The organism is Gimesia alba, from assembly GCF_007744675.1.
Lineage (GTDB): Bacteria > Planctomycetota > Planctomycetia > Planctomycetales > Planctomycetaceae > Gimesia > Gimesia alba.
Genome location: NZ_CP036269.1, coordinates 6,827,917 through 6,885,587, shown reverse-complemented (window position 1 = coordinate 6,885,587; position 57,671 = coordinate 6,827,917). Strand labels below are relative to the sequence as shown.

Annotated in this window: 40 protein-coding genes (1 of these 40 running past the window's edge); 10 read left to right on the top strand and 30 right to left on the bottom strand. The window is 49.4% G+C overall.

The features are described 5' to 3' along the window. The 4 genes from Pan241w_RS25645 to Pan241w_RS25630 form a co-directional block, all read right to left on the bottom strand. Positions 1-247, bottom strand: partial view of a DUF1553 domain-containing protein gene (locus Pan241w_RS25645; protein ID WP_232107274.1) — the 5' end (the start) only. Its footprint begins 2,657 nt before the window's first position; 247 of the gene's 2,904 nt are visible here — the first part of the coding sequence; it begins with the start codon at positions 245-247; the stop codon falls past the left edge of the window. Between the two features lie 61 nt (positions 248-308). Next, positions 309-1,004, bottom strand: coding sequence for a GntR family transcriptional regulator (locus tag Pan241w_RS25640; RefSeq protein WP_145221522.1), 696 nt, complete (start codon positions 1,002-1,004; stop codon positions 309-311). A 248-nt stretch (positions 1,005-1,252) separates the two neighbouring features. Beyond that, positions 1,253-2,770 (bottom strand): DUF1501 domain-containing protein, encoded by a 1,518-nt coding sequence (locus Pan241w_RS25635; protein ID WP_198000153.1) that lies wholly within the window; start codon positions 2,768-2,770, stop codon positions 1,253-1,255. A 37-nt stretch (positions 2,771-2,807) separates the two neighbouring features. Then, positions 2,808-6,182 (bottom strand): DUF1553 domain-containing protein, encoded by a 3,375-nt coding sequence (locus tag Pan241w_RS25630; protein ID WP_145221519.1) that lies wholly within the window; start codon positions 6,180-6,182, stop codon positions 2,808-2,810. Between the two features lie 304 nt (positions 6,183-6,486). On the opposite strand from Pan241w_RS25630, the gene Pan241w_RS25625 reads away from it, so the two are divergent. Further along, on the top strand, positions 6,487-7,485 hold the full coding sequence (locus tag Pan241w_RS25625) for an alpha/beta hydrolase (RefSeq protein WP_145221517.1): 999 nt from the start codon (positions 6,487-6,489) through the stop codon (positions 7,483-7,485). A 225-nt stretch (positions 7,486-7,710) separates the two neighbouring features. On the opposite strand, the gene Pan241w_RS25620 is transcribed toward Pan241w_RS25625, so the two are convergent. From Pan241w_RS25620 to Pan241w_RS25605, 4 genes are all read right to left on the bottom strand, one after another. Continuing rightward, positions 7,711-9,297, bottom strand: coding sequence for a sulfatase family protein (locus tag Pan241w_RS25620; protein ID WP_145221514.1), 1,587 nt, complete (start codon positions 9,295-9,297; stop codon positions 7,711-7,713). Positions 9,298-9,494: 197 nt separating this feature from the next. Beyond that, the gene (locus Pan241w_RS25615; protein ID WP_145221511.1) at positions 9,495-11,753 is read right to left on the bottom strand and encodes a M56 family metallopeptidase; all 2,259 of its coding nucleotides are present in this window, start codon (positions 11,751-11,753) and stop codon (positions 9,495-9,497) included. 2 nt (positions 11,754-11,755) lie between these two features. Next, positions 11,756-12,127: a BlaI/MecI/CopY family transcriptional regulator gene (locus Pan241w_RS25610; protein ID WP_145221508.1), complete on the bottom strand. Its 372-nt coding sequence runs from the start codon at positions 12,125-12,127 to the stop codon at positions 11,756-11,758. A 151-nt stretch (positions 12,128-12,278) separates the two neighbouring features. Beyond that, positions 12,279-12,617, bottom strand: coding sequence for a hypothetical protein (locus tag Pan241w_RS25605; protein ID WP_145221505.1), 339 nt, complete (start codon positions 12,615-12,617; stop codon positions 12,279-12,281). Positions 12,618-13,176: 559 nt separating this feature from the next. Here Pan241w_RS25605 and Pan241w_RS25600 point away from each other — a divergent pair. The 3 genes from Pan241w_RS25600 (at position 13,177) to Pan241w_RS25590 (ending at position 16,678) form a co-directional block, all read left to right on the top strand. Then, positions 13,177-14,904: a SulP family inorganic anion transporter gene (locus Pan241w_RS25600; protein ID WP_145221502.1), complete on the top strand. Its 1,728-nt coding sequence runs from the start codon at positions 13,177-13,179 to the stop codon at positions 14,902-14,904. Positions 14,905-15,224: 320 nt separating this feature from the next. Next, on the top strand, positions 15,225-16,220 hold the full coding sequence (locus tag Pan241w_RS25595; RefSeq protein ID WP_145221499.1) for a DUF1559 domain-containing protein: 996 nt from the start codon (positions 15,225-15,227) through the stop codon (positions 16,218-16,220). Between the two features lie 68 nt (positions 16,221-16,288). Continuing rightward, positions 16,289-16,678: a hypothetical protein gene (locus Pan241w_RS25590; protein ID WP_145221496.1), complete on the top strand. Its 390-nt coding sequence runs from the start codon at positions 16,289-16,291 to the stop codon at positions 16,676-16,678. Between the two features lie 24 nt (positions 16,679-16,702). Here Pan241w_RS25590 and Pan241w_RS25585 read toward each other — a convergent pair whose 3' ends face one another. Then, positions 16,703-17,152: a YaiI/YqxD family protein gene (locus tag Pan241w_RS25585; protein WP_145221493.1), complete on the bottom strand. Its 450-nt coding sequence runs from the start codon at positions 17,150-17,152 to the stop codon at positions 16,703-16,705. A 202-nt stretch (positions 17,153-17,354) separates the two neighbouring features. Here Pan241w_RS25585 and Pan241w_RS25580 point away from each other — a divergent pair, with 202 nt between their 5' ends. Together Pan241w_RS25580 and Pan241w_RS25575 are read left to right on the top strand one after the other, a co-directional pair. Further along, the gene (locus tag Pan241w_RS25580; protein ID WP_232107273.1) at positions 17,355-17,774 is read left to right on the top strand and encodes a carboxypeptidase-like regulatory domain-containing protein; all 420 of its coding nucleotides are present in this window, start codon (positions 17,355-17,357) and stop codon (positions 17,772-17,774) included. A gap of 302 nt (positions 17,775-18,076) precedes the next feature. Further along, on the top strand, positions 18,077-19,051 hold the full coding sequence (locus Pan241w_RS25575) for a DUF1559 domain-containing protein (protein ID WP_145221490.1): 975 nt from the start codon (positions 18,077-18,079) through the stop codon (positions 19,049-19,051). 101 nt (positions 19,052-19,152) lie between these two features. Here the strand turns inward: Pan241w_RS25575 and Pan241w_RS25570 are convergent, their stop codons facing one another. Continuing rightward, positions 19,153-20,538 (bottom strand): tetratricopeptide repeat protein, encoded by a 1,386-nt coding sequence (locus tag Pan241w_RS25570; protein ID WP_145221487.1) that lies wholly within the window; start codon positions 20,536-20,538, stop codon positions 19,153-19,155. Beyond that, positions 20,535-21,836 (bottom strand): FG-GAP repeat domain-containing protein, encoded by a 1,302-nt coding sequence (locus tag Pan241w_RS25565; protein WP_145221484.1) that lies wholly within the window; start codon positions 21,834-21,836, stop codon positions 20,535-20,537. The genes Pan241w_RS25570 and Pan241w_RS25565 overlap by 4 nt, the downstream gene beginning before the upstream one ends. A gap of 434 nt (positions 21,837-22,270) precedes the next feature. Between Pan241w_RS25565 and Pan241w_RS25560 the strand changes: the two genes are divergently transcribed. Then, on the top strand, positions 22,271-22,666 hold the full coding sequence (locus tag Pan241w_RS25560) for a BlaI/MecI/CopY family transcriptional regulator (protein WP_145221481.1): 396 nt from the start codon (positions 22,271-22,273) through the stop codon (positions 22,664-22,666). Next, positions 22,666-26,910 carry a M56 family metallopeptidase gene (locus Pan241w_RS25555; protein WP_145221478.1) on the top strand — a complete coding sequence of 1,415 codons (4,245 nt, stop codon included), beginning with the start codon at positions 22,666-22,668 and terminating at the stop codon, positions 26,908-26,910. The genes Pan241w_RS25560 and Pan241w_RS25555 overlap by 1 nt, the downstream gene beginning before the upstream one ends. 47 nt (positions 26,911-26,957) lie before the next feature. Here Pan241w_RS25555 and Pan241w_RS25550 read toward each other — a convergent pair whose 3' ends face one another. From Pan241w_RS25550 to Pan241w_RS25500, 11 genes are all read right to left on the bottom strand, one after another. Then, the gene (locus Pan241w_RS25550; protein WP_198000152.1) at positions 26,958-28,640 is read right to left on the bottom strand and encodes an arylsulfatase; all 1,683 of its coding nucleotides are present in this window, start codon (positions 28,638-28,640) and stop codon (positions 26,958-26,960) included. Positions 28,641-28,676: 36 nt separating this feature from the next. Next, positions 28,677-30,116: a sulfatase-like hydrolase/transferase gene (locus Pan241w_RS25545; protein WP_145221475.1), complete on the bottom strand. Its 1,440-nt coding sequence runs from the start codon at positions 30,114-30,116 to the stop codon at positions 28,677-28,679. 125 nt (positions 30,117-30,241) lie between these two features. Continuing rightward, entirely contained in the window at positions 30,242-31,321 is a 1,080-nt protein-coding gene (locus tag Pan241w_RS25540) for a formylglycine-generating enzyme family protein (RefSeq protein WP_145221472.1), read from the bottom strand. Further along, the gene (locus Pan241w_RS25535; RefSeq protein ID WP_145221469.1) at positions 31,318-32,640 is read right to left on the bottom strand and encodes a DUF1552 domain-containing protein; all 1,323 of its coding nucleotides are present in this window, start codon (positions 32,638-32,640) and stop codon (positions 31,318-31,320) included. Before Pan241w_RS25535 ends, Pan241w_RS25540 begins: the two co-directional genes overlap by 4 nt. A gap of 26 nt (positions 32,641-32,666) precedes the next feature. Then, positions 32,667-34,988 (bottom strand): DUF1592 domain-containing protein, encoded by a 2,322-nt coding sequence (locus Pan241w_RS25530; protein ID WP_145221466.1) that lies wholly within the window; start codon positions 34,986-34,988, stop codon positions 32,667-32,669. Next, on the bottom strand, positions 34,988-36,343 hold the full coding sequence (locus tag Pan241w_RS25525; RefSeq protein ID WP_145221463.1) for a FecR family protein: 1,356 nt from the start codon (positions 36,341-36,343) through the stop codon (positions 34,988-34,990). Before Pan241w_RS25525 ends, Pan241w_RS25530 begins: the two co-directional genes overlap by 1 nt. Continuing rightward, on the bottom strand, positions 36,343-36,879 hold the full coding sequence (locus Pan241w_RS25520) for a sigma-70 family RNA polymerase sigma factor (protein WP_145221460.1): 537 nt from the start codon (positions 36,877-36,879) through the stop codon (positions 36,343-36,345). Before Pan241w_RS25520 ends, Pan241w_RS25525 begins: the two co-directional genes overlap by 1 nt. Positions 36,880-37,610: 731 nt before the next feature. Next, a protein-coding gene (locus tag Pan241w_RS25515) for an IS3 family transposase (RefSeq protein WP_145221457.1) occupies positions 37,611-38,785 on the bottom strand; the annotation gives its coding sequence in 2 pieces (ribosomal slippage) (positions 37,611-38,521 and positions 38,521-38,785; 1,176 coding nt in all). Positions 38,786-39,566: 781 nt separating this feature from the next. Next, positions 39,567-39,962: a hypothetical protein gene (locus Pan241w_RS25510; RefSeq protein ID WP_145221454.1), complete on the bottom strand. Its 396-nt coding sequence runs from the start codon at positions 39,960-39,962 to the stop codon at positions 39,567-39,569. Next, complete coding sequence (locus Pan241w_RS25505) at positions 39,959-40,402, bottom strand: hypothetical protein (protein WP_145221451.1); 444 nt, start codon at positions 40,400-40,402, stop codon at positions 39,959-39,961. The genes Pan241w_RS25510 and Pan241w_RS25505 overlap by 4 nt, the downstream gene beginning before the upstream one ends. A gap of 128 nt (positions 40,403-40,530) precedes the next feature. Next, on the bottom strand, positions 40,531-41,583 hold the full coding sequence (locus Pan241w_RS25500) for a hypothetical protein (RefSeq protein ID WP_145221448.1): 1,053 nt from the start codon (positions 41,581-41,583) through the stop codon (positions 40,531-40,533). A 1,187-nt stretch (positions 41,584-42,770) separates the two neighbouring features. Between Pan241w_RS25500 and istA the strand changes: the two genes are divergently transcribed. Continuing rightward, positions 42,771-44,399 (top strand): IS21 family transposase, encoded by a 1,629-nt coding sequence (istA, locus tag Pan241w_RS25495; RefSeq protein WP_197999982.1) that lies wholly within the window; start codon positions 42,771-42,773, stop codon positions 44,397-44,399. Next, entirely contained in the window at positions 44,383-45,093 is a 711-nt protein-coding gene (gene istB, locus Pan241w_RS25490; RefSeq protein ID WP_145222569.1) for an IS21-like element helper ATPase IstB, read from the top strand. The genes istA and istB overlap by 17 nt, the downstream gene beginning before the upstream one ends. 34 nt (positions 45,094-45,127) lie before the next feature. On the opposite strand, the gene Pan241w_RS25485 is transcribed toward istB, so the two are convergent. The 8 genes from Pan241w_RS25485 to Pan241w_RS25450 form a co-directional block, all read right to left on the bottom strand. Continuing rightward, positions 45,128-45,589 carry an alpha/beta fold hydrolase gene (locus Pan241w_RS25485; protein ID WP_145221445.1) on the bottom strand — a complete coding sequence of 154 codons (462 nt, stop codon included), beginning with the start codon at positions 45,587-45,589 and terminating at the stop codon, positions 45,128-45,130. A 1,133-nt stretch (positions 45,590-46,722) separates the two neighbouring features. Further along, entirely contained in the window at positions 46,723-47,469 is a 747-nt protein-coding gene (locus Pan241w_RS25480; protein WP_145221442.1) for a PilZ domain-containing protein, read from the bottom strand. 223 nt (positions 47,470-47,692) lie between these two features. Further along, positions 47,693-50,746, bottom strand: a complete 3,054-nt coding sequence (locus Pan241w_RS25475) for a bifunctional diguanylate cyclase/phosphodiesterase (RefSeq protein WP_232107502.1) — start codon at positions 50,744-50,746, stop codon at positions 47,693-47,695. A 1,229-nt stretch (positions 50,747-51,975) separates the two neighbouring features. Then, the gene (locus tag Pan241w_RS25470; protein ID WP_145221436.1) at positions 51,976-52,497 is read right to left on the bottom strand and encodes a hypothetical protein; all 522 of its coding nucleotides are present in this window, start codon (positions 52,495-52,497) and stop codon (positions 51,976-51,978) included. 276 nt (positions 52,498-52,773) lie between these two features. Further along, entirely contained in the window at positions 52,774-53,163 is a 390-nt protein-coding gene (locus tag Pan241w_RS25465; RefSeq protein ID WP_198000151.1) for a DDE-type integrase/transposase/recombinase, read from the bottom strand. 335 nt (positions 53,164-53,498) lie between these two features. Further along, a complete protein-coding gene (locus Pan241w_RS25460; RefSeq protein WP_390620964.1) occupies positions 53,499-53,726 on the bottom strand; it encodes a transposase in 228 nt (75 codons plus the stop codon). A gap of 311 nt (positions 53,727-54,037) precedes the next feature. Next, positions 54,038-55,402 (bottom strand): sigma-54-dependent transcriptional regulator, encoded by a 1,365-nt coding sequence (locus Pan241w_RS25455; protein ID WP_145221427.1) that lies wholly within the window; start codon positions 55,400-55,402, stop codon positions 54,038-54,040. Between the two features lie 405 nt (positions 55,403-55,807). After that, on the bottom strand, positions 55,808-57,046 hold the full coding sequence (locus Pan241w_RS25450) for a sensor domain-containing diguanylate cyclase (RefSeq protein ID WP_145221424.1): 1,239 nt from the start codon (positions 57,044-57,046) through the stop codon (positions 55,808-55,810). Positions 57,047-57,671 lie beyond the last annotated feature (625 nt).

Genomic DNA, 57,671 nt, shown 5'->3' with positions numbered 1-57,671 from the left:
CGGGCTTCCCCGGCGTGAGAAAGCCGTTCTCTTTGAGTGATTGCAGTGAATTCAGAGAGAGCTCCCCTTTTTCGTTGCCTGGTTTATGACAGCGAATGCAGTGCTCGACGATCAGAGGTGCGATCTGTGTTTCGAAATCGACGCTGGTTTTCGATTCGGGTATTTTTCCGGCAGCCGGCAAGAGTAGACTGAGACTGGCAAAAATGAGACAGACCAGGCCGGATCGGGTTATTAAACTTCGTATCACTGGGTTTTCCTCAACTGTTTCTGCTGCGATGCGTAGAAGTCCATCGCGTTTCAAGTTCTGCTTACGCCTCTTCATTCCGGAACAGATCACGTTCCAGTTCCTTAGCGGACTGCTGCAAATGTTCGTTCATCGCCTGGGCGGCTTTCTCAGGTTCACCGGCTGCCAGTGCCTGGACAATGCGCAGGTGCTCTGCGTTTTCTTCCATGTGCTGGTAGTCTTTGACATTCTGGCGCTTACTGTGCCGGACTTGTCTTAATGTCCGATATAAGACCCGGTAACGGTTGATCTCATGCGAAAGACGCTCGCTGCCACACGTGCGATAAATGAGCTCATGCAGGTAATCGTCCCATTCCTGTGTCGTTTCCGACCATTCCACGGTTCGCTTTGCGCTGGAAAGCTCGCTGAAAATCTTCTCCAGCCGGGCTAACTCGTGCGGTGTAATATGACCGCAGGCACAACGGGTCGCTTCACTTTCCAGAATCCGCCGCACCTGACAGATTTCTCGCAATTCTTTGGCGCCGAAGTTCCGCAGGACGGCACCGCGATTGGGAAAGATTTCGACAATACCGATCCCTTCCAGCTCGACGAGCGCCTCGCGAACGGGGGTCGCACTGACGTTCCATTCTTTCGCCAGAGACTGTACCGTCATCCGTTGGTTGGGTTGATACTCTCCCTGAAAGAACTTCGCCAGCACCTGTTGTACGAGGGTCTGCCTGCGTGAACCGTGCATTAATTCTTTCGAGACAACTGCGGCCATTTCTCATCACTTATCTACGAGTTCTTGATGAAACAGCGTCCATCAAGTTAAATTATATACAATATAGACAGATATAATATAATAACCCCGTCTTTTACCCAAGTCCACCCTGAATCTGTATTACGTTTCGTGCGGGGAATCATGCTGATCGGTTCCTGAGTTTTTAGAGGGTTTTTATGCGAGAACCACGCAAATTCATTTTAATCAGGTGTATGCAATCCCATGTGAAACGAGATAAGGGCGAAAACTCAGGCTAAGATGTCTTTGATCACGGTGCCATGCACGTCGGTCAGGCGGCGTTCGAGACCGTTATGATAGAAGGTCAGCCGCTCATGATTGAGACCCAGTAAATGTAAGATCGTCGCGTGGAAATCATGTACGGTGGCGACGTTCTCGACCGCTTTATAGCCAAATTCATCGGTGGCACCGTAAGTAAACGGTGCTTTGACGCCGGCGCCCGCCATCCAGCAGGTGAAGCCTTCCGGGTTGTGGTCACGGCCGCTGGCCCCTTTCTGGAATGTCGGCATGCGACCGAATTCGGTACACCAGACGACGAGCGTGTCTTCGAGCAAACCGCGTTGCTTCATGTCTTTGATCAACGCGGCCGTCGGCTGATCGAGAACCGGGCCATGCACGCTATATTGATCGGCAATTTTTTTATGTCCGTCCCAGTTACTGACACCTTCGCCGCCCGTCTGGTACGCACCGTTGAAGAGTTGTACGAAGCGCACACCCTTCTCGATGAGCCGCCGGGCCAAGAGACAGTTTTTCGCATACGAGGCTTTGAGTTGATTTTTCGTGTCGTCGATGCCGTACATACTGAGTGTAGTTGCTGACTCTTGAGAGAGATCGCTGATTTCGGGAACGCTGAGCTGCATGCGGGCTGCCAGTTCGTAACTTGAAATGCGAGCAGCCAACTCGCTATCGCCGGGGAAGCGTGCAAGGTGTTGTTCATTCAGGCGTTGCAGATAATCGCGAGTCGCTTTGTCGGTTTTCGAAGCGATCGTCGACGGACGATCTAAATTACGGATCGGTTGAGCGGCGTTGAAATCGGTTCCCTGGAAGGCGGCCGGCAGGAAACCGGGGCCCCAGTTGTTGACGGATGCCTGAGGTGTGCCGCGAGGATCGGGAATCGCTACGTAAGCGGGCAGATCACGATTTTCGCTACCCAGGGCATAGCTGGTCCAGGCGCCCATACTGGGGAAACCGTCGAGGGTGAAGCCGGTTGACATGTAATTTTCACCCGGTCCGTGCGTGTTGGTTTTGCCTTTGATCGAATGCAGAAAGCAGATGTCGTCTGCCAGTTCGCCGAGATGGGGAACGAGATCGGAAATCATTTTTCCTGATTCGCCACGGGGCTTGAACTTCCAGGGGCTCTGCGTGAGATTACCCTGCTGCCCCTGAAAGGTGACGAGCTTATCACCGCCGGGCATCGGCTTGCCATTCATTTTGATCAACGCCGGTTTATAGTCGAACGTGTCGATGTGGCTGCAGGCACCCGAACAGAAAATGACGAGCACATTTTTCGCGGCTGCCGGGAAGTGGGTATCGCGCGGGGCGAACGGGTTTCCGGCGTCGATCTGCGGTCGAATCGGCGCCAGCCCGCCGACCGTGCGGCTGGTTTCCTTGTTGGCCGCCAGAAGTTGATGTTCGGCCAGCATAGCCGATAGGGCGATGTTGCTGAGTCCGGTGGCAGTCTGATTCAGAAAACTTCTGCGGTTCAGCAGATGCCGACTGGCGGGGAGTTCGGGGTTTGGTGCGCTCATGATCGTGACTCGTTGTTCATTGCTAATTCAGTTCGGGTTATTGAATAAACAGTAGTTCGTTGCTATTCAACAGAGCCCGACAAAACGCGGGAAGTTGATGCTGGGAAATAAACGCGATGGCTTCGGTCTGTTCGGTTTTCGTGGGCGGACGAGAGAAACAGAGTTCAAAGGCGAGCCTGACCTGTGCGGCGATATCATTGGGCTGATCGGTTTCAAGCCGTTTCGCAAACAGGTCGGCCTGTTGCAGCAGGAACGCGCTGTTAAACAGATTGAGGGCCTGGAGTGGTGTGGTCGATCGGCTGCGTTTGGCGACGGTCGTCGCGGCGTCGGGACAGTCGAACAGACCAAAGACAGAGTCTTGCTCCATGCGGACCTTGGTCATGTAGATCATGCGGCGCCAGTCCTCGGGGCCGTAGGTTTTTTTGGGGTGATAATGTCGCACGTTTTCCGCGTCGACTTCAAAGGCACTGAAGCCAGGACCCCCTTGTTTCAGATCAATCACACCCGTGATGGCGAGAATCGAATCGCGAATCGGTTCAGCTTCGAGACGACGCGGTGGAAAACGCCACCAGTATTGCGAAGCCGCATCGATTTGAATCGCCTGCGGGTTCGGTTTGCCCGACTGCTGATACGTGGCGGAATTCAAAATCAGGCGGTGAATGTGCTTGAGCGACCAGTTATTGGTGATCAATTCCTGCGCGAGCCAGTCGAGCAGTTCGGGATGTGTGGGTGCCACGCCGCCGGCGCCAAAATCGCTGGGCGTTGTTACGAATCCCTGACCGAAATGGAATTGCCAGATGCGATTCACCATCACGCGGGCGGTGAGCGGATTCTTTGGCGAGGCGATCCATTCGGCCAGCCGCTTACGGCGTTCGCGTTCTGGAGCGTCTGCTTTGAGATTCAGATTGGTGAAAATTTCCGGGGCATCAGGTGTGACCTGTTCCCGTTTGGCCAGCGGTTCGCCGCGATACAGACGATGCGTGGGGCCGGGCTGCGAAAACCGCCCTGCATATACGGTGGGCGTCTTTTGCAGCACCGACAGTTTGTCCTGGACTTGTTTCAGTTCCTCGAGCAGCTGTTGGCCGGCTTTGGCTTGCTCAGGTGGAAGATGGTCAAAGCGATAGGCAACGGACGCCGCATTTAAGGTCGACTGCGGCAGCGAGTGCGGTAGACGATCGCTGGAACCGGCGATCGTTTCCCAGTCGGTTCCGTTGAGTGAGGCTTCGATAACATAATCGACGGGCAGACGATCACCGTATTTTCCTTCCCGATCGCGGGCCCACTCGATCCGATCAATGACCGTCGGCTGTGCCAGTTCGATCTGAACCCAGCCTTTACCGCTTTCATTGGAAATCCAGCTATGAGAGTTGCCGAATTTTCCATCGTTGATGTGCTTGAGTTGATGAATTGGATATCCGGGTAACGCACTGGAACACGCAGCGACTCCCCCCAATTCAGCCAGAGCGACGTTGGTGCCTCGCGAAAAGAGTTCCAGTTCATCCAGACAAGGCTGGCCGCCGTTTGTGGCGTGAATGGTAAACCGAATGAATTTCGTTTCGACGGGATGTATCCGTTCGAGATTGTGTGTTGCTTGAACGGGTTTGCGAAAGTTCGGTTTGGCAGGCTGGTGTGCCAGTCCTGATGGAGTGGCTGCTTCGAACAGCACTGCGTCTGCCGTCAAGGCGCTCCCACTTTTACCGCCGACCAGCAGGAGTGCTTCGTTTTCTGTCAGCGTAAATACGCCCGCATGATAAAAACCGCTCCAAAGTGGTTTGCGAGCTGATGGTTTGGAACCGTCTGCGAACTTTTTCTGATCGACCAGAGCAACCTGGTCCCAGTCGTCGGTCGTTTCCGGGTTTCCATCGTGGTCCAGAACGTAGCGTGCATCTGAAGAGTGCGTTTCAAAACCGGCGCCCCAGGAAAGCCAGATATGATAGTCTCCCCGGACCTGTGGCTTCCAGGCGATAACCGGCTTGTCAGGCTGATTCTTCCACCAGCTGTAGCTGCCGCCACTCAGGTTTGCTGAATGGCGGGGGCTGCCGGGGGCGCGTTGTTCGCCGCGCGCGGTGCCTGCTGGATTGGTCCCCCGTCCTGCCAATGGTTGCAGTAATTTGACTTGAGCGGGTTTGTTGTTGGCACCGTTGGTTGTGGGGATATCGTCGATGAATGTGAATTGCCGCGCGACGGTTTTTGAGAGATATTGTTCGAGTTCTGTTTGCAGCTTTGCCAGTTCCTGCTGGTGGAGTTGGAGTTTTTTCTGACGTGAATCAGGAACGGGCAGTTTTTTGTCGCCGTGTTTGACGCCGGCAAAGATGGCCTGCATCGAATAATAGTCGGTTTGTGTGATCGGATCGAACTTATGATTGTGACAGCGGGCGCAGCCGAGCGTCAAACCGAGAAATGCGGTCCCGGTCGTGTTGATCATGTCGTCCAGTTCGTTCTGTCGCTGCATGAGCGTCAGATTGATGTCCGGACTTTTGACCAGGTCGTAGGGGCCTGCCACGAGGTATCCGGTGCCGAGGGGGTTCCCGAAACTGTCGCCGGCAATCTGTTCTTTGATAAACAGATCGTAGGGCTTATCTGAATTGAACGATTGAATGACATAATCGCGGTATGGCCAGGCGTTGGGGCGTTCCCGGTTCGTTTCGAAACCATGTGTCTCGGCAAAGCGAACCAGATCGAGCCAGTGGCGTGCCCAGCGTTCGCCGTAATGCGGGCTGGCCAGAGTTTGTTCAACAAGTTTCTGATACGCGTCGGGAGACGCATCGTTCACAAACTGTTGCACTTGTGCGGGCGTGGGAGGCAGACCGAGCACATCGAGAGAGAGTCGGCGGATCAATGTACGGCGGTCGGCGGTTGGATTGTGCGTCAGCTGTTTGTCATGAAGTTTCTGTAACACAAACGCATCGATGCCGCCCGTGATCCAGTCGTCTTTGATTGTGGGAGGTGTGACGTTTGCGAGAGGCTGGAACGACCAGTGATCAGTCGTTTGGGTCTCCTGTTTGACGACGCCGTTCGGGCCAGGCCACGGGGCGCCCTGATCAATCCATGTTTCCAGCATACGAATCTGCTCGGTCGAAAGCCGGTCCTGTTCATCGGGGGGCATCAGGTGCCCCGCTTCTTCGCCTCGCACGAGTTTGATCAAGTGACTCTTTGCGCTTTGCCCCACAATAATCGCCGGCTCACCCGAATCGCCGCCACGCAGTAACGCCGCCTTCCGATCGAGACGCAATTTGCTTTCCTGTGTGTTTTCATCATGACAATCAAAACAGTTTGCCTTGAAGAGGGGCAGAATTTGCTTTTCAAAGTCGATTTTGTTTTTCGGTAGCGTTGGGGCTTCTACAGCAAAAGCAGGGGCAACGAAGAACACTGCTGTCATTAATAATATGAAATTGAGTGAGCGCGGATTCATAATCGATTCTTCGTGTGGTGTTGAATGGGACTCCTGGTCCGGAATTCAGGCTCAAGAGCAGTCAATATATAGTGCAATTTAAAAGAGACTTGCTCTATAAGTCAAATAATAATCTATAATATGTTTAAATTATATATAATCTGCCTGTGCTGTATCACACGTTGCAAAAAGATTCCTGGTGAATTTTCGAACGAGATATTAATTGAATTTCGAGAAAGAGAGAGAGACCCGTTCGGCATTCCGGTGTTTATTGAGTTACTGAATCACTGTTTTGCTGACTTTTCTGTGACCTGAGGTCTTGCCAATGCCGCTATTTGTGACTCGCTTTTTAACCGTCGTTATGATCCTGTCTGTTGCCATCTACCTGGTTCCTGACGAACAGCTCAAATCTTATGAAGAGCCAATCAAGCGGGATACGGTTCCCTCCCGTGTCGGCGCGGTTCCCGTACCCAAAGATCTGATTATCGTTGAAGATCTTGAATACCGTGAGGGAAAGAGCAGGTACTGGACGCTGGATCTGATGATGCCCAAGAAGCGTGGTGAGAATCTAAGGCCGGCGTTGGTGTTTGTGCATGGCGGCGGTTGGTCGAGTGGGGATAAAAGCCGCGGTATTTTCAGGACGGCTCCGATCGAATACGCGAAAAAAGGATATGTCTGCATTAGTGTGAATTATCGTCTGACACAAGAAGCCGCTTTTCCTGCCTGTCTGGAAGATGTGAAATGTGCGGTTCGCTGGTTACGTGCCCATGCAGAAAAGTACCACGTAGATCCCAATCGGATTGGCGGTTATGGAAATTCAGCCGGTGCCCATCTGGTGAGTTTGCTGGCACTGGTCGGTAAAGATCAGCAACTGGAAGGGGATGGTCCCTGGCAGGATCAGTCCAGCGCCTTGAATGCTGTTTGTGCCTCTGCTGTTCCCACTGATTTCACAAGCTGGCCTGGTGGAATTGAAAACAAACGCCGGCTGCTCAAGTTTCTGGAACAGCCTGATACCAGTTTAGAGGAACAAGCCAGGAAAGCATCACCGATCAGCTACGTGCACGCCAAAGCCCCGCCATTTCTGGTGTTTCAAGGAACGAAGGATCGTCTGGTCGTCGTAGCGCAGGCAGATGAATTTGTTAAAGCATTGAAAGCGGCTGGTGCCAAAGATGTCACGTATCACCGCTACCCGGGCGCCGGTCATGGCGTGTTCACCCAGAATCAAGAAGAAACCTATCCCCTGATGGAACAATTTTTTGAGCGGACTTTGATGAATGGGAAAACGGAGTCCGTCGATAAAAAAGTGAACACGAACGGGGAATGAGGGACGCAGGCACCACGCGCTTGTCCGAGAGTGCTGCTGCAAACTCAGAGCAACTGGACCCACGTGTGTTGTGGTAGGGTTGGGCTCATGTGTCTGCCCGTAGGATCAAGACCAGCGGACGTATACTTGAACTGGTTCCTTCCACAGAGTCATCAACAATCGAATCTCGCCAGGCGGGCGGCCACATAGTGCCGCCTTTCTTTTGCAATTAACGCGAAATATTTTTTAGTCCAATTCCGGGCGATATTTTTTACGCCATTCGAGGGGCATGACGCTGATGTCGGAATCGTCCTTGTAGGTTTTTCGCAGCTCCATCAGCTGTGGTTTCAGCTGGGCGATAACGTCGGCGTATTTTGGATTGTTGTACTGATTGGTCAGTTCTTCCGGGTCTTGTTCCAGATCGTAGAATTCCCATTCGTCGAACTGATAGAAGCGGATCAGTTTAAAGCGCTGAGTGCGGATGCCGAAGTGTTTGGCGACCATGTGGACGCTGGGGAATTCGAAATAGTGGTAATACAACGCATTCCGCCAGTCTGTGTTTTGGCCTTTGAGCAGTGGGACCAGCGAGCGGCCCTGCATATCGTCGGGAATGGCGGCACCGGCGATGTCGAGGAAGGTTTCGGCGTAGTCGAGGTTTTGAACCATGTCGGTATTCACGGTGCCGGGCTTGGTGACGCCGGGCCATTTGACGATCAGCGGCATCTTGAATGATTCTTCGTACATCCAGCGTTTGTCGTACCAGCCATGATCGCCGAGGTAGAATCCCTGATCGGAGGAATAAATGACGATCGTGTTTTTATCGAGGCCGGTTTCTTTCAGGTAGGCCAGCATGCGGCCGATGTTTTCGTCGACCCCTTTGACACAGCGGAGATAGTTTTTCATGTAGCGCTGGTATTTCCAGCGGACGAGATCTTTGCCGGTGAGACCTGCTTTTTTGAGCGCTTCGTTTTTGGGATCGAAGGCGGCGTTCCAGGCTTTGAGTTGTTCCGGAGTCATTTTTTTGAGATTACGGAAACCGGATTTATCCATCGATTTGCCGACGTTCGGATCCCAGCCGTTGATGGGAGGACCGAAGACGTCGTAGACGAGATTCATATAACCGTCGATGGACATCTCCGCGTGTCGGGCGGGACTGGCGTTGTCTTCCCACTGGTCGAACAGGGTTTTCGGTTCGGGGATGGTGATGTCATCATAGAGATGTAAATGCCGGATGGGTGGCATCCAGGTACGGTGCGGGGCTTTGTGCTGGCACATCAGCATGAAGGGTTTGTCGGAGTTGGCGTTTTGTTTCAACCAGTCGAGGGCCATGTCGGTGACGATGTCGGTGCAGTAGCCTTCAACCTGTTCGCGGCCTTTGGGGGTTTTGAAGGCGGGGTTGTAGTAGTCGCCTTGACCGGGGAGGACCTTCCAGTGATCGAAGCCTTGCGGATCGGAAGAGAGATGCCATTTGCCGATCATTGCGGTTTTGTAACCTGCTTTTTGCAGGAGTTTGGGAAAGGTCTGCTGATCGCCATTAAAGAGATCGCGGTTGGTCATGAAGCCGTTGATGTGGCTGTGTTTGCCAGTGAGAATCACGGCGCGGCTGGGTCCACAGATGGAGTTCGTGCAGAAGCTGTTTTTGAACAGCATGCCTTCGGCGGCGAGTTTGTCGATGTTGGGCGTCGGGTTGACTTTCTCCAGAAACCCTTTGTAAGCACCGATGGCATGCGGGGCATGGTCGTCGGTGAAGAGGAATAAAATATTGGGTCGTTCAGCGGCGAAGGATTGTGTTGAGATGCAGAGACAGCAGAGAACGAGGAACGCACGAAACATGGAAATCACCTTTATGTATGATGGATATGATCACGGTTGGATGATTCCAGAATAACGAGTGCCGGGACCGGATGCCAGTAAACATGAGGCAGGTTTTCCCCGTAGCGAAAGTCTATTTATTTGTTATTGAGGTTTAGAAATCTGATCTATGTTGACCTGGCTGGCTTTATTCCTGTTTCTCATTGGTCCGACGGATCTTAAAGCGAAGACTCCTGTTGGAGTTCATCGAGAATCAAAACTTTCAGAATGACGTATTGAAAATGTTTCTGCTGAAATGTAGGGGGAATGCAAATGAGTAAGGACTGCTGATCTTTCAGATGGGATGCGACGGAGATACTTCGGCGGTGGACGCGGGGGATTTGGATGATGGCTTCTTTTCCCGCGATCGGGGTGGTAAATAAATTGACATCCACAATCTGGCTCAGTTCGATTAAGCCTTTCAGATTCACCTCGGAACCTGTAGCTGAGATGACGGGTCTGAGTGTGAGATTCCGGCCTTCGTCGATGGTTTTAATCCTGGGTTGCAGTTGATCATTTTCCTGTTTCTTCAAGCCAATGACGAAAGGTCGTTGGACGAGATCGGAGATCGTGGCGCGTTGCCCGTTAAACAGAGTGACCTTTGGTGCAAAAACAATGTTGCTGCGTGAGTCACTCTGTGCTGCTCGAAAAAATTGCTCTTCCTGTGACTTTGTCAACGCCGCAACCCGTACGGGGAAATATTCTTCGACGATCGCGCTGGATTGGACCACCGGTTCTTTAGAGTCTGACAGATTTTCAAATTGTGACTGTAAGGAGGGAGCGACATCCGCTTCCAGTTCATTCCACGTGATGTTCGACCTGGCAGCAATGTCAGCAGACAGTAACGCAAAACGGACTTCGATGGAAATCTGTCCCAGGCCACTCTGTTCCCAGGCACGGAGTTGCTGGCTCAGTTCTTCGTGAAGCGAATTGGGCGCGTGGACGATGAGACGGTTTTTCTCATCAAATTTTGCATAGGCCTGCTTGAGTGGTTTCCCAAGGGGCATGTATTTTCGGTTCTGAAATTCGAGGAGAAAATTGACGTGGATCAACAGATATTTCCGGGCCTCTTCTTCGGAAATACCGCGTTGCTCCGCAATTTTCCGGACCACATTTTCGACTTTGATCTGATTCGTGTAGAGCGGCTCGAAATCTGTTTTGGTTGCAGGCTCGGGTACTGCCAGGTCGGCATACAAGTTCAGGCGGTGTTCCTGTTCCGCCGGTGTTTGCGGTTGGTGGGGAGGATCTTTGAAGTCCGCCAGGCCTGTGGCTGCGAAGAGGGCGATGACGAGAATGACGGCTGTGGTGTGCAGGGGGGGAACTTTCACCGTCGCAGAACGGAGTGCTTTGAGTCGGTTCACCAGAGACCGCTTGCGAAACGGGGAGTTCAGAAAGCCCAGCAGGGAGACCGGCAGGGAAACGCGCCAGCGGGAGCCGGGATCGCGCTGGGCGAGGGTGAGTAGAAGCTCGCTGAACTCGCGGGAAGGATTGCTCTCAGTGTTGTTTGGGTCTTGCTGTTCTCGCCAGCGGAGGACCATGGCATCGCGAGACTGTTCGCGGAGTGAAGAAAAACGGGTCGCTGCCAGCCAGTATAGAGGATTCCACCAATGCAGCAGGCGCAGGCCGAACAAACACCAGTTGACCCATAGGTCCCGCTTCTTAAGATGCGCTAACTCGTGGAGCATGATTAGTTGAAGTTGCTGGTCGGACAGATCTGTGAGATCGGTGGGGAGCAGCAGTCTGGGACTGAAGGCTCCCATGACGGACGGTTGAGTAATGTCGTCGCAGACAATCACGGGAACAGAGTGGCGGAATTGAACCTGTTCACAACAGGAGTTCCAGAGTTGGAACAATCGCTGATCGGTGCAAACCGGTCGTTGGTTGATTTTTTGAGTAAAACGGCTATGGGAAATCAGCATACGAATCAGAATCAACAAGGAACCCGCAAACCAGAGCGGTGGCAAGATACGGAAAAACCATTCGAGAAGAATGATGAGATATTTCTGGAGAGTTTCGGTGAAACTGACTTTGGGGATTTCCGGTTCGAGGAACTGTATTTGATTCATTTGAGTCGTGTTGGCGAGAGCGGGAGTTGCCGAGTAGGCATCACTGACGGGCCAGGGCTCCGGCAGTGGTGGAGGAGGATCTGCTTCCCGAGGCGACTCGGCGGTCGTTGCTTCCTGTATGAATTCGACAAACAGTGTGGTCAGGCTATAGGAGCTCTCGGGAACGAAACCGTAGGGGATGGCGAGCCGGATCAGGACCAGCGCCCAGAGCAGTCCCATCTGTCCTGCGGTCAGCCATTTTCGCGCAAAGAGATTGACAATCAAGACGAGTCCCGCCAGCAGGCCCGCGGTGATCGTGGGAATTATCAACAGTTCCAGGATTTTATCGGAGACTTCAACGTAGACATTCGCAGTCAGCAGGAATCCATTCATGATTAACGTTCCTTGTCATCGAGAATGCGGCGGAGCTCTGCGATTTCCTCTGCAGAGAGTCTGGTGGATTGCATGAAGTGTGCGAGTAAAGGAGCCGGCTCGCTGTCGAACACACGATCTAAAAAGGCGCGGCTGGCCTGCTTCACACAGGCCGACCGTTTGACGCGGGAACGATAGACATAGCGGTTCCCCTGCTCTTCAAACGTGAGGACCTCTTTTTTGACGAGGCGATGCAGCATGGTTTTGATCGTGGGGGTGGCCCAGTCAGTCTGGTCTGAGAGACGGGCGACGATTTCTTGTGACGTGAGCGGCTGGCCGTCCCAGATGATGTTCATGACCTGCCATTCGGCATCAGAGATGGAAATCTGATTCATTTGAAAGTTCCTTCTTAAATGATTACATGTGTAAATAACTACAAATGTAAACGGTGTCAAGAGGATTCTTCTGGAAGTCCTGGTTGAGATGTCGTACCCTCACCGTGTTCGGGGTTCAGCAATCGACTTAGGGCCGCCGATTGATTTCACTTTAGTCGGGTACGGGAAAACCGTAGATGACAATGATCAAAGCCAATGTGAAAAGGAATGAAAACCCAACCATCGTGATTGAAAAGACGGTCCATAAGAAGAAGTGCAACAGCTTCTCAATCCAATTCAAGCTGACCCTGATCCCCAGGTAAAACAAACAGAAGGTGGCAACACCAATAGCGGAGACGCACAAAAATTTGATCGTAAATCCTTCCAGGCGGAATGCGGGAAACAGGTTGAGATAGGCATCACCAAAAAAGACTAAAAGCAAACTGAGCGAGTATAGAACGCAAGGAGTGAGACTGGCTCCCGTCAGTACCAGATAATGTTTATTGTCCATGTGCGGGTCGTTTCCTTGTGTGTTCTTACTGAATTCAGGCGTTCAGTCAAATGGATTCTACATTAATCGTTCTGCGATTGGTAAGGGTGAGTTGCAGGTGGTCCTGCGTCTTCCTGCAGTTGCGACCTGTATTGTCGCATGATTCGTGTGAATATCGCGTGAAAGTGCCATAAAATCGGAAGATCTTCGAAAATCGTGCTTGTGAAGCCTGTGGAGATCGATTACAAGTGGGGCACGGAAAATGAACTGAGGGCTGTTACGCCCCTCAATTCAATTAGTTGATCCCTTCAACGTCCCACCTGGTTTCCTGCAACGCGCTCCCTGAGATGGTCCTGCGTATCGTCGAAAGGTTCTGTTTGAATCTAAACAGTTAACAGATTGTGTTGCTAACCCTTGTCGTTTCAGTTTTAGCTGGAAGACAAGTCTGCTTTTGCACTCGAGCGGTTTTGTTCAATGTGCGCCCCTTTTCCAGCGTTAGCATGGAGAGTCTGCAGGCGAATGCGTTCGTCGTACAGGCTGACTGTGCAGACAGATTTTGAGAACGGTAATTGGAGTTTTGATGTTAGAGTATTTTTCGAAGCATACTGCTTCCGTCAAGGATGATGTATTGTCGGGGTTGACCGTTGCACTGGCGCTGGTGCCTGAGGCGGTCGCGTTTGCGTTTGTTGCCGGAGTCCCTCCCACGGTTGGTCTCTATTCTGCATTCTTTATCGGATTTGTGAGTGCTCTTGCCGGCGGTCGTCCGGGTATGATTTCCGGAGCCACCGGTGCGATGGCCGTAGTAGTCGTTTCGCTGGTCGCCATGCATGGAATTCAATATCTGTTTCCGGCTGTCATTTTATGTGGCTTGCTGCAAATTACAGTGGGTGTGTTGCGGCTGGGGAAATTGATTCGCCTGGTGCCGCATTCGGTGATGTTGGGATTTGTGAACGGCTTGGCGATTGTGATTGGCCTGGCGCAAATTGGCAGCTTCAAGACGCTGGGGATTGATGGAACGATGACGTTCTTGCCTGGTGCTTCGATGACGATCATGGTGGCACTTGTCGCGTTGACGATGGCTGTGATTGTCTTGCTTCCCAAACTGACAAAAGCGGTTCCGAGTTCACTGGCAGCGATTATCATGGTGTCTGTGATTGCGGTGAGCATTAATAAATTTGCTCCAGAGAGCTGGTCTCCTGCCGGTCAGAGTAACGTCGTGCAGACCGTGGACGACCTGATGATGAATAACCTGAGAGCCAATGCCGTCAAGGATGCCGCTGAAGAGGTGGAAGTTGAGAACGGGACAGTGGCTCAAGTAGACGAGAACAAAGCCGTTGATGTTTCTGTTTTGAGTGAGGCACAAATTGCTTCCGCGGTGGCTTCGGTGAAAGCGACGGAAGAGCCGCTCCCGATGTTGTTCTTTCTCGATTCGCGGTATGTCCTCGCCCCCTTTACCTGGGAAACGCTGATGATTATTTTCCCGTTCGCGCTCATTCTGGCGGGCGTGGGGTTAATAGAATCGTTGATGACGCTGACGCTGATTGATGAAATTACGGAAACGCGGGGCAGCGGTAACCGCGAATGTATCGGCCAGGGCGCGGCGAACATTGTCTGTGGCCTGTTTGGCGGCATGGGTGGTTGCGCGATGATCGGCCAGTCACTGATCAATGTGAATTCCGGCGGACGCGGGCGTCTTTCCGGGGTTGTCGGAGCCGTCGGATTAATGACACTGGTGGTCTTGCTGAAGCCGGTGATCTCAATGGTGCCGATGGCGGCGCTGGTGGGTGTGATGTTCATGGTCGTGATCGGCACGTTTGAATGGAGTACGCTACATACCTGGAACAAAGTTCCCAAAAGTGATGTGCTGGTGATGGTGCTGGTGGCCGGTTACACGGTTCTGTTTCATAATCTGGCTGTTGCGGTTTTACTGGGAATCATCGTACAAGCGTTGATTTTTGCTTGGCATCATGCAACGCATATGATGGCCGACATTCACTTTGAGGAAGATAAAAAAGTCTATCAGTTACACGGACCTCTGTTCTTCGCTTCGGTCAGTAGTTTTCGCGAACTGCTCGATCCGGTGAATGATCCGCCGGTGGTGGCGATCGATTTTTACTTTTCGCGGGTTTACGATCAATCGGCAATTGAAGCCATCAATAAAATAGCCGAACGTTATCGTCAGGAAGGAAAATGCCTGCATCTTCGGAATTTGAATTCAGATTGCAAACGTATGATTGAGCGCGCTGGGGATCTTGCCGAAGTTGATATTTCAGAGGATCGGCACTATCACATCACCAAGATGATATGAGTATTGGATTCACCGATCGAATCAAAAGCCCGAATGTGATTGCATTCGGGCTTTTTTGATTGATGAGGAGTTGCCTGTGAAGGAGTCTGTTTTCTCAATCAGGCGGGTTCTGAATTGAACTAGGACCTTTAGGGTTTAGTGCTAACCATGATGTGGTAGGTGAAAACCTGTAATTCTAAAGAAAGTAAAGTCTGTCAGTCTGAACATTCATGTAAAATCAGGATGGAATCTGCCACCGAGAACCTATATAAAATAGTTTCCTCACAATGGATTCCTCAATTTTTCCTGCCTTATAGTTTCTTTCTGAACGGAACGTGCTCATGTTTAGAATTCAAAGTCCGCCGAAGAACCGAAGCGGTTTTACTCTGATTGAACTTCTGGTTGTGATCGCCATCATCGCGATTCTGATTGCACTCTTATTGCCGGCTGTCCAACAGGCTCGCGAAGCTGCCCGGCGCAGCAGTTGCAAGAACAATCTCAAGCAATTCGGACTGGCCATTCATAACTATGCTGAAACACACTCAGTGATCGCTCCTGGTGGAACGTGCTCACGGAATTATAGCTACGCTTCCTGGGGACCTTGTAGCTATTCCAGCGGGTGGAGTGCCACGGCTTTGATGCTACCCTTTATGGATCAGGCCAATATTTACAATCAGCTGAATTTCCAGAATCCTCCAAAGGATTATTATTCGACTGGCGGTGCCGGCACCAATCGAACGAATACCAACGTGCGGTTGGCGCTGTTTCATTGTCCCTCCGATAAAGAAATTTCCAATAATAAACGGCAGATCTCCTATTTGCCGATTTCTGGTTCGCATCAAGTTGCCAACCCAGGAAGTCCTGCCAATGGGCTCAAAGGGGGAATGTTCTGGACTGAGAATATCAAGTTTCGGGATGTCACTGACGGTTTGTCAAATACGCTCGCGTATGGCGAAATCAATCACTTGGATAAATATTGGAATCAGGGCGGTTCTGCTGCGGCCAGTGACTGTTTAGCGGACTCTTCCAACAATGGTTCGAATACGCTCACCTATCGGGGAAAGGACTGGTCGACCAAAGAGGGGCGGAATTACATTATCATGGGGCGTCCACCCAATCATCCGGCAGCCGACTGTCAACGCGATGGAAATTGCCCCCATTGTCCCGGCACGGTAAATGGTCCCGCATATGCACTGCCGATGCGCAGCAGGCATACAGGCGGCGCGCATGGACTACTGGCCGACGGTTCGGTTCGATTTCTGAGTGATAATCTGGATCGTAATATCTGTCGTGCGTTAGGGACGCGTGAGCAAGGAGAAGTCATCGGAGAATACTAATTTCTCCTTATGTTTCTACCTGACCTGGATCACAACACTATATTCCTGCTTGTTCGGGATCTATGAGAATGTCTGTTCTTCAACTTCAAAAAGTATGCTTTCGATTGCTGATTGGTTTCAGTCTGCTGAGCGGGCTTACCGCGTGTTCGCAGGAACCCGACATTGAGCTTCCGGAAGGGACGAAAGTTTCAGGGACATTAGCCAATGGTGATGTACTCAACGTGGTGTATTGGCCGAAGGATGAAAGCCAGGAACCCCATGTGTTTCCGGTCCGCGATGATCATGTCAGCTTTACATACATCTCTGCTGTGCCGCCGGGCGAATACACCGTTTACGCCTACATCAGTGGTGCACGTGCAAAAGTCGCCGATGTGACTGTAGGCGAGGAACCTGTTGTTCTGGATATACCGGAAAGCCTTGAGTGGCAAGAAGCCCGGGATAAAATTTCCGGCATGTAACACGAATACATTCCATCGCATTTTTTATTTCTTTGAAGCGGTGAGCCAGCGGTCGAGTTGATTGGCGAACGCCTGGCGATCTTTGTTATTAAAATTGGCCGGTCCACCAGTGATGACACCTTCCCCGCGCAGATCATCCATTAAGTCTCGCGAAGCCAGGATGGCACCGATATTCGCATCGGTATAGAGCGTGCCACGCGGATTCAGAGCCTGTCCCCCTTTGGCAACCACGTCAGCCGCCAGAGGAATGTCAGCCGTAATTACGAGGTCGCCGGATTGAACCAGTTCGACGATGCGTTGATCGGCGACATTTAATCCGGGGGGAACGAGTAGACTGTCAATGAATTCGGAACGAGGCGTGTGCAGAGGCTGGTTCGCGACGAGCGTGATTCTGGTCTTCGTGCGTTTCGCGGCGCGAAATAACAACTCTTTTATTTCGCCCGGACAGGCATCCGCGTCGACCCAGATTTGCATTACTTATTCCTTACTTGATGAGCAGAGTTCGTCGGTAACCAATTCACTTTGTTTTTGTATCCTCTTGTACAGAAATCCTCACGACGATGCAAAAGAACGGTCTACCACCTGTTTGACATCGGCGTCAATATATTATATTAGTAACGATTGATCTTTCTTTTCTATTTTCTGCATTTCAAAAATCTCAAAAGCGCCAGGAGTCATGATGAAGTCTTCGAAGTTATGCTTATTAGCTCTGCTGTCAGTCTTTCCTCTAATTTTCAGTGCAGGCTGTGGTGGCGGTGGTGCCGATGATCAACCTGATTTGGGAACGGTCACAGGCATCGTCACCATGGATGGGGCACCGTTGCCTAATGTCACAGTAACATTCACTCCCGCAGAAGGTAGAGCCTCGAATGGCGTCACTGATGAAGCAGGAAAGTATGAGCTGGGGTATTTACGCGACACCATGGGGGCTGTTATTGGTTCCCATAATGTGAGCATCACGACACCACAAGAGGCCCCGACTCCTCCTGGTCAAACCTATAAAGATCCGATTCCCGCGAAATACAATTCCGAAACGACACTTAAAGAAGAGGTCAAAGCAGGTGAAAATACCATCAATTTTGATCTAACCAGTTAAGCGGATCACTTTGTGGACAAATGTTTCGGTTTGATGTCGTGGAACTATTGCCTTTTTTATATAAGTGAATGGGGATGTGAACATAAATCCCATTGTAAAACAGGGATTTATTGGGTAACTCATCGATTCGATCGGGTCCCCTAGTTATAATGGATGTTGTATTTCTATCTACAAAATACGTAAGGGGTTTACTTCATTTTCACAAATCTGCCCTTACTTTCTATTGTTGATTTCAATCAATTTTTCAGTTTCCATTCGTGAATTCATTTCATTTCATTTTAATTCTGGAGGAAAATGTCGCTATGAAACTATTTCAGCGCAGAAGTCCCTTTTTTCGGAAGTTCGGTTTTACACTGATCGAGCTTCTGGTGGTGATTGCCATCATTGCCATCTTAATCGCACTGCTATTGCCGGCTGTTCAGCAGGCCCGTGAGGCAGCTCGGCGGAGTACATGTAAAAACAGTTTGAAACAGATCGGACTGGCTTTGCACAACTACCACGAAACTCATCGTGTCTTTCCTCCCGCCTATATTGATAGTAATCCCGGCCTAAACACGGGTGCATCAGAAGCTGAGAATAAGAACGGCCTCGGCTGGGGAACCATGATTCTGCCTTTTATGGATCAGGCGCCGCTTTACAACAATATCGGTTCAGAGACCAATGGCTTTACCTACAACTGGTTGGATGCCAATCATGATGGTTCAATGACCGATGCGATTCCTTCGGCCAAGGTTGTCTTACCTGTTTTCAATTGTCCTTCCGATCCCATGGAAGGGATTAACACAGATTGCAGCAGCTACGGAAAATCAAACTACCTGGCCTGTGCTGCAACAGGAGCTAATGGTCGGAATGGGTGTTTCTTTGTTAACTCCAAAATCCGGATGAAGTCCATTACTGATGGAAGTAGTAATACGCTGTTCGTTGGAGAACGCACTACAGCCTCGGACCCGAGTACAATCAAGGCCTGCGGTGGTGCAACCTGTAACTGGGCTGGTGGCTTGTGGATTGGTCCACGTAATTACACAGGTGCTGCCGGATGGCACACCAGCTTAAGAGGCTTGGATGTCGCTATCAATGGTGGAGGCAGTACTGTTTACATGCTGAATGGTTCCAGCATCAGTTGGGGACCAGCCTGGACTGCATCCAGTTCACACGTTGGCGGCGCCCACTTCCTGTTAGGCGATGGTCAGGTTCGCTTCCTGTCAGAAAACATCGACCTGGGAACCTACAGAGCACTCTACACCCGCACTGGCGGCGAAGTCATCGGTGAATTTTAATCCGGTCTGACTGGAAGCTTTCTTCAGTTTATTTTTACCCGATTCCTCTTCTTGAAGGAATCGGGTTTTTTATTTTGAGTAATCTTTGTTATTGACGAATGCTATTGCTCTGTCTCGATTCGCGACAGTTCCCGAATCGCGCGGCCATGATTGGGGTTGAGTTCCAGGCAGCGTTTGTAAGCCGTCTCTGCGCTTTGCAGGTCTCCCAGCAAGCGTTTTGTTTCTGCATAGTAGAACCAGGCTTGTGGGTCACGCGGGTTCAACTCGACCGAGCGCTGAATTGCTTCTTCTGCATTTGGAAGCAGATCGTTTCGAAAGGCAATCATTGTCTGCAGCAATGCCATTTTTGCCTGATGATAATTTCGTTTTTCGATCTGTTGCTGCTGGTGATAGTAATTTGCCAGAGTTTGATGAACTTCAATCGTAGGTCTCATCTGCGCCACGCGTTCTAACAGTGGCACCGCTTTTTCCATCTCTCCTTTCAGCAAGTAAGCTCCTGCTCTGAACTGAAGTAAATCGGCATTTTCAATCCCTGATTTTTTTAATTGATCAATCAACAGAAGCATCCGCTCCGGATTCTTTCGCTGAAATTCAACTCCAACCATACTGGTGAGCGTTGCCTTATATTGTGGAATCGGACGATCACTGACAAGTTCAAAGATCTCGTCCAGTTTCTGGGCGAGATAGTCCATATCATTTCGTTCAAGTAAACGATTGTAGGTCTCAAACTCTTTTTCAATCCCATGTCTGACACTGTAGGGCTTGATTAACTCCGTATTAAAATTCAACGGGATAATCGCCAACGATCGCTCGACCTTTTCTGCGGCCTGAATCGATTCTTCCTCACGTCCTAGCGCTTCCAGTGCTTGTGACTTTAGTAACAGGAATTTCATCGAGTTGGGGAGTTCCTTAAGATTCCGATTGATGATCGGCAATGCCTCTTCAACGCGGCCCGATCGTACTAACAGTTTTGCCAGTTGATATTGTGCGGGCTGGAAATCCCTGTTTTTACGAAATGTTTCTTCTGCTTTCGCCTCGTTTTCTTCGCGTAAATAGTTTCTGCCAATGGCATAGAGATAATGATTCTTATTCGCAAAAACGCCAGATCGTTTTGTTTTCAAAGGAAGCAGTTTTTCATACTCCAGAGTGCTCTGTTGAGTACGCCCTGTGCGTTCCAGGCAAAACGCATAGCTGACTTTTGCGACTAGATTGGACGGATCCAGTTCAGCCGCCTGCCGAAAACAATTTTCTGCATAGCTGTAAAAACCCTGGCCTAAAAAAGCCTGCCCTAATTTCACCCACTCCGAACTGGATCCGGTTTCAGCCTGCTGGGCCAGCTCGCGGAAATCAGTCATCATTAAAGGGTCTACATATTCCGCATCGGGTAGAACGGGCAATGGTCGAGACAGTCGTTTTGCGACGAGAAATCCGCAGTAACCCAATTCGATGACAAGCAACAGCAGTAAAAGTCGAACGAGTTGTTTCATGGCTTCGCTCCTCCTTGATTCAGCCAGGCTGAAATTCTGCCGATTCTCTGGTAGGGCTTACGCAGATTGAGCCCTCCGGCAACGATATCATCGCGGCCATCACCATTCAGATCAGAGACGGCAACCGTCACCAGATGAATAGGATTACTGTCGATTTGCCAGGTTTTGAAATTCTGTTTTCCGTCATTTTCCAGCCAGACCACGCTGGCGGTTGTGGGGTCGTACCAGTCGTTCGTCATGCTGACGAGCACGACATCTAGATCTCCGTCTCCATCCAGGTCACCGACATCAGCCGCATAGGTGCCCCCCAGGTTCGAAATACGCTGCATTTCAAATTCCCAGTTCCCTTTGTTCTCGAACCACAGACAACCATGATAGGGCTGGGGATAGGCATCCAGATCTTCCAGATTGTCCCCGGCTGGTAAAATCAGATCCTGATCACCATCCTGATCCAGATCGGCTTGAATCAGGCCTGCCCCCCCCAAGTCCAGATTGATCGTCATCCACAAGCGTCGTTTTTTGAATTTGCCTTCTCCCAGATTTTCAAAACCCCAGAGTTCTTCTTCATCCTGTGTGACAATCGCTGCGATATCCAGATCACCATCACCATCATAGTCGGCGACGGGAACGTGAATGGTTCCCGGTGCGTTTAACAGTTCGTGGTCTCTGAATTTCAAGTTGCCACGATTTTCCAACCAGAGCACAGAACCGCGGCTGTAACCAAAAACAGCGACGGCCAGGTCTAGATCGCCGTCCCCGTCAAAGTCTCCCGGCTGCACGTCGGCCACGCGTCTGACGTCATCCAGAATGACGTGCCGAATATATTCATTGTCTTTGCGTTCGTAGAGCTCGACTCGTCCAATGACCCGGTCGTCAGGCATCAGGTTCCCGAGGATGGAAACAATGATGTCCAGATCTCCGTCTCCATCGATATCAACCACAGTCGCATGCCCCGGCGCCGCCAGGTCACTCAGCAGTACTTCTTCCTGCCACTGATTTTCCCCATCCGGTTTAAACAGCGAAACAATGCCGCGATCGGAATCACAGCCCAGAATATCATTCGTTCCGTCACCATCGAAATCGACAATTTGCACATTCGTGATCAATGGTAAGCCCACCGGATCCGGGCCGACATTGGCCCGTTTGAATGAGATTTCAGATGCGGGATATGATGTTCCCCCTGAAAAGATCTCCGGTGCCTGGCCCAGGGAAGGCAAGCCGGGCAACAACAACCAGGTACCCAGGGGGATCAGGATGACCAGCCCGATGAGGAGTATTAGACGGTTTTTTTGAGACATAAATTATCCAACAGTATTCATGAAATGCAGGGGGCTGCTTGTCTAAGTCAAAAGTCAGCAAGGCTTTCCAGCTTCAATCATATAGAGGCAACCGAACAAGAGACAATCATGGGACAAGTCAAAAACAGAGCAGAAAGCTGTTTTTGTTAGGTCTGATCATCAATACGCGATCTGGACCCATAGTTCCGATGGAAATGCACCTTTTTTAGGGATTTATAACAAATATTCCCGCCGAATCTGCATAACGCTTTTGATTGATCTTTTTAATGTAAATCGTGACTCCCGAACGGGGCCGACCACCGTCACAATACCTTGATCATCTAATTATATAGAAGATGGTGTTGACTGTGTGTGTTTCTGTGGTATTATCTTCTAATTAATTAGATATGCGAGGTTTGTTTCATTCAAATTCTTCGAAGAACAGGAATACGTCGATGGCGCGCCCCGGTTCAGAACACCCGACAAAACTGGAATTGGAAATCCTGAAAATTTTATGGGAGGAATCGCCGCTCCCCGTCCGAGAGGTGCGCGCGAAACTGGAATCTGAAGCAAACCGCCCGCTGGCGCATAGTTCGGTGATCACGACGCTGAATATTATGTATGACAAAGGGTTATTACGGCGGCGGAAGGCAGGCAAATCGTTCCTGTTCTCTCCCAAAGTAGAAAAAGATCAGATTGCCGGCGGCATCATGGGGGATTTACTCTCGCGCTTATTCGATGGTTCCCCGTCGGCGATGATGCTTAACCTGCTGGAAACCACCGACATCAATTCCCGTGAACTCGCTGAACTTCGAAAGCTCATCACCCGCAAGGCAAAGGAGCAGTCCTAATGATCGGACAGACTTTAATTGACCCCGCTTTCAGTACCCAAGTATGTCTGACGTTATTGCATTCGATCTGGCAATTTGCTGTGCTGGCTGTTGTCGTATGGTGTCTGAATCTGATTTGGAAAAACGAATCCGTTGAACGACGTTATACTCTGAATGTGTTTGCTTTGCTGGTCGGAATAGCAGCCTTGCCCGTTACTTTTCTGGTTATCAATTCGTCGGATGAGCATGTCGATTCAGTTTCTAATGCGCCAACTGCAAATGCTCCCTCTGAATCGCGTATTTCCACTGCTGAAAAGTCTACATATTTTATTCCGGCGAAATTCCAAACTTTTGAGCCATCAATTGAGAGCGCAGAGAGCAATTCCGCGAATCAAACTTCGCCTGTTGTAGACTCACCGGGCTGGACTTTACGCGAATGGTTGCCGATCACTCCCTGGATTGTCGCCGTTTATGTTTTCGGTGTGGGGTTTATGCTGGCGCGGTTGATTGTCTCAATGATCAAAGTCAATCGGCTGAGTCGACAAGCGACGGTAATCAAAGACGGGCCGCTCGTCGAATCGCTGCGTTCACTGGCGAAGCAATGGTCGATGAAAATTGTTCCCGTACTGGCAGAAGCCGAACACATCGTCGTTCCTACAGTCGTTGGCTTGATTCGGCCCCTCATCCTGTTGCCGGCCTCTGTAGTCAGCGGACTCACACCCGATGAACTGGAGATGATCCTGGCACACGAACTGGCGCATGTACGGCGCTATGATATGTGGGTGAATCTGCTGCAGCGACTGGCTGAAGCGATCCTGTTCTTTAATCCAGCGCTTTGGTATTTAAGCCGACAAATCAGCGGCTTACGCGAATTTTGTTGCGATGAGCTGACGTGTCGAGACCAAGCGACGTCCAATTTTGAACGCAAGGTCCGCTATGCCACGGCACTCCTGAGAGTGGTTGAGCTTTCCAAGCCGAATCTTGCGACGAACCCGGAACTGGCGTCGCTGGCTGCCAACGGTCACTCTCCTTCTGAAGTCCGCCGTCGCGTGGCGCGGTTATTCGGCGAACCACTGCGCGAGCCACTCCGGCTGACGCGCGGTATGACTTATGCCGTGCTCGCACTTTTGCTAATCGGCGGTCCGGCTGTCTGGTCAACGTATGCTGAGAAAACGGTAGTGCCAGAAGTGGAACAGCAGGAAACAGAAGTAAAAGTGGGAGCAGATTCAACCGAGCCATACTCTCTGGACGGAAATATCGAAGTCTTGTCAATCGGGACGTATAACGAAACACCACAGCGTTGGTGGGATACTGAAGGTACTACACTGTCACCGCGTCCTTATCGGGTGCATGGTGTATCCATCCCTGTCAATGAAAATCAAATTGGTCGGCAACTCGTGTTTCGCGTGAAAAACCTGCCTCAGAACGCAACGCTCAGTTGGACCGTTTCCAACAAAGAACCAGCTGGCAGTGCATTTGTCGCTTTAAAGGGAGAAGAAAGATCCAAAGAGTATTATGCCCAGGTCTTTGCCGCGAATCAGGACCTGAAGTCAGTTGATTTGCGTGTGGGTCTTGCCAATGGCAAGTGGGAAACCAAAATCAAAATGGACGCGGATAATAGCTTTGGGGATGTAGGGCTTACCGAATCCGCTTTACGACAGAATCAGCCGATCGTGTATCACGCACAGATGTCGGGGCCCTTTACTCAGAAGGATGATATTGTCGTGGTTGCTATGCATGATATCCAGGACCGCGAAATGCGAATCGTCGCTATCGACAAACAAGGTAATATTCATCATACCGGCCAAACGGCAAATACAAGTTTCACGCAAGGCGCCTACTCTATCTACAAGGCAAAATTCAAAGACCTGAAACTCGAAAACCTGGATCATTTCGAATTCCAGAGCAGACCGTTTGAGTATATTGAAATCAAGAACCTGCCATTGAATCCACAAGCAAAACAGAAGACGGCAGAAAATAACACTCCTGCAGCTGTTTCTCCAGCGCCTGCTGAGAGTGCCATGGTTTCAGGGCGGATCGTACTTGAAGATGGCTCACCGGCCACCACAAAAGGTTATCTGTATTATGAAAGCAAGAATGGAGGCAACAGTAGACAGAGTACTGTGGGGCAGTTTGTTGATCAGTTTTCAACCAAACCCCCTCCCGGGACCATTTGGTTACGTTATTTCCCTGAAGGATATGCACCCGCTCTTATTGGTCCTTTGATATTAAAACCGGGGGAACAGCGCAAAGATATTTCGATTGTTCTCAAACCGGGGTTCACTCATTTATTGCGTATGCAAAATCAGAAACAAGAACTCATTTCAGGAGCCACTGTGGTGGTACACCCTGGATGGAATGGAAACGTGCATGGTCCCATTCAGAAACAGACGGTCAACGAGCAGGGGGAGTTACTCCTGGAACATCTGGCAGACACAAACTATTCCATCAAGGTGACAGCGCCAGGGTATGAACCTTTATACGTCAAGTCTCAGGATTTACGTTCGACAAAAGAAACGACGCTTTCTCTGACCGCCAGCCAGAAGACCACCGGCATGATTCAGGATCCGACGGGGAAACCTATGGTGAATGCCAAGCTGTTTCTGAAACATGAAATTACGAAAGAGGGACGCTCTTTAGGCTATACTGGATCGAAAAATGGTTTTTGGGGAGAGCTCATTGCCACCACGGATGCGCAAGGCCGCTTTGAACTGGATCAACTCACGAAAGACTCACACTACCTATGTATTGTCGAAGCGGAAAATGGAGCCCGTGCGATCATTCACGATCTCCAGGCAGGACAGCACACGTCCATCGTTGTGCCTGAGCGTCGTGACCTGATCGTCAACATTCGAGGCGATTTGAGCAAACTGTCTCAGCGCAGAGGAAAACCTTTAGTCAGTGTGCGACAAGGGGTCGACTTCCACCCGATTCCAGACAGTCGCTATGGTGAACTGATTGGTGCGGACACTCCCGTCGAAGTGACTGACGATGGGGGAACAGCAACGTTTCGTGGTCTGGCCGTTGACCTTAAAGAAGGTAACGAAAAACAGCAGGTGGAAGTTTCTTTGAATTATCCTAACGGACCTAAAAAGATCGTCAATATCGATCCCAGTCAAGAGACTCGAGTGGAGTTTGATTTGTCACAGCTGCCAGACAGCGAAAACAAGGAGACGCCACCAGTTCCCAAAGCTGAGAGTATCAAAACAACATTACCCGATGATCAGATCAAAAAGACAACCAACACAGATGCATCGCTCCCTGTAAAGCAGCTTCCTACAGCCAAGTTGTCGTTTGTGATTGCAAAACACGTGATTCTGCTGGAAGGCGAAGAAATTATCACCTGGGAAGAAATCGACGATCTCTTTGGGACGCTGCCCGACACCTTGCTGATCAGGCCCGCCTATTATATTACAAGAGGCGCAAGGGAAGCGGGGCTGTATCAACCAACGAAAAAGAAAATCTGGGAACTGACTCGTAAATATAAATTCAATGGTCACAGTGAAGGTAGCTTGTGGCCTCGGACCGACTTCCGCTATGACAAAATAAAAACAGAGAACGATTTGCGTCTCGATCCCACATCAAAAATGGCAGGGACCATTGTGGATCAGAAAGGGACGCCGATTGAAGACGCAGAGGTCGCTTTGATCTTACCCGTTGATCAGTCCATTCCCTATCAGACGTATCACGTGGCCCTGGTGCTGGGACGAATCCGTAATCGGCTCGAACATGTGATGACGGTATCCGATGCATCCGGTCAATTTGAGCTCTATCCTCCAAAAGAGGAAAAATATTATCTTCTGGCGATGCATCCCGAGGCCGGTTTTGCCCTCGTCAGAAGTGATCGGATCCAAGCGGAGAAAAAAATCAAACTGCTACCCTGGGCCGGTCTGAAAACTGAATTGGATGAAGTCCCCAATGAGATGCAGACGGTGGATCTTACGACTCAGCTTGAAGCAGACGCAGGCTGGCCGGAGATTACATTCAACCAGTATTGGAGCGACCTGCCTCAAGAGTTGAAGGAACAGGGTTTTGTATACAACCAGATTCCGCCCCTCTATCGGGCCACCATCAGTCGCAGTTTCAAACAACCAGATGGAGGCGGCATTTCGCTCACCGGTGCCTCCGTGAACATGATGCCTGGAGAAAAGCGAGAGATTGGCTTAGGCCCTCTGTCCGAACAACAACGATTGCAGCTGAAATCGATGCGTGACTATTCCCGCGAGCGGCGTCGCAAATTAGAAGAAAAACCAAAGGCCAAGTAAGACGGCTTAAACAGATATGTTTACAGCAAACGCGTCGACCGTGCTTTCTAAGGCCCCTTTGTCTTGTTTTCTTCCCAGGTCACGCCGACGTGCCGTGCCCAGTCTTCCCACTCGGCTGACATTGCTCGTACGCGATCAGGATATTGGTCTGCGAGGTCGTGCAGTTCGCAGCGGTCATCGGCCAGGTTATAAAGTTCCCATTTGATTTCCGTGGGCATTCGTTTTGACCAGACAATTTTCCAGTCCCCTTTTCTTAACGCATGTGCGGCCTGATGATCAAATCCGATCGTTCTCTCGGGAAGTTGTTCGCCACGCAACGCAGGCAGCAAACTTGTTCCTTCAAGGGGAGTCAACGTGTTCCCATTTTGCTTTTCCGGATAGGTTGCACCCGCAACTTCAATCAGTGTAGGCAGCAGATCCATCACGTGAGCGGGATCTCGAACCCAGCGGTTCGGCTTGTCAATTCCTTGGGGCCAGTGTGCGATGAAGGGACTGCTGATGCCTCCTTCATGCGTGAAATGCTTATAAAGCCGAAATGGAGTATTTCCCAGATTGGCCCAGCCACTGCCGTAAGACTGATGGGTTCCCCGGCCCCCGGTCTTTCTTAGCTCGGCCCCAGTTCGCAGAATGGTGGTCCCTTTTCGCGAGACACCATCAAATCCGAACGGCCCCCATTCATAACAGGCACCGTTATCACTCAGAAAGAGAATCAGCGTATTTTCCAAGTCTTTCGTTTTTTTCAAATGTTTGATGATCTGCCCGACCCCGGTATCAACCCCTTCCACCATCGCAGCAAACACGGCCATGCGTCGAGCCAGATCGTGTCGGCGTGCTTCGTCTAATGAATCCCAGGCAGGGTTCGGCTGGCCGGAAAAACCGTTGGCGATGTCATCTCGATCAACGGGCACGATCGATCGGGGAGTCAGTTTCCAGTGCTTGCCGTCGATCAAGCCAAGTTGCTGCATGCGGTCATAGCGTTCCGCGCGAAGCATGTCCCAGCCACGTCGATAGAGGGCCTCGTATTTGTCAGCACGTTCCGCGGGTGCCTGCACGGGAAAGTGAGGCGACGAATGACCGAGAAACAGAAACCAGGGTTTGTCCGTTTTCTGTCCTTGCCGAATGAACTCCAATGCGTACTGATTGAAGACATCAGTGGCATAATATTGATCGGTGGGCGGGTCGATTTCTTTGTTCCGTCCCTGAGGCAGCCGAATGTAATAGTCCGCATCATATTGATCGTGCGAATGGCCTTTCGTATAACCATAAAATTCATCAAAGCCCCGCTTGATGGGCCCTGTCTCCGGATGCATGTGCCACTTACCGACGTAGTAGCAGCCATAGCCGGCAGGTTTCAAGACTTCAGCCAGTGTGGCACAGCGATTGTTCAAACGACCCAGATATCCCGGCCCGCGTTTCCTGTTGGGTTTCGGCGTGGTGAAATCACCAATACCCGCCTGGGAAGGATACAGGCCCGTCATCAACGACGCACGCGTGGGGCAACAGCGTGCCGAGTTGTAGAGCTGGGTAAAGCGAACACCACCGGCCGCCAGTGCGTCGATGTGAGGCGTCTTGATCTCACCGCCGTAACAACCTAAATCCGAATAGCCCAGGTCATCTGCCAGAATCAGAACGATATTAGGACGCTCGGCGGCAGCAGCAGAGGATAGCTGTGCGACGAACATCGCACAGATCAGGCAGACTGCAGAATAAATCATGGTTGTGGTGCGCATCACGTTTGTGCTTTTAATAAATGGTTTCTTTGTTTGTTATTGTTCTGATGTATTATGCGTCTTGTTGAAATTCGGATCGCCGGCGTCAGCGGGCATCGTGGCATTCCACGCAATGACCTCTTTGATCAGCCGCCCGGTCAGATCGGGATGTTGCTCTGCAAGGTTCATCGCTTCTCCGGGATCGGTATCGAGATCATACAGTTGAGGACGTTTCCCATCATAGTCACACAGCAGCTTCCATTTCCCTTCCCTCACTGCCAGATCGGGCAGGTTTTTCAAATGGCGAAACTCTTTCCGATCCGGAGGACGCCTGAAAAACAGCGGCGCTGATCGGGACTGATGCGACTTTCCAATGAGTGTTTTCGCGAGATCTTCCCCATCAAAGTGTACTTCTTTGGGGGTAGATACATCGGCCAGATCCAAGAGAGAGGGAACGAGATCAATGGCAGCGAAGACAGAGGTTTTGTTAATCGTGCCTTCCTTTGACGGAGCGATGAAACCGGGCCCCCAGACAATCAGCGGCGAACGGATGCCCCCTTCAAACAGAGTTGCCTTCAATCCCCGGAAGGGACCCGCGGATCCTGCGTTTTTTTCAGGGCCATTATCCGAGCAGATCAAGATTAATGTGTTCTTGCGCAGAGCGGGATCTTTCTGAATGCGATCAAAGAGCCGCGCCAGCTGCCGATCCATCTCTTCCAGAACGGACAGATAGAGCCCCCGCTGAGAGTCGGCCCAGTTCCCAACGGAAGGAAACAGGGGCGTGTGTACGTCATCGGGCCAGATATTTATGTAGAATGGCCGATTATTCTTTTGAGACTGATCGATGAATGCCACTGCTTTGTCGGCAAAACCACCGGTGATTTTGGAACGCAGCATCCACTTGACCGGTTCCCCCAGACGGGTGGCATCTTGCCAGATACGTCCTTTCTTGATCCCTCCGTTTTTGAGCGGCACTTCCGTTAGCGGCAGCAGCTTCGCTCCCATGCCTTCGAAATTCGTCAGTGAAATATCAAAACCGTACGTTGTAATGGCGGGGGCATCGTCCACATCCCGCTGTCCTCCCATATGCCATTTCCCGCAATGCGCGGTGGTGTAGCCGGCCTGTTTCAGAAATCGGGCCAGCATCGGCGCCGCGGGATCGAGCCAGTCTACGATTCCTCGATCGTTGTTTGCTTTGCGGCTGGCAAGATACGAGGTAATCCGGTGGCGGTGCGGATACTGCCCTGTCGAGATCGCCACGCGAGAGGGCGAGCAGATCGGCGAATTGACATAAAACTGTTCGAAACGGATACCTTCTTTGGCGAGACTGTCAATGTGCGGGGTGATTGCTTTTGTATTGCCGAAGCAGGAAAAGTCGCCCCAGCCCATATCATCAATGAATACCAGAACGATGTTAGGATGCTCGGCAGCCGACAATGGCTGCGCCAGAAAGATCAGACAGAGAAAGAAAAAATGCTTCACTGGAAAGACTCTCATGAAATGATGGCTAAAGCTTCAGTCGAGGGGGAAACCATCCAGTTTAGCAAAGGAATCATGGACTACAATGAGAAATTGCCGCTGCGATATGAGATATATTGTCATCTGCCAGTTTGAGAACGATCTTAATTGCCAGTCTGTTGTTTGCTGGGAGGGAGTTCGCAGACCACGCGAAAGCCGATGTAACAGGCAGCACTGGAAGAACCAAAGAACCCACGGGCCTGTGCGCGGCAGAGGAGCGGTCCGGTAGACCACGCGCCGCCGCGGATGACGCGCCAGTCATCCAGGTCGTCCTGAGACTCTAAATTGAGCGGGTCAATGGAGGTTCCTGTTTTTACCGCGCGGCGTTGGTAGAGTTTCGCGAGATAGCGATCCTGACACCATTCCCATACATTGCCGTGCAGATCGTAAACACCCCACGCGTTGGCCTGAAAACTGCCTACGGGTGCAGTAAAAGCAAACGCATCGCCCGGATCTTTTTGCGGATCCACCAGCCATTGTCGCATCACCAGACCGGGATGTTTGTGTTCCAGTGTGAAGTCTGCGACGTTGGCATGCTGCTGGATGCGACCGCGGAACGCATCTCCGAAGCTGAACCAGTTGCTGTTCCCTGCTCGGCACACATACTCCCACTCTGCTTCAGTCGGCAGCCGATAAGTAGTTCCCTCTTTTTTACTGAGCCATCGACAGAACGCATTTGCGTCTTCCCAGCTCACCCCTACCACAGGATGCGATTCATTCTGCGCGAAGCCCGGCGAACGCCACGTGAATTCAGGCCGTTGGGAAAAAGTGCGTTGTTTTCCGGTCTGTGTTGCTTGCTCGACTCCGACAGGTGCGAAGCCCACACTACCTGCACCGCTTGTCTCGCCGGTCGTTCGATATCCCGTCGCCTCGCAGAATTGGCGAAACTGGCCAATCGTAACCTCGTGTGCTCCCATCTCAAACGCTTTGCTGATCCGTACCCGATGGATTGGGCGTTCCTCGCCGGCGATATCCCGGGGCGTGATGGAACGCGGGAAATCGGTCATCAGTTCCTCGAATCCACCGCTGTGATTGAAACCCATGTCGAACTCACCCGCCGGGATGCTCCGCAGTTCCATTTTCAGCGAGTTGGTTTTCAGTTCTTGCGAGAGTGCCTGATTCGGGAATCCAACGATGGGAAAAAGGACGAGAAGAACACGAAATCTGTGAATTAACTTCTTCATGCGAGCAACTCCCTGATACTTCCCTGGCTGTCTTGGAACGCATCATTCACTGGCACTCCGGCTCGGTCCAGCATCGTCCGCCACAGATTTGACAATGGCGTTCGTTCAGGGAGTCTAAGATGCCCCTGATGTGCAACGCCCAGCGCCCGTCCGCCACAGAGCACCGTGGGTAATCTGTCAGGAGAATGATTGAAACCCATCCCGCTCGAAAAACCTAACAGGCTCCGATCGAGGAGCGTACGACCGTCGGGCTCTTTGATCGACTGGAGCATTTCCAGAAATTGAGCCCACTGCCTCATATACAGAACGTCGACTCGCGCCAGTTCGTCAAGACTGCGGGGATCGTTATTATGATGAGAGAGTTCGTGATACCCTTTGGAAACGCCAAATTCCGGGTAGACTCCACCACGCAATTCCTGACGGACGACATACGAAATGACACGTGTGGAATCGGTCTGCCAGGCGAGTGCGATGAGCTCGTACATCAACCGGGAATACGTTTCATAATGAAAATCACGGGTCTGTTCCGGATCAAAGGGACGACGGTATTTCGACCGAGTAGTGCCGTCAACAGTCGGTTTGGGGCGATCTGACCAGAGAATATTACGTTGCAACTGCTGTTCCACTTCGCGTACGGAGGTGAGATACTGGTCGATTCGTTTCCGGTCTGATTTGCTGATTTGGCGATTCAGTCGTGCTGCCTGATCTTTGAGCGAATCGAGAATGCTTCCCTGACGTCTCAATGTACGTTGCTTCTCGCGGGCCCCCTCGGCTTCATTGAGAAAGAGGCGTGAGAAGAGGACGCTCGGATCACTTTCCGCAGGCAGTGGCATACCCCGGGCGTTCCAGGATAACGTTTTCATACTCCCTCCCAATCCTGTGCCGCGACTGATTGAGAGTTGCAAAGAGGGGAAACGCGTCTCACGACCAAGGTGCGCCGCCGCCAGTTGATCGGCCGAAATGGTATTGCGGATTCCCTGCGCGGTATGCGCTTTAGTTCCCGTCAGAAAGGTATAATCGCCGGTATGGCTGCCTCCATAGCGTAAATACGTACCGGAGAGTACCGTCAAGTCATTGCGAAATTTCATCAGCGGTTGCAATACACGGGATGGTGTGAAATGTTTCCCGTCGTCCACAGGCGTGAATGCGCGCATATTCATGCCTGTTCCAAAATAGAAAAAACCCAACCGAGGAGGCGACTTCACAATGTCGTCTGCACCCGCTGTTCGGGGACACATCGCTTCAAGAATCGGCAATGCCAGGGTTGTTCCCGTTCCACGCAAAAACGTCCGCCGCGTCAGTCGTTCCGAATTTAACATAGGATCGCTCCCGTGAGTCAATGTTTTCAATGTGATTGAAACGCCTCGCTCTGCACAATTCCCTCGATCAATGCCCGCAACGTACGGCCGTGTTGCTCAGCGTGCTTTACCGCTGCCTGAATGCTGCGCGTATCGCGCGATTCCAGCCGTCGCGCCAGAGCATAGGCGAACAGTTTTTCGGCCAGGGGCTGGACAAACCGTTCTTCCTGCTCGCATAACAGCTGCTTAAATTCCCGGAAGTCCTTGTATTTGCTCCCGTCTGGTAACTCCCCTGATGCATCGATTGGCGGTGCCCCTCCTCGAGCGGCCCAGTTCCTGATTTCGCCGTCCTGTGTATCTCTCCATTGACCGATCGCGTTAAAATTTTCCAGCGCCAGTCCGTAAGCGTCGATTTTCTGATGGCATTCGGCACAGCCGGGAATTTGTCGGTGCGCCGCCAGCCTGTCACGCACCGAGAGATTCTCACCCGGTGGATTGGGTTCGACTTCACCAACATCGAGAGGCGGGAGCGGCGGCCGATCATTTAATAACACATCCAGCAGATAGACCCCGCGATGCACGGGTTTGGTCCGATTCCCGTCACTGCCCCAGCGATGAAAACCGGCCATGCCCAGTAAACCGCCACGGGGTGAATCGGAGGGGAGTGCCACCTTGCGAAACGCGTTACCAGATACTCCATCAATCTGATAGAACCGAGCCAGCCGTTCGTTGAGTACTGTCCAGTCGCTGTCCAGAAAATGGGCGATGGAATGATTGCCACGCAGCATCTCACGAAAATATCCCAGCATTTCTGCTTGAAGATCGTCATCCAGCCGCGCATTTTCGGGACGCGCATAGACCGGATACAGTTCCACATCAGGAGCGAAACGATCGACCTCGTCCACTTTCAACCACTGGCAAGCAAAGTCAGTCGTCAGAGCATCCACCTTCACATCATCGAGCATCCGCCTCGTTTGTGAGAGCAGAATACGCGGTTCGCGCAGCGTTCCCGTTCGGGCCAACTCGAACAGTTTGTTGTCTGGCTGACTGCTCCACAGAAAATACGACAAGCGTTCTGCCAGTTCAAAATCGTTTAATCGTTCGCTGCCCTGATCAAGTTGATCTGCTATCAATAGAAAGTGGGGCGAACAGAACATTGTTATCAGACCCGTTTTCACTGCTTCCGTAAATGGTTCCCCCTCCTCTAATTCTTTCGTGACGACTTGGATGATCTCTTCGATCTCAGCATCATTCACAGGCCGACGATAGGCTTTTGGAAGTAATCGTCGAAAGATCTGCCTCGCATAGGCAACGTCATTTGTGCCGGCATCACCCGCGAAGAAAACGGTTTGATGACTTCGTGGCGGCCATGTTTCATACAAAGGGCCTTCAATTTCAATCCAGTCCAGAAACAGACGAGGCAGCTCGGCGGTGGATAATGTCGCCGGATTCGGTCTGCTGGTGGCGATGACACCTTCTGCACGCATCTGTGCGCGCAGTTGCGCGGCCCGACGTGGATTACCGGCGGCGAGTGCCTGTTCGACTGCGGCATTCATTTCCATGTGCAGCAGGTTCGCCTGACCGAAATTGGTCCCGTTCACAAAGATCACCACCAGTGAGTCCGCCCCCTCCGGATTGAGCGGCAGTGTGATTTCATATGTCTGCGGTGCATCAAGGGGCGCATCCACATAGGTTTCATGCAAGGTTTGACCCACTTCCGGGCGCCAGACCCTGAGTAAAGCACGTTCGTCACGCACCCCACGGTCTGCAGCCGCTCGAACGCGAATCGTATAGCGGCCGGAGATCGGGATCATCGGTTCCCGCTGGTTGCGCCGCAGTCCGCGTTTTGAACCGGCTGAGCCACTCATCAGTACCAAGCCGTTCTCTTTGAGTTCGGCCCACGGTCGTGTGGTGACTTCGTACGGATGAAGGGGAATGTCTTCAAACTCAAACCGAAGGCGTTCAGTGGGAACAGGCGGCTGCGTTAAATCGCTTGTGACGATAGCACGGTCTGCAATCTCAATCGCTGCCTGGAGATATTCATTCAACAACGCTCCGTCCAGCATTAATGCCGCGGCCCTTTTGTCGAAACCGTCAATGACAGGATCAGGGGGCAGAGCTTGGGTGGGATCATCATTTTCTTCGAACTTCAGGTGCAACAGGTCTCGGACCGTGTTGCGATACTCGGTCCGTGTCAGGCGGCGGACATTTGATTTGGGATGAGATATTTCAGCAGTTCTGTTTTTCGTTGCCTGAGAAGCGAGAACGGTTCGTTCTATTTGTGACTCGGATTCGCAGCCAAAGAGTGAACTGCAAAACAACGTACAAAGAAAAATCCGGGATACGAATGCGCGTTCGAATCGTTGCATTAGTTTTCCTCTTCGACAGTGAACTCTCCCGGGCCGTCATTGGTGATCCAGATTCGATCGATTACGAGACTGAGGTTGTTATCCTTTGATGTGAACAGCAGTTCGAATGGAAGTTCGCCAACGCCAAGGGGAGTTTCGCTCCAGTCAGACACCCGTCCAAAGGCGGAAAGCGGTATCTTAGCCGTGCGCCATTTCCCGGGTTGAAACGGCCACCACAAACGTTCGTCCTTAAAGCGGTAGGTGGCAACCGGAGGCTTGTCGGGAAGAAGTGCTCGCGCACTGATAAAAACCTGAAACCAATCCGGCTTGTCGAGTTTGTAAGTGAAATTCAGGTGCGTGTTGTCTTGAACGGAAAAGAGTCCTTCGCGCCAGGCCTTGGCAGTTGAAATGCCATAAACGACTCCGTCAGGCTCTTTGACCGCTTCAGCCCGAACAGCACCGCGCGGCGGCACTCCCTCGCGGATTGCCTCACCGGTGCCCCAATCAGCGGGTAATCCATTTTCAAAGTCGATATCGTACTTCAGTGAATTAGAAACCAGTTCTTTCACTGTCAGTTCGGCGGGTTCTTGCTTCACTTCACTTCTCATGCCGGATTTGAGATCCACCGCTTGCCCATCGCGGATCCGGGTCAACTTAACACATCCCTCAATTACGGCGACATCAGTCATATCAGATGTCGCTTCCATGGAAAATCTGGTGCCAAGTACATCAATCTGAGCCGTGGGTGTAATAAACTGCATCGATTTGTTCTGGGATTGCTCAGCCACACTTGCTCCCAGGAATCCTTCTTCAATCTCAACGCGTTTGCCGTTTCGGCCTCCCAGCTGCAAGCGACTGTCGCCAACCAGCATCAACTGAGAGCCATCCGGGTAGAGCAGCGTTGCAGTGGCGCGCTCGCCTCGCAGACGGATTTTCTGATTGGACTCTACAGCACGGCCGCTGGCGACTGTTTCCGATGATCCGTCAGTGTGAGTTAGTTCAACGTGTCCCTGTACCTGCTCGAACGTTGCTACCGGACCGGCAACACTCCTCGATAACCAGAGCCAGGTCATCCCAAACACGCAGACGATGACGGCCGTTAGCAAGAACGCAAAACGACTCCGGTTCTGTCGAGGCTGGACATCAGGGGCTGAAAATAGTCTGGTTTCTTCACACGCGACGGCTTCGTCCAGTTCAATCGACCGATGGTACGCGCGTGCCCAGTCGCGTAAAACGGACTCTTCAAACGCAAATCGCATGAATTCATCGGCAAATTCTGGTTCATTCCGAAGTCGAGCATCAAACTGATGTATCTCGGATGAAGAGAGCGTGTTGTGAAGATAGCCTTGCATTTGATTGAACTGTCCGGGGTCCATCAGGTCTCCCCCAACTTGAGGTGCCGTTCAACGCAGTCCCGTAACACTTGTCTCAGGCGATACAGCAACGACATCACACCTTGTTCGCTACGTCCGAATCGTTGCGACAAGACGGCTGTGCTGTTTTCTGTTGAATCGTCGTACCGGGCCGCCAGCAGTTGCCGACTTTCCGGAGGTAACTTTTCAATGCAGTGAAGCAATGCATCCCGGCGCGACTGGCTGGTCTGCCGGGAATCGATGCGACTTGCTGCTTCTGTCAATTGTTCTACGGTTGATGCATCAACGGGTAGCAGCCGCTTCGAGGTTCTGAAATGCTCCAGAACGCGTCGCCGGGCAATCTCTCTGGTCCAGGCTAGAAACTGCCCAGGGTCTTGAGGAATTTCTTTGGCTTCAATCACTGCTACAGAGACATTCTGAAGAATATCATCCACATCCGCGTGGCTCCGGACACACGCCAGGACATAAGCAAACAAGGCATCCCGTTGTTGCACTAGCATCGCCATCGCATGTGATTTTGAAGTTTCGTTTGCGGCCATTTGAGAATATCTCACTAAGTGGCAATCAAAAGACGTTTGTCAGACAATCCCTTCTGAAAGATCCAAGGATAAAGGACAGCAGGTCTCTGAATCTGGCGAACTATTTCAGAAAAAAACGAATTAAATCAGATTCAATAACAATGATACCTGGGAATATCTTCGCTGCACTCTTATTCCAGTCGTTAGATTGAAAGAGGGGCAGAAGAATTCAAGCCTTCAAGAAATGGGACTCTCTCGTTTTATGGTTGTAAGTAATTTTATCAGCGAGAGATAAGAGAATTTGTTCCGCGCAACAAAAAAGACAGACCAGCAAAAAAAGATTGCTGATCTGTCCATAGCACACCTCCGTGACTGATCAACACACGCTGACCAGATTTTCTACTTTCGCATCGATACTGACGCTTAAGGCGGCCTCTTTCGATTGCTATTTGAATCCATTGCGGAATCCGGTTCCCCAGTGACCATAGTGAATTCCACCGAACTCATGATGGTGACTGTGGTGGGTGTACGAACGGCTGTGAGAGTAGCTTTGAGACGTTGGATAGCAATAACAATCATTTTGGGTCGTGCTAGACTGAGTCATTTCGCGATTTGCTTTCTGATCGGTTTGCGAATTGATGTACTGTACCAGATTGTCATGCTTCGTCGGATCAAAGGTCTGCCAGGTTCCATTCTCGTCGACCAGCCATTGCCCTTCTGATCTGCCCCTACGGACGGTACCAGTTGTAATGTTACAATTTTAAGTTGTTATCAGTGTCCGTATTTGCCAGTTGGAGCGTAGCGGAAGCTGGCAAATACGGGGCAATTGTTTCCGGGGCCGGTGGCTGATAGCCCAGCGAACTATGCGGCCTGATCGTATTGTATTCTTTTCTCCATCGTTCGATCAACACCTTCGCCTCCAGCAAAGTATCAAACATTTCTCCATTCAGCAGTTGGTCCCGCAAGGTTCCATTGAATGATTCCACATATCCATTCTCCCACGGACTTCCCGGCTTAATAAACAGAGTCTTCACATCGACACGTTTTAGCCACTCCCGCACTTTCTTTGCCGTGAACTCGGCTCCGTTGTCACTGCGAATGTAAGCCGGGGTTCCACGCAGAATGAACAGGTCGCTAAGTCGCTCCAAAACGTCTTCACTGTTGAGTCTGCGAGCGACATCAATCGACAGACATTCTCGACTGTATTCATCCATGATCACCAGCATCCGAAAACTCCGGCCATCAGAAGTCCGGTCCTGCACGAAGTCATAGCTCCACACATGGTCTTTGTAACGAGGACGCAGTCGAACACAGGAACCATCATTCAACCACAGTCGCCTCCGTTTTGGCTGTTTCTTAGGCACTTTCAGTCCTTCACGTCTCCAGAGTCGTTCAATTCGTTTGTGATTCACTTTCCACCCTTCCAGACAAAGTATCCCCCAGACTGTCCGATAACCATAACGGCCATACTGTGTTGCCAGTTCAATCATTCGTTTTACCAGTCGAGGTTCGTCATCAGGTATATAAGGCTCCCTTCTCTGAGTAGAACGAGGTTGCCCCAACACGCGGCAGGCCCGGCGTTCTGAAACGATATCAGGCCCCAGGGTATTACGAACATAACTAACAGCCTGACGTCTCTTGACCGGGCTCAAAAGTTTCCCGAAGCGGCTTCTTTCAAGATTGCCTTATCCAGTTCCGCATCTGCCAGCAGCCGCTTTAAGCGTGCATTTTCCTTTTCCAGGTCTTTGAGTCGTTTGGCCTGGTCGGTACGGATTCCACCGTATTCCTTACGCCAGCGGTAGTAAGTCTGATCGGTGATTCCCAGTTGTTTGCAGACCAGGCCAATCGTCTTACCATGAGCCAGTTCGACTTCCGCTTCACGAAGGTTCTGAATAATCTGCTCAACAGTAAATCGTTTTCTCGGCATTTCTCACTCTCCCTAAACAAGGCCCAAAATCGAAATGTTACCACATTTCAGGTGGACGCGGTTAAGGGGGCTAGATCACCTGCGGATCAGTTAATTCGGAACGCACGAATCGGCCTTTATCAATGTGGTTGGTACCAGGAAGAAAAACTATTCAAATTTACGCCCAGGGATTTCAATTTGATCTTACTCTCACCGAAATCACGAAACGCTCTTGTTGAAAAATATCGAGATCTAGATGAATTTCGGGTATCAATCCCTCATAGCGACCGACTTGTGAATTTACCAAAAGCACCGTTTCTTGGTGAAACAAATTATTCTGGCATTCTCAAAATATTAGAGACGAATCAAAGGTTAATGACTAAGACAGAGCGGTGTCTTACTGATCAACTCGTCGACTACATAAAATTCAAGTTGAACCAATTATTACGGAAGCAGTCAGATAATTGATGATCTGAAGCTAGATTTCTCTAATCACTCATACCGAGGCATTTCGTTTAAATATCTTATTGTCAGTTCCGTAATACGGTGGTATTTCGGTTCGTTCGAAGAATTCCCGCGTTTTCCATAGCAGGCCTGATATTGTGCGTAAAACTAATGTGAATCGCCTATGCAAAAAACTAACTGACCTTCTGCCAAAAATCCAAAACTACCTGTCGTCCTGTGTCAGTTGACGGCTCTCCAAGAAGGTCCAGAAAAAAGAGCCCTAGTGGTAAGGCCATTCACTACGAACCGCCCCCGTCGCTGTACGGTGGCAGTAAAACGGTTCCAGCTTGTCAAGAAGTTAGTCCGTCAGAGCAAATTTTGACTTTTCAAAACATGCCATTTCCAGCCGCAACTTAATATTCTGAACTGCCTCCCGGTATTCATCCCTAAATTCCTCAGGGATTAACTCTTCATCCACGAACGACTGGGTGGTGATCATCATTGATTCTTTAAAAAACTCACGCGCTTCAACATGCATTCTGAAGAGACTTCCAACATAGAGACGAATCCCCTGAGAATTATGACAGACATCGAGAACCGCATTATAGTATGTGTTCCAATCCTTTGCTTGGGCAGCCTCAATAACATGATTTGAGTGAATACCAAGTTCATAAATCTTTGATGCAAGAACCGGCCCTGGTACTTTATTGTGAACATCCTCGAACCATCCTGCTTCAAGCTGTTCAATATTCATAGTAGCTTTCCTTTATCGATTATCGATTGCTGTTCCCTAATAGCGGTGAGTAGCTGCTGGGAAATCCTGTGCAGGCTGCGAAGACAGTTCGTGGCATTCTTAAATTGATCAGGATACTCGTCTCTGTACCGCCATTTCTTCTGATTGTGTTGGGGAAGCGGTTTCTGCAACACTTCATCAATGACGTTTCTTAATTTAGTGAGTTCCTGCACGAGATTTGTGCGAAGTTTGTGGCACACTTTTTCCTCAAGAAAAATCCCGCTCAATAAGTCCACGAACTTTTCGTGTATGTCGAACAACGTAGTCACAAAAACGTCTCGGCCTTTCTTATGAAGGCGAAACTCCAACTCGAAAACCTCACTGATTACAGCCGAAGATCGTTCGAGTTGAATTTCTGAAAAGTAGATGAAGAATTCATCCGATTTTCGAATTTGAGACACGAGCCACTCCATCTCATCCAGTATACGTTAGTCATCATCATGATAGCAAAATCGTATTTCGTTGGCTCTATGATTGCAATCGGGAGACGCCCCAAATTTGGCACTTTTCTAAAAAATCACATCACGCGTCATCGACGCCCCAACAGCCCAATCAAGTCCAACCGGCATTTTTCAACACATGTCGATAAGTCCTTCACAGCAAGGTTTAATTTTCGCTCGGCATCGTAAAGCAGATGCGCTGCCTCATTGAGGTCTTGAACCTCTATCGTGGTCGCTCCGTCCTCCTTGTGCTTATTGTAAATCGACACTGTCTCCTTCAAAACTCGTTCGAGGGACATTGTCACAGCGTCGAGCTCAAAATCGAGATGTTTGGTGTGATCGTGATAGTTTTCTTTTGTTAAGTCAATGATTAGTTCGGTCTTAAGATTCCAATCATAGACGGTTGCTGTCTTGATTCCTGTCTCTTTCGACGTTTTGATTTCGTCCGATAACGTACTTGCAACTCTCTTTAGGGACAGGATATCTGACTTAAGAACATTTTCCAACTCTTTCATACTGAAGAGCCACGCTGATTTTCCTGCCACAACCTGTGAGTCCTCGTCAAGGTCAGTAAGTCGCAGGATCGCACTGGCAATCCACGTACAGTAATCGCGCGTATCCGGTGTCAGGTCATTAACTGATTTGGACAACATTCGCCAGAGTTCTTTCAAGCACTCTGCTTCCGACAGTTTGTTGGCGTTCTCATCAATAATCTTGATATCGATTTTGTCGCTCTGGAATACTTCTCCAATCGTCGACTCGCACGACTCGGGAATGAGGCGTCTGAATCGATCCAAGCTCCCAAAAATAGACTTAAGCCACTTTGGTTCGACGTCCCCTTTCAGTCCATCGTTGAGGTTTTTGGCAATCTTCTGTAGTGCAGCGGGTGCCTTGTTTTCAACGCACTTCCACTGTAAGAGGATCACCAAGATCCTCGAAAGGTGGACAGATTTTCGCCGTTTGTTGTCGCCTTTTGTTGACTTGCCATCAACGACGTAATTCCAATCAGTCGCTTCTATACGTGACTTGTTAGATTTTCGAAAAATCTGACCAAAAAATTGGAATTTATTCTCTGAATCACACATTACTTTCCTGCTGAAATCTAAGGATTTCTCTGAAATCTCGATAATTCCGAAATCCATCAAGGATTAATCACACCCACCTCACATGGGTGAGAATCCTTAACTTTGACCGCTTTGATAAGAACCTCTCCGCAGCGAACCATTCAATGGTTCACATTTATTTTCTCTAGTGGGGAGAAGTCCGATGTTGATTGACGTTTTGGTTGACTTGCTGTTAGTGTCCACCCTTGTGTTCATGCTTACATACCCGGTGATCAGGGTCTACGTCGCTTACAAGAATGATCCATTGACGTAAGCGGACGCAATCGTGGGGAAGATTGCCAACGACTTGGCCTAGTGGAGAGCGGCAGCGAGGAAACAGTCGCTCTCCATCTCGTAAATGACTAGCGCCATTTTAATCATTAAGTGCCAGTGTACATTCATTTGTTCTTAACATCAACACACCATACCGTGCGAATTCATCATAGAGGCACAATCACACAGTGTCTGTGGATGGTGATTGGCATAATTTCTAACTTGAGTACTTCAACTGGTGTCAATAAGTTCCATGTCCTTTTGAGGCCATGTCAATTGTGGATGGTTGTAGCTGAAGCCCAGTTGGCGAATCGCGGATTCAATTCATTGCTTCCCTCAGCAACGAGCATCGACAATCTCAAGTTGACGAGACGTGTTGATTGTAAAGAAACCTTCGTTTGATTCGACACCAAAACGACCAGTTGAAACTGTCGGCATACTTCCAGTCCGGGTTACTTCAGAACACCGTTTCTCGGAACATTCCGAGCCGCACCGGAAAACGTTAAAAGGGTGGTTTAACGGATTGTTTGCTGAACAACGACTTTCGTTGACGAAATCCCCCTTTCAGAGGATGATCGCAACCTCTTCGGCCCATTCCAAGCCGGTCATGGATCATTCGGAGTCGTCACTGTTTTCCGGATGCTTTCGCGGAACGGTGAGGTCACGTCGGTGTGTCGAACCAAAACAGTCTACGATCATACGATATGGTGCTCAGTGACAGGCCCTCCCTGAGTGCAGGTCACATCAACTCCCACATCTTAGGCTCATGGTCTGGTTGCCAAAGAAATCGTAAAAAGATGCACTTCTCATTTTACTGAAGTACAGGCATGGAGATTGGCGTGTAAAGCGGACCCACTTTGGGGAAGCAATTGGCGCGTAAAATGGACCCATCGTAGCAAGTTCCTGATACTGGAGGCTTTTGAGCTTCAGTTTCGGGGTGAAGGATGCTTACGGTGGACGATTACGGACGTATACGGCGTGCTCATCGCGACGGGTTGAGCATCCGGGAAATCGCTCGGACATTTCATCATTCACGGCGAAAGATCCGCGAAGTATTACACGGTGAAGGGCAACCGCAACAATATTCGCAGCGCCAGACTCAGGCAGCCCCCCGACTGGGCCCCTTTCATGAGACCATCCGACAGATTCTCGCCGATGATGAATCGCAACCACCCAAGCAGCGGCACACGGCACAACGGATCTTTGAGCGACTGCGGGACGAGCACGGCTACCTCGGCGGTTACGATGCAGTTTGTCGATTCGTGCGGAAGCACCGAACCAATAAACGGGAAACATTCATTCCGCTTGATCACCAACCGGGCCAGCGGCTGGAAGCCGACTTCGGCAAGATTTATGTCGATTTTCCTGACGGGCGACGACAGGTTTCAGTGTTGATTCTGGTCTGGTCGTATTCCAACGCCCCCTTTGTGATCGCTCTGCCGACAGAACGCACCGAAGCGATTCTGGAAGGCATGGTGCAGGCGTTCGAGTATTTTGATCGTGTTCCCAAAGAAGTCTGGTGGGACAACCCGAAAACGGTGGCCGACGCGGTGCTCAGCGGGCGGAGTCGCAAGATCAACCAGTGTTATGCGGCCCTGGCAAGTCATTATGCCTTTGAACCACTGTTCTGCCTGCCGGCCAGCGGGAACGAAAAACCGGTCGTTGAGAATCGCGTGAAGACATTGCAGCGGAAGTGGTCGACTCCGGTTCCCAAGATGGAAGATTTCGAGGAACTCAACATCTATCTTCGGCAATGCTGCCTCCAGGAACAGCAGCGCCTCAGCAGTGGTAAGACAGAAACCATCGGCACACGATTCGAACAGGACAAACAAAACGCCGCCGGGTTGCCCAGACACCGCTTTGATCCGTGCATCCGCCGGGAAGTAAAGGTCAACAAGTATCAGTTCGCCCGGTTTGAGAACGTGGATTATAGCGTGCCGCGACAGTGTGCGTTTCAGACGGTGAGCGTCAAAGGTTACGTTGACCGTGTGGAAATTGTCTTTAAGGGAACTGTGGTGGCGACCCATCAGAGAGGCTATGAGAAAGGGTGTCAGATTCTTAACCCGTTGCATTACCTCGCAGCTTTGGGGCGGCGACCGGCTGCGTTAGATCACTCCAACGTCTACCGTCAGTGGAAGCTACCGCCGGTGTTCGACGAACTTCGTGAACGGCTGGAGAACCGGCATGGCTTACGGGCGGGAGCAAAACAATATGTACGAGTGCTACAACTGTTGTCGGCACATCCGGTCCAGCGCGTCCAGAAAACCATCGAACAGTTGCGTGGACCCGAGGGGGCGGATGCCGACCGGATCATTCGCCGGGTCGAACGCTGTACCGCGTATGCCCGTAATCAGTCTGAGTTCTCTCCGGCGACTCTGAGCAAAGAAGAATTGAGTCGTCCGGAGGTCTTGTCGGTACAGGTTCCCTGTCCGAGCCTGAACCATTTTGATTTGTTTCTTTCTACGTCAACACAAGGAGATCATCGTGCCCCCACAAACAATACAGAAGAAAAGCGATCCGAATCTACTGCTGCAGAGCAATCTCAAGCAGTTAAGGTTACCGGCCATGAATGCGGAGTTTGAGAAGTTGGCCCAGGAAGCGGCCAGCTCAAATCAGACATTCGAACAATATCTGCTGCAGTTGACTGAACTGGAAGTGGCGGCCCGCTCCACGAATGCGCTGACCAGCCGAATCAAACAGGCACAGTTCCCGGTTGAAAAAGGACTGGAAGATTACGACTTCGCGGCCATAAAATCAGTCAACAAACAGAAGGTGTTGGAGTTGGCCCGGGGTGAATGGGTCCGGCAGCATACCAATCTCTGCCTGCTTGGTCAGCCGGGAACGGGCAAAACCCACCTGGCGATTGCACTCGGCCTGGCCGCCTGCCGTGAGGGAATCCGAACGAAATTCTTCACCGCTGCAGCACTCGTCAATCAACTGGAAACCGCGCAACAGCAATACAATCTGGAGCGTCTGCTGAACAGGCTCGACAAGCTTGACCTGCTGATCGTCGATGAGTTGGGTTATCTGTCTTTCAGCCGTGCTGGTGCGGAACTATTGTTCCAGGTGTTTGCTGATCGTTATGAAAGACGAAGTCTGCTGATTACCAGCAATCTCGCCTTCAGCGACTGGGGCCAAATCTTCCAGGGCGAACGGATGACGGCAGCACTTTTGGATCGATTAACGCACCATTGTGAAATATTTGAGATGAATGGTGAAAGCTACCGGTTCAAAGAGTCGATGAAACAAAAGAAGCCACCTCGCAAAAAAGCCTGAGTCGCTTCCACATTTTGGCATACTAACCACCACGTTACCCCACGTGGTTAACCCAACCCCAGATGGGTCCCATTTCCGCGCCAAAGTGGGTCCGCTTTACACGCCAATCTCCAAACTCGGTTAAGTTTCCCTCAATGTTTATGAAATTGGTAACTCTTTCTGTTAGCTCTTTACACATGCGAGTTGCTATGTCACCTCCCATTGAATGGCCTACCAATACGATCTGTGGCAAACCAAGGTGATCTACTAAATTCCAGAGACGAGCAATATGAGCATCAAAACTATAATCTTTGGCAGCCGAACTTCGTCCGTAACCAAGGAGATCTGGTATAACTACATTCATGCCATGCAAGCAAAGTTGAGTTGCTAATTCTTGGAATGAAAGACCTGAATCACCTAAGCCATGAATGCATAAAACGGTTGGCTGGTCTGGTAAAATCACAGAATGTCTTGCATACATCCAGTCATTTTCTATCGGAAAGATAAATTCTTTCACCTGGCTTTTCCTTATTCAGTAAAACCGCAACTTGGAAAGTGAAGTAAGTTTATCGCAGTAGCTTGACCTTCCTTTCTAACTGGGATTTTAATCTGTAGAAGATTAAATCAATTGCTAGAATTGTAAGTTCTAATGAGAAGCAACAAAAGAAAAATGTTTTGGATCAATATGATTCGTCCAGATTGAGTTGTTTTGGAGCAGGGGGACGAGAGAAAGTCTAGTAGAAGAAGGACTATAAACATATTCGATTCATATTCTCAAAATGACCATTTCAAGTCCCCCCACTTATCCCCCCACAAATGCAAAAAATCGCACCAAAATCAAAGCATTGTCAAAAAATGGTGAAAGCTAAAACCCTACGAAAATAGGGGTTTTGTGAAGCGTCATCAAAGCGTGATTTTAGCCCTAAGCGATTACGAAACCGAAGGTTGCAGGTTCGAACCCTGCGGGGTGTACTTCATATCTCACGCTGAGAAAACTACTTACACACCCAAGGCCTTCGTCACCCCGACGAAGGCCTTTCGCATTCCCCCCACTTATCCCCCCACTAATGTGAGTGAGTTATCACGCAGGCTCGGCCGATGGCAGTATTGCTGTACTGCTCAGCCAGCCTGGCGAGATCCCGGTTGGTCGGTCTGAACCATTCACTGTCTGTTTCGATCTGATATTCCATTGGCTGTGGGTTAATTACCCAGCCTCGCCGCTCTTTTGTTGGCACTTCATTTCGGTCTGACGAGACAGAATTCGATTTACTGAAAACGAATTCAAAGCAAACTGCATGAGGAATTCAGTGAGTTTTGTTTGTGTAACTCGTCATTTACGGCCCTGTAAAATTAAAACAACGTTTTCTGACATAGTCGTCTTCCGAGCAAGTTGTAGCTGCGGGATACGCGTTTGTGATAGACAAAACAAGAGAGGGCGAGTTTCCCAAGAATCACCTTCTCAATCGGAGAGCTTCTAGCCCGATTCGATTGGATACCCATCATCAAATTTGGACAATTCGAGGATTAGAATTCCTCAGCTGTGATCTCCCGCACATGAGTAGGGCCCCGTCTTCACCTCGTAGGCTTAATTCGTTCAATGGCGTAATGAATGCAACGCGCATTCTAGATTAGGGTTAGAGATTATTTTTCTCAGGCAATATTGTCGTCATGGTGCGTCTCCTCGTGCAAAATGAATTCTTGATATCCAGCTCCCTCCATCACCGGTTCTCGGAGATTTACGGGAGTTCTCACTTTAATTAATTTGCCTCCACTCGAAAGCTTTCCATCCGGCTGATGGTGCTGCCATAACAATTTGGCAAATATCGAAACTGTTTCAGCATTCTGCAGATTGAACATTAACATCACAAGCCCCGACGGGATCGGTTGGTCGTGGATCAACCCTACGCCGCCTGAAGAGATGTCCCGTATGTAGGCAGTGAACGTAGTTTGTCCGTTTTCGGTTGATAGACTCCCACTGTCATCTAGAGGCTGCACTTGGACCGGGTGATAAAACGGCAGTCGCGTTTCGTCGCGTTGTTCGACTCCTTTTCTCTCTCTATTGCGATGGCCCTCTCCGTCTTCGGCAATTCTACGTAGCGCTGTATTGATGAGGTCCTTTATCGCTCCGTTTTCAGCTGCGAACCTATTCAGGTAGCGTTCGATGTGCCGGTCCGTGATTATTCGTTGCTTTCGTTGGCGATTTACTTCTCTCGCCTGCTGCCCAACTCCCAACCCGACTGCCGAAACTAAGCCGAACAGACCGACGTTCGTCCAAAGCTGCGTGAGAGTTGAATCTAGTTGCGGCCCCCAACCTGCCGCTAATAGACACAGGCTGAACCAGCCGATTAGAGTTGTTAATGATATTCGTTCCGAATTGTATGCATCAGTTCCGAACATAATTAATTTCTTTCTGGTGCCGAATTGTAAGATTGACTCTGCCCTAGCAGAGAGAATTCATGTCAAAGGCATTTGCGCAAACGAAGTTCAGTTAGAAGGCTCGGCGAGATGGTTTGTGAATTAATAAAGAAAACGTGACATTCGGGATCACCATCAGATTAATGAGCCACGCCGTATTTGGCCTTCAAGTACTTCATCGAGAATTCCAGACATTCCAAGAGCATCAAAGATTCGACAGAGTTGCAGTAGCCATCAATTCATGTTGATCAATTTGTGATTCGTTAAGCAATAATGTGTGTACGTCGTCAGGTGGCAGAGGCTTCGCAATAAAGTAACCCTGCATAAAATCACACCCAAGAGCTATGAGTCGTGCCATTTGGTCTTTTGTTTCCACGCCTTCAGCAACGACGGTCATCCCCAGATTGTGGGCCAGGTCAATAGTGGTGTGTACAATGTGCGAGTTCCGCTTGTGTTGGTCGGTACCGCTGATAAATGAACGGTCAACCTTCAGAGAGCTAAAGGGAAACAGCTGGAGGTGACTCAGAGACGAATAGCCCGTTCCGAAATCATCTATTACCAGGCGAACCCCTTGCTCATGCAACTTCGTTAAAACAGCTAAGGTTAGTGCGGTATTTTCAATGGCAGCATGTTCCGTGATTTCCAAGTACAGATTGTCTGCCTTGATGCCGGTCTCGTCAATAATTCGAAGAGTTTTTTCGATAACGTTAGGCTGTATAATTTGTCTGGGTGAGAAATTCACGTTGAGAGTCAGTGCAGTGGCAGTAGGGAATTGATTCTGCCATTCACGCAGTTGGCCGCATGCTGTCTGCATTACCCACCAGCCAACCGGGATCATCAATCCACATTTTTCCGCTACGTCGAGGAATTCTGATGGTGGTATGATCCCACGCTCTGGATGCTCCCAACGCAGCAGTGCTTCGAAACCGACAATCGTCATCGTCGTCAGCGATATAATAGGCTGATAGAATACCCGAAATTCCTGGCGATTGAGGGCTTGTCTCAGTTGATTTTCTAACGTCAGGGTTATTTTAGAATTGGTGGTCATCTCGGAGGTGAACAGCTCGAAGCGTGAATTCCCTTGCGACTTGGCTCGATACATGGCCGTGTCAGCGTCACGCAGGATATCGTCCGCGCTATGGTGTTCAGCAGTACTCACGGCAATTCCGATACTGGTGCTCGTAAAGACCTCTTCACCTTCCAAATTGAACGGTTGCTGCAAAGCTTCATGAATACGCTCGGCAATAAGAATCACATCATTGACATCAGTGAAATTCTCAGCCAGCACGGCAAACTCGTCTCCACCAAGACGCGCTACGATATCTGTTTCTCGTATCGCTTTCTGTAACCTTTGCGCCGTCTGCACCAGCAGATTGTCTCCAGTCAGATGCCCCAGGCTGTCATTGATGGTCTTGAAGCGATCCAAGTCAAGAAACAGAACTGCAATCGAATAATCGTTGTTTCTCTTATATCGCTGGATTGCCAACTCAAGTTGCTTGACGAACAATGCCCGGTTAGGCAGATCTGTCAGAGGATCATGTAAGGCATCATGTCGTAGCTTTTGCTCCAACTGCTTACGTTCAATGGCGACGCCAGCCATTTGTGCCGACGATTCTAGCAACGTCGCTTCGTCGGTGAGAGGACCACGTGGCTCCTCGCAGAGCATGCAAAAAGCTCCCAGCACCTTGCCCTCTGACTCAATAATCGGTTGAGACCAGTAGGCCCTCAGCCCATCCGCCAACGCCAGGTTATGGAAGTCACCCCAAAGTGGGTCGCTCGTGAGATCATTCATAACCACGGTTTCTCGAACGTCAGTTGAGGTAAAATTGGTTCCCGCGCAGGGTTTAACCTCAAGATTGTTGAGCGCACGTTGCAGCTTCTCTGAAAGGTTTGGAGCGGCACAGACTTGCAATCGTCCAGTATCTTCTTCAATCAACATGACTGAACACCGTATCTCAGAAACTTGTTCCTCCACAATCTGGCACAGAAGCGTGAGCACGCTGAGTAACGAATTGCCAGAGTAAATCTGATGGATTATTTCATTCTGACCATCCTTCAGTCGCTCTGCGCGCTTGCGATCGGTGATATCACGAGCCGTCGCAATCAGAATCGGTTTATCAGTTGAGGAATCCAAGGCCTGGAAAAGGATTTCGACGGGGAAATCCGAGCCATCTTTGCGGCGGTGCACAGTTTCAATTACCCCCTTTTTCTCCTGTTGCGAGGAAATCACTTTGTCGAACCGAAGCGCCAACTCATCACAGGTGATATTAGTTTTGATGTCCCCTGGCCCCATGGTGAGTAGTTCCTCACGAGAGTATCCCACACTCGCACAGGCGGTTGCGTTCATGTCAATGAATCGCATCTTATTCCGGTCGATCAGAAAGACGGCATCGGCCGAACAATCCAGGGCTGTCCGAAAGAGTATTATTTCTTCTTCTGCGCGCTTACGCTCAGTAACATCGCGAATGGATGCGGTGACGAGCACTCCAGAGTCTGTCCGCAGAGGCCCCAGGCTGACCTCAATGGGGAACTGACTGCCATCTTTCCGTAACCCGTAGAGATCCGCCGATTTTCCCATGGGGCATACCTTGGGGTTCGAGAAATACCCAACATGTTTTTTCTTGTGGATGGCACGAATGTCTTCAGGAATGAGAACTTCGACAGGCTCCCCAATCAATTCTTCTTGTGAGTAACCGAATATACTTGTCGCCTGCGTATTCGTCAGGATTATCTTTCCATCCTGGTTACAAATCACCAATGCATCAGGAGCGCACTCCAGTAGCCCTCGATACTTCTTCTCTGACTCCTTATATTTTCGAGCATTCCAGTACGCAGCGATGATCGTCGAAAAAGTGGTAAACAGTGGTTCCAGATTCTTCGCCAGCGATTCGTCGTATCCACCCCTACGATTCGCCATGCCAACCATGCCAATCAGTTTGCCATCGTGAAACAGAGGCATTCCTAGAAACGACTCGATCAACGGGTGACCGAGAGGCAGGCCTCCGCTACGCACGTCATTCGCCGTATCGTTTGTCAGTACATACTTGCCAGTCGTGAGTACTGCTCCAAACAGGTTCTTGAGATTGAAGAAATCAAGACCGTTCGGCGAGTGTTCCACAAAATACTCAAGAGATTTCTGGTTCCAGGCAATGTTGGTGACGGCCCGCATCTTGAAATACGGGTCGCCTGCATCTGTGTAAAGAATATCTCCGATAAAGCCATATGAGCTTTGACTCGTTTTGATAAGATGCGAAAGCATCTTGTCGTAAAACATGAGTGGTGGCTCATCCGAGGTAAACTGCGACTGTATCAATCGGATCGTATCCAAAAGATCAATTTCTGCGATTGTTGGAGGCTGTCGCCTGTCCGCTGTTCTATCATCGTTGCGTTTCTTCATTCGTACTCTCACTATTGAAACTGCTTAGTCAGATAAGTGAATATGAAAGAGTAGGCTATAGAGCGAAACTGTCAATTTAATGAATCAAAAACAGATAATTGTGACAACAGGTCTCACAAGAGTGTTTCTTTTGTGACGTCATGACACGATCTATTTGTCGGACCGATCAACTTCTTGACAAAAAGCAATTCGCGAACGAGGACTTCAGATGCAAATCATTAGGTCAATCGCATGTAGACTGTTTTCGAAATGAGAAATTAGTTGAAGGGCGGAGTTGCAGCTTCTGCAAATAACGAGTGTAAAATCCCCTTGAACCGACATTTGGTATCGAAAACCAAGGGCTCTCTTTCAGTGGAAGATGTGGAATCACGAGTCCATACCATGTCCATGCGCAAGAGATAACCTGAGGACGACCGACGAAAACGAAATCATTGGAGGGCGTCCACTTTTAACTGTCAATTCATTTCAGTAAGATGAAGCCGCGATTGATCAGTGGCGAAAGTCATCCGAAACACCTCTCGCCGTTTGGGCTCGAATTTGTTCGCTAAACTCGTTGAGTGCCGGATAGTATTCGTTGCCTCAGACGTAATTTTGTGAGACTGTGCGAAGAGAATATTTGCGACTGTCATAAAAGCTGATAAAGGTAAGTCTCTGAAGTTCCCCAGAAATAGTGGTCTGTTTGAGCATCCAGAAACGTACTTCGTCTATCGCCGTCTGCACATCCTAATGCATTAGGGAGGCTTCGGGTTAATTATATACCGGCTTTACTTCAATGAAGGCCTGCATGATGCGGATCCGAAACTCCCCGCCAGCACAAAAACTTCGCCGTGAGCGTTCTCCTCCCCGATTGTCCAGGAAATCTTGAGAATGGATTTCATGTTCGACCAGCGGTATTATGGACAAAGGTTCTGGATCCTGACAGTCCGGCCAGACGGGATGAATCTTTCGCTCGTCATCCCATGAGAAATTCATCACATCACTGATGCGAAATGCACCTTCCCAGAGTATCTGCAAAACGAATCTCTAGGAATCCGCTGGTTGCTTACCTACGATTTCGGGAGTCACCTTGATCATTTTTTTGAATTGCGCTGCTATCCCCAGACGACACAATTGGGGTCTATCTTAAATCCGCACTCAATACAGACTGGCTTATTCATTGATATGATTCCATCTTTGCAGTGGGGGCACACATCAGAATCGAGTAGGATCTTACATTCTTCTCCCAATTTAATCCCACATTCCGGGCAGGTACGTTTTTTCCATTTGAACCCCCAGTCATTCCAGCAGCTTGGACAGAAGTCTTGAGGAACGACATGTATTTCACCATCGATGACATATTTCTGCGGTGATGCATCGTTCCAGGTGCGAAATATTTCTCCACTTTCAGTTGTTGATATACCGGTATTCAACAGTGGCAGAATTCGTTCCTCTTCCCAGTCAATTACATCTATAATGCAGTTGATGGTGATTCCATATCGTTTGTCTAGACTTTGAATAAGTTCCATCAATTGAGATCGAGTTGTTTCAAACTCAGATGATTCCAGTAAAACGGTAAGTTTATCGGAAATTAGGTTTATAAATTCTTTGGATTGTTTCCATGAATTTGGCGTCATTATTATTTCCTGGTAGCAGAATAATTTTTGAGAGATAAAAAGAAAATATATCGCGATCTATAGTCTTTGCTATGTATTAACATTGACTCAACTAGGCATTTATACCGACATAGTATCAATGCCCTGAGAAATTGTTAAGGACAATTTTATCCAAAATAAATCTTTGATAATTTATCATTTGCAAGTAGCATGAAATCATAGTCAGAAGAAGCCATCTATTTTGAGTACTCAATCGTTCACATGTAGGTGGGAAGCATCTCAGCCATGTCGAGTCAATCATGAAATACAAATCAGCAGTTCGATGTGACACAAAATGAAAACGCGAAATCGACTGTTGAAACTTTCCGAATAACCGTTTTCCCAGGGAGCCCCTGGCTCGATATACAACGAATTGATTCCCAGTTGACTCAGCCAACGCCGAATCGCTTTGGAGACAAATTCTGGACAGTTGTCACTCCGGACGCACTGTGGCACTCCTCTGGAAGAAAACAGTTCGGCCAGAGTATCAATCACATCCTCGCTGCGAATACTTCGATCTACCTTCAAAGCCAGACATTCCCAGGTGAACTCATCGACAATGGAAAACCATTTCAGGGAACTGCCCGATGAGGTCCGGTCAAATATAAAGTCCCAGCACCAGACATGACCTTTCTGCTCTGGCCGCAACAGGTGACAGCCATTTCGGGAATCACCGAGCCTGCGACGTTTTCTCTTCTTTTTAGGTACTTTCAGCCCTTCCCGACGCCATAATCAATACACACGGGTGAAACTGGCCTGCCAGCCTTCTCGCTGCAACAGACTGGCGATACGGCGATAGCCGAATCGGGGCCGTGATCGAACCAGCTCATACATGCGTTTGACCAGGGAGGGCTCATCACTACGAGGGCTCGACTGGTAACGCTGAGTGGAACGGGGCTGATCCAGAACAACACATGCTCTCCGCTCAGAAACATGAAACTCATTCTGGATCGCTTGAACGGCGGCTCGTTTTCGGGAAGGGCTTACCAGTTTCCCTCCGAGATATATTTCAGCATCTTGTTGTCCAGAGACAGATCGGCGACCAGTTTTTTCAGTCGTTTGTTCTCGTCTTCCAGCTGTTTGAGACGCTTGGCTTCTACCGATTTCATGCCGCCGTACTGCTTCCGCCAGCGCTGGTAAGTTGATTCACTGACTTCGAGGACCTGCAGCACGGATGCCAGATCTTTGCTGGCATTCAGCATCGCATCCACATCACGCAGTTTGCGGACAATCTACTCGTGGTTGTGACGTTTTCTTCGCTTGTTCATCAAAAGTTCTCCTCGTCAAAAGGACGCTAAGAACCTTCATAACAACTGGATCAGTTTTTGAAAAGCAGACCAGTCCCAGAACGCAACAGAACCGACATTCTGAAATCTAATCCCATCCCAAAGCCCCCGGACGACACACTGCCTTACTCTGTTTTGATGGCTTTAGAAGTTTTGACCGCCCCCAACTTTGATCCAGTTGGTTGTCTAACTATCAAGCTCTTGAACTGGGAAAGAAAGTCTATCAGTTTAAAAGTCTAATCTGAACCTCGAAAATTATTTCTATCATCCAGAATTCGATATAGTGTTTTACGTTGCATTCTGAGTGTTCTTGCAGCAGCAGCTTTATTTCCACCACAGCGTTTGACGACTTCTTTAATAATTTGCTGTTCAATCGATTTCAGATCGCCATTGAGGGGAACAGAGATTAGATCGTTGTTCTGAGTAGATATTGGATGTTGAAGTTGCTTTAGTTCGTTTGTGATAACAGAGCTCTCGCCCAGTAATACAATTCGAGATAGCATCGTTGCCAGTTCCTGAACATTACCGGGCCAATCATAGTTGATTAGGGATTCCCAGACATCATTGTTAATTCGATGCCGGTACTCATCCAGATTCCGATTCCAAGCATAACTAAGCTGTTCCAGAAGGTGAATTCCTAATGGTTTGATTCCATCACGTCTTTCTCGAAGAGGAGGAACTTTGATTGGCATAAAGTTCAAGTAATCATAAAGACTTCTGTGAAAGTTTCCTTTTGAAACTTCTTCCTTAAGTTCAACTGTAGTTGATGCAATTAATCTAAAAGAATAGTTGTTTGAGTGAGTCGACCAGGGGGTCCTGATACATCCATCCTCAATCATTCTTACCAGCTGTTTTTGTTCAATACTTGGCAACTGCTCAATATCTTCTAGGTAGATTGTTCCCTTCTGAATGTTTTTAAGTGAGCGCTTTTGTATCAGCGTCTTCAAAACGACATTACCAAATTTATGATTCAGTTCGCTGCTGACCGCCGTTGAGCAATTGATATGCGAAAATGGTTCGTTATCATCTTGACTTTTTTGATGAATGAGCCTTGCTAATGTTTTTTTGCCAACTCCAACTTCTCCCTCCAACATAATTGGTACCTCAAAGAGAGAGATTTTCTTTATTAGCGAAAGAACTTTCTGCATGGAGATGCTAGCAGCAACGAAATTTTCTAGTGGAAGCTCATTTTTTTCACATGCATTTTTTTGTTCCAATTGCTTGTTGGCTTGAGAGATACTGAGGGCACGCTGCAGAGAATAGATAATTTGCTGTTGGTTGAATGGTTTAGTGATGTAATCGCAGGCCCCCAAACGCATCGCATTGATAGCAGATTCGAGTGTACCAAATCCCGTCATAATCACTGACGCGATATTTGGGCAAAGATTGAGTGCTTTGTGGAGCAGACTGATACCATCGTCATCGGGAAGTTTTAAATCGATGAACATAACATCAACAGAATCAGTTTTTAAATATTCCAAACCTTCATTTGAACTGGACGCTAACAGAGCCCTCTTTCCTTCATTAAGAATAAATTTCCTAACAAGATTTATAATATTTAAGTCATCATCAATAATCAGGACGGTTTCCAGATCTGCCATACGTTCTTCCTCCTGCAGGTAGAAGAGAACCACTGGAAAATAAAACGGATAAACTGTGCGAAAACTTGGGTGTGCCTGCAAAAAGTAAATAAGACGTGAGAAGACCAGATCAAATGAACAAAGCTTAAGCGTTGCTGCCTATCTCGCGAGTGTTCTTATTTACATATTACGAAGACGTTACCACAAGAGCAACAATTTGTATATAGGAATTATCATTGTAAGATGGTGATCTTTGGGCAAACTACTTTGAGAGTCCAGTGTGCTAGAGATTGATTTAAAGTTGTGACATCGCCAAAATCAGTTTCTTTTTTTTATTTAAGAATGAAAAAATCACAAAGTGATCGGGGAAACCATAAATAAAATCGTTTCAAAGTTTGAACAGCAGGCAAGGTGGCAATTCATTTGCTAAAGGCTGATTAATTCTCCGGAGAGAGTAACAACCCGGTTTCGTCCACCGTACTTTGCCTTGTATAATGCATCATCTGCTTCCGAAATTATTTGGAGGGGATCGTTATCGTTTTGTGGTTTCATCGTCGTCAATCCAGCACTGATTGTAACGACATCGGCGTTCAATGACTCCCTATGTTCAATACCCAGGTTTTCAATACCAAGACGTATTTGCTCGGCAATGCTTTGAGCAGCACGAATTTCTGTTTCTGGTAAAAGTACAACAAACTCCTCTCCTCCATAGCGAGCGATCAGATCACCAGGTCGCTTTATTATTCTTGTGATCGTTTCAGCTATTTTATTCAGACAAAAATCACCAGCAACGTGTCCATACGAGTCGTTGTAATTTTTAAAATAGTCCACATCGATCATGATCAACGAAATTACTGTCGAATGACGGATAGCGCGAAACCATTCTTTATGTAACATCTCATTAAATATTCTACGATTACATACACCAGTGAGGTCATCGTATGTAGCCAGATCTTCCAGGCGGGCATTTGCTCGTTGTAATTTGAGATTCAATTGATATAGCTCTTCATACACTTTGCCCTTTTCGATGATTGAAGCAAGTTGATTTGCTATTTGCTTAAATATGCTGATGTGTGTCTCCCTGTAGGCGTTTGTCAAGAAACTGGAAAAGAAGATAAATCCGATCGGTTTACCCTGAACGACTAAAGGACAGGTTAAACTGGAACGTATCCCTTCCTTAACGATCAATTTTGTCGATGCCGAACAAGGATGTTCAAGGAGATATTTTTTGAGATTGTTTATAATTCGAGGATTTCCCGTTTCGAGTATTTGTTGAAGGCTGCTCCCCGCCATAAGAGCTTTAAATCCTCCTTTGAGATAGACTTGTTTTGCTTCAGACCGCTCCCAGTGAGCTCGCAATACACTCTCACCTTCTTCCAACATCGCCAGACCAATTCTCTCATAAGGGATGATATTACGAAATGAATCATATAATTGGTCTAGTATTTCATCTAAAAATAATCCCTCATTGATGTGAGTAGTGACTTCACTCAGTTTTTGCATCTCATCAAACTTTTTTTCAAGTTTTTTTGATAGTTCTAACAGCGCCATACCCAATCGTCCTAAGTCATCAACAGGCATTTCTCCTGATAATTTTCGAGGGAAATAACCTTCAGACATTTTCTCAATGACCGTTTCATATTCTTTGATTCGAGAATCACACATAGCTAATATCCTATCTGAAATATGTTCGTAACCAGATCTTAAACTGACTATCTCATTCGTGAATATAGCTCATGACTATCTGTATGTTGGGAACGGTTTCAGATTCATTTAAAGTGTGGCCTATGGTCTCGATCATAAAGTCCAAATGTCTCAAAATTGATTTTTCATTCACTGATTTGAGGGAATTTGCGAGTACTATACTCAAAGTGTTTTATACTCATTAATGCGGGCTTACTGCGGAGATAGATGATCTTTCATTTTCTGGGATGATTTTATTTGGTGTATGTTTTGACTGAAAATATCTTGGTCTTATCGTCAATACATATGCCTCAATAGAACGTGAATTACTTTGCTGAATTCAAAAATCTATGATTCTTATAACTAACTCCTGAGGTAGGAGAGTGAGAATATTCACAAGGCAATACCAAGTTTACGAAAGGGAAATAGATGTTTTGCAATCCTTTGTTTGACTCAGGTAGAAACTCGTTGACAAACCTAATTGGCTGGCTCAGTTTGTGTCTCGTGGCAGCAGGATGGGGGGCGGAATTGGATACCACAATCCGGCATCTGTGGGCAAATATCGGGTTGTTCGGATTAGCTTCAATGATTGCATTGAAAGTTGTAC

Bases quoted from the DNA above. Each gene is read 5' to 3' on its own strand.
- Pan241w_RS25640 (WP_145221522.1), bottom strand. From the start codon at position 1,004: ATGGCCGCAGTTGTCTCGAAAGAATTAATGCACGGTTCACGCAGGCAG.
- Pan241w_RS25635 (WP_198000153.1), bottom strand. From the start codon at position 2,770: ATGAGCGCACCAAACCCCGAACTCCCCGCCAGTCGGCATCTGCTGAAC.
- Pan241w_RS25630 (WP_145221519.1), bottom strand. From the start codon at position 6,182: ATGAATCCGCGCTCACTCAATTTCATATTATTAATGACAGCAGTGTTC.
- Pan241w_RS25625 (WP_145221517.1), top strand. From the start codon at position 6,487: ATGCCGCTATTTGTGACTCGCTTTTTAACCGTCGTTATGATCCTGTCT.
- Pan241w_RS25620 (WP_145221514.1), bottom strand. From the start codon at position 9,297: ATGTTTCGTGCGTTCCTCGTTCTCTGCTGTCTCTGCATCTCAACACAA.
- Pan241w_RS25615 (WP_145221511.1), bottom strand. From the start codon at position 11,753: ATGAATGGATTCCTGCTGACTGCGAATGTCTACGTTGAAGTCTCCGAT.
- Pan241w_RS25610 (WP_145221508.1), bottom strand. From the start codon at position 12,127: ATGAATCAGATTTCCATCTCTGATGCCGAATGGCAGGTCATGAACATC.
- Pan241w_RS25605 (WP_145221505.1), bottom strand. From the start codon at position 12,617: ATGGACAATAAACATTATCTGGTACTGACGGGAGCCAGTCTCACTCCT.
- Pan241w_RS25600 (WP_145221502.1), top strand. From the start codon at position 13,177: ATGTTAGAGTATTTTTCGAAGCATACTGCTTCCGTCAAGGATGATGTA.
- Pan241w_RS25595 (WP_145221499.1), top strand. From the start codon at position 15,225: ATGTTTAGAATTCAAAGTCCGCCGAAGAACCGAAGCGGTTTTACTCTG.
- Pan241w_RS25590 (WP_145221496.1), top strand. From the start codon at position 16,289: ATGTCTGTTCTTCAACTTCAAAAAGTATGCTTTCGATTGCTGATTGGT.
- Pan241w_RS25585 (WP_145221493.1), bottom strand. From the start codon at position 17,152: ATGCAAATCTGGGTCGACGCGGATGCCTGTCCGGGCGAAATAAAAGAG.
- Pan241w_RS25580 (WP_232107273.1), top strand. From the start codon at position 17,355: ATGATGAAGTCTTCGAAGTTATGCTTATTAGCTCTGCTGTCAGTCTTT.
- Pan241w_RS25575 (WP_145221490.1), top strand. From the start codon at position 18,077: ATGAAACTATTTCAGCGCAGAAGTCCCTTTTTTCGGAAGTTCGGTTTT.
- Pan241w_RS25570 (WP_145221487.1), bottom strand. From the start codon at position 20,538: ATGAAACAACTCGTTCGACTTTTACTGCTGTTGCTTGTCATCGAATTG.
- Pan241w_RS25565 (WP_145221484.1), bottom strand. From the start codon at position 21,836: ATGTCTCAAAAAAACCGTCTAATACTCCTCATCGGGCTGGTCATCCTG.
- Pan241w_RS25560 (WP_145221481.1), top strand. From the start codon at position 22,271: ATGGCGCGCCCCGGTTCAGAACACCCGACAAAACTGGAATTGGAAATC.
- Pan241w_RS25555 (WP_145221478.1), top strand. From the start codon at position 22,666: ATGATCGGACAGACTTTAATTGACCCCGCTTTCAGTACCCAAGTATGT.
- Pan241w_RS25550 (WP_198000152.1), bottom strand. From the start codon at position 28,640: ATGCGCACCACAACCATGATTTATTCTGCAGTCTGCCTGATCTGTGCG.
- Pan241w_RS25545 (WP_145221475.1), bottom strand. From the start codon at position 30,116: ATGAGAGTCTTTCCAGTGAAGCATTTTTTCTTTCTCTGTCTGATCTTT.
- Pan241w_RS25540 (WP_145221472.1), bottom strand. From the start codon at position 31,321: ATGAAGAAGTTAATTCACAGATTTCGTGTTCTTCTCGTCCTTTTTCCC.
- Pan241w_RS25535 (WP_145221469.1), bottom strand. From the start codon at position 32,640: ATGTTAAATTCGGAACGACTGACGCGGCGGACGTTTTTGCGTGGAACG.
- Pan241w_RS25530 (WP_145221466.1), bottom strand. From the start codon at position 34,988: ATGCAACGATTCGAACGCGCATTCGTATCCCGGATTTTTCTTTGTACG.
- Pan241w_RS25525 (WP_145221463.1), bottom strand. From the start codon at position 36,343: ATGGACCCCGGACAGTTCAATCAAATGCAAGGCTATCTTCACAACACG.
- Pan241w_RS25520 (WP_145221460.1), bottom strand. From the start codon at position 36,879: ATGGCCGCAAACGAAACTTCAAAATCACATGCGATGGCGATGCTAGTG.
- Pan241w_RS25510 (WP_145221454.1), bottom strand. From the start codon at position 39,962: ATGAATATTGAACAGCTTGAAGCAGGATGGTTCGAGGATGTTCACAAT.
- Pan241w_RS25500 (WP_145221448.1), bottom strand. From the start codon at position 41,583: ATGGATTTCGGAATTATCGAGATTTCAGAGAAATCCTTAGATTTCAGC.
- istB (WP_145222569.1), top strand. From the start codon at position 44,383: ATGAATGCGGAGTTTGAGAAGTTGGCCCAGGAAGCGGCCAGCTCAAAT.
- Pan241w_RS25480 (WP_145221442.1), bottom strand. From the start codon at position 47,469: ATGTTCGGAACTGATGCATACAATTCGGAACGAATATCATTAACAACT.
- Pan241w_RS25475 (WP_232107502.1), bottom strand. From the start codon at position 50,746: ATGCTTTCGCATCTTATCAAAACGAGTCAAAGCTCATATGGCTTTATC.
- Pan241w_RS25470 (WP_145221436.1), bottom strand. From the start codon at position 52,497: ATGACGCCAAATTCATGGAAACAATCCAAAGAATTTATAAACCTAATT.
- Pan241w_RS25455 (WP_145221427.1), bottom strand. From the start codon at position 55,402: ATGGCAGATCTGGAAACCGTCCTGATTATTGATGATGACTTAAATATT.
- Pan241w_RS25450 (WP_145221424.1), bottom strand. From the start codon at position 57,046: ATGTGTGATTCTCGAATCAAAGAATATGAAACGGTCATTGAGAAAATG.